Raw genomic sequence first — 55,650 nt, forward strand, 5'->3', positions numbered from 1 at the left:
CACTTCAAACACTTGACTCGCTTCGATCTCTCGTAGCGGGAGGCGAATTCTACAGCGTTACAACCTGCTGTCAACCGCCTTTTTCACCGCTGCCGATCTTTCGATCGAAGCACCTCCAGCCTGACCTTAAACGTCCAACCCGTTGATATTCAAGGAGTTTTTCGTTCCGACTGCGCCGGAAGTGGGGCGAATTATAGAGAGATTAAATTGTGCGTCAAGGGTTTATTTCAAAATAACCTCGGCACATAGGTCAGCATGAGCATTTCAAGACTGAAGCGTCTTTTTCAGGTAGTAGCGCTGATAACCAGGCGGGCAATCCTCCAGCATCCCCATGATGTGGTATCCCTGCTTCTGGTAGAAGTCAGGGGCCTGGAAGCTATAGGTATAAAGAAACAAACCGGTGCAGCCCCGCGCCCGCGCCTCCTCCTCGGCTCGCATCAGCAGTTCGCTGCCCAACCCATGACCGCGTGCGGCATCGCTCAACCAGAAGTAGTCGATATAGAGCCAACCCATTGCGAAATGACCGAACAGCCCACCTCTCACCTGGCCCCCGCCATCGCGGGCATACAGCTGGAAATCTTCATAGGTGTAAGGGCCGATCTGTTCGATGTTGAAGCGGCGCAGCCCTTCACGCACCACTGCCATGGCATCGGCGTCAGCGCCCAGGGTGAATCGGTAAGGGGCATCTGTCATAAGCTCTCCTGTGCGGCATTGGACTACATGAGTACGCTGCGAGCCTGCAGGCGCCGGCTCGCAGCGGATGTTAAATCGGAATTCGGGTTCACAGGTAGAAGGAGGCTCGCCAGGGGGCAGCACGAACGTCAGCCAAGGTAGCGAATCATGCGCAGAAACGAGGAGGGATGGATGGAGCAGAAGAAGAGAAGGTAAAGCGCAGGAAGCAGCCAGCCCTCGAACGAAGGATGGTGTCCCAGGCAGGGTTCGAACCTGCAACCTTCCCCTTAGGAGGGGGATGCTCTATCCAATTGAGCTACTGAGACATGCGTCTGGCGTACATGGCCCGCCATACGGAACGGCGAGCATGTTACCCAGCGAGCCAGGATTTGTCATGTCGTCTCTGCGCTTTTTACCAGTAGGTGGTTTCCAGCCTCAGGCACGTACGCCTGCCTCCTGCAAAACCATCAGCAGGCGGCGCACTGCATCGTCAAGACTGGTCGAGTTGTCCACCCGCCGGACCCGATCATCAACCTGTGTCATGGACTGTTGGTTGCGCGCCATTCGCTGCTCGATCTCGTGCTGCCCCTCCCTGCCCCGTTGAAGCAATCGCCCGCGCAATACCTGCGGATTCACACAAAGCAATATGGGCAACAGGTCCGGGTACTTCGCCTGCGCCACCGGCAGGTGCGCGCGCGACCCGTTGACCATCACGTGCCAGCCTTCGGCAAGCCACGCATCTATATAAGCAGGAACCCCATAAGCCAACCCATTGGCGCGCCACTGCAGGGCAAATTCGCCACGGTCAGCCATCTGCTCGAACTGCTGGACCGATACGGCGACTGCGTCTTCCCCCACCGCCTCGGCGGAGCGAGTGATGACACGCTTAGGAATGCGCACCTGGCTTGCCAGCAAAAGCTCACGCGCCGCATCCAGAAGACTGTCCTTGCCGGCACCGGACGGCCCCATCAAATAGATCACCCTGCCCGCCCCCGCCAAGGGAACGTCGCTTGCGTCATACTGCATAGCCACTATGCTCAGAGAAAGGAAAGCTCGCGCATTTTAGGCGCATTGCACGGTCTTTGCGCCTTTGCCGGTGATGAAAAGTCGAGCCGCCGAGGTGGCCAGGCCGAGCGCCAAATGAAAACTTTTCAAACCAGTGCGCATTTCTGATAATTGGTACTGGCATAACGCCTTTACCCAGTTCAATATTTGTCACAGAATTGACGCCAAGGAACTGGCGACACTGAGGCATGATGAAGACCTCATTCGTACTCCAGGTTGAACATTTTGTCTTAACGATGGTCGTAACACTCATCGTGCGGCCGATTTCGAGAACCGCTTCCCCCTGAACTAAACCGGTCAATTATATGCGCCCAATGAAACAGGCTATCTACTCAAGCCGCACCGCTGACAAATTTGTCGTCCGCCTGCCAGACGGAATGCGTGAGCGCATTGCCGAGGTTGCGCGTAACCACCACCGCAGCATGAACTCCGAGATCATTGCACGCCTGGAGCAGAGCCTTATTCAGGAAGGTGCACTGGGCGACGAGCTGAGCATGCGCCTGGACAGCCCAGAGCTGTCACTGCACGAACGTGAACTGCTGCAACGCTTCCGCCAGCTGTCCCATCGCCAGCAAAATGCTCTGGTCGCACTGATCGCCCATGACGTCGAGATGGCCGCAGACGCTTCCTGACTCCACCCACGCACAAAAAAGCCAGCTTTCGCTGGCTTTTTTTATGCCTTGCCTTTTTACAGCAAGAAGATCGTAGCAAGGCCCAGGAAGATGAAGAACCCGCCACTGTCGGTCATGGCAGTGATCATCACACTTGCGCCCATCGCAGGATCGCGCCCCATTCGAGCAAGCGTCATCGGGATAAGAACGCCCATCAGGGCCGCCAACAGCAGGTTCAGGGTCATCGCCGCAGTCATCACTACCCCCAGCGACCAGCTGCCATAGAGCAGGTAGGCCACAACGCCGATCACGCCCCCCCACACCAGGCCATTGATCAAGGCCACCGCAAGCTCCTTGCGCATCAATCGCGCAGTATTGCCCGGGCTGACCTGATCGAGCGCCATGGCACGTACGATCATGGTAATGGTCTGGTTGCCGGAGTTGCCCCCGATACCGGCCACGATGGGCATCAGTGCAGCCAACGCCACCAGCTTCTCGATCGACCCCTCGAACAGGCCGATCACTCGCGAAGCGACAAAGGCCGTGATCAGGTTGATTGCCAGCCATGCCCAACGGTTGCGAAGCGAACGCCAAACCGAGGCGAAGATGTCTTCCTCCTCACGCAGACCCGCCATGTTGAGGACTTCGTTCTCGCTTTCCTCACGGATCAGGTCGACCATTTCGTCGATGGTCAAACGGCCGATCAGGCGATCGCTCTTGTCCACCACCGGTGCCGAAATCAGGTCATAGCGCTCAAAGGCCTGTGCCGCATCGTAGGCGTCTTCATCGGGATGAAAACTCACCGGGTCACTGGCCATGACCTCGGCAACCTGCTTGTCGGGGTCGTTCACCAGCAGCCGCTTGATGGGCAGCACACCCTTGAGCTTGCCGTCGTAATCGACCACGAACAGTTTGTCGGTATGGCTTGGCAGTTCCTTGAGCCGGCGCAGGTAACGCAACACCACCTCAAGGCTGACGTCCTCGCGGATGGTCACCATCTCGAAGTCCATCAAGGCACCGACCTGGTCCTCGTCATAGCTCAACGCGGAGCGTACGCGCTCACGCTGCTGGGCATCGAGGGTTTCCATCAGCTCATGCACGACGTCGCGCGGCAGCTCCGGCGCAAGGTCGGCCAGCTCGTCGGCGTCCATCTCCTTGGCAGCGGCAAGCAGCTCGTGATCGTCCATGTCGGCGATCAGGGTTTCCCGAACCGAATCGGATACCTCGAGCAGGATGTCACCATCACGCTCGGCCTTGACCAGTTGCCAGACCGTCAGACGATCATCCAGCGGCAGGGCTTCGAGAATGTAGGCAACGTCAGCGGAGTGCAGATCATCGAGCTTGCGTTGCAGCTCGACCAGATTCTGGCGGTGTACGAGATTTTCGACCCGATCGTTATGGTGCCCTTCCTGACGATGTGTCAGGTCTTCGACCACTCGTTGGCGCTGCAGCAATTCGACCACCTGGGCCAGGCGATCCTGCAGGCTTTCTTGCGATTTTTTTACTTCACTTTCGGTCATACGCGTACTCCACTCCCAGCAGCGGAGCACGCCAGGAGAATCAATCAGTCAGATCGTGATTGGCAAAACAAGCTATTGAGTAACTACTGGGTAAGTCCATGGTGGTATTCCACAAGCCCCGGCGGAGCTGACGGGCGCAATCATACACGGCTTGGGCTGCTCGGGCTGAAAATATTGGCCAGAACAATCGCTTGCGAGATAAAGCTGTGACAACGTCCAGCTCTGACAGTGCGACGGCTGGCACACCCCAAAGAACACATTGAAGACGCAAAAGTTAGCAGAGGCCGGTAAACGCATCGATGACAGTTTATTCATCGCGCCTTACGGAAAAGTGAAAAGCCGAAAAGCAGAAGGCCCGCTTAAAAGCGGGCCTTCTGTTGTATGGTGCACTCGACAGGATTCGAACCTGTGACCGCTCGGTTCGTAGCCGAGTACTCTATCCAGCTGAGCTACGAGTGCAGGGTTGGCGCTTGATAGACCAGATCACCTCTGGTTGAAGCTGAAACAACTTCCAGACTGGAAACTGCTTCGTCGTATGGTGCACTCGACAGGATTCGAACCTGTGACCGCTCGGTTCGTAGCCGAGTACTCTATCCAGCTGAGCTACGAGTGCAGGGTTGGTACTTGATGGACCAGATCACCTCTGGTTGAAACTGAGGCAACTTCCAGACTGGAAACTACTTCGTCGTATGGTGCACTCGACAGGATTCGAACCTGTGACCGCTCGGTTCGTAGCCGAGTACTCTATCCAGCTGAGCTACGAGTGCATTTGTTGCCGCGCATTATAGACCGCTTAATCGATTTGCCAACCACTTTTTCGTTTAATTTCAACTACTTAGCGATTCAAGCAAGATTACAGCGCCCTACATGAATAATGGCGGAGAAGGGGGGATTCGAACCCCCGATACCCTTGTGAGGTATACTCCCTTAGCAGGGGAGCGCCTTCGGCCACTCGGCCACCTCTCCGCAACACGGGGCGTATAATAACCAGAGCCTTCCCCGTTTGCAAACCCTTTTTTGAAAAAATATCGATAAAAATTAATGGGTTGGTTCTTCGTCCTTCTCTTTCTTGATCCGCAGGTAGATTTCCTCACGGTGCACGGCCACTTCCTTGGGCGCGTTCACCCCAATCCGTACCTGGTTTCCTTTGACGCCGAGCACGGTCACGGTGATTTCGCCGTCGCCAATTATCAGGCTCTCTGCGCACCGACGAGTCAGAATCAACATACCTTTCTCCTCACGCAATTCAGTTCAGGGATAACAGTCTGCAAAAAAAGGGCTTCAACCCGCCGCCAGAACAGCGGCGGACCTACGCCTGAACGTTGATCGACACCCGACAACCCACAGGTTTCTTGTGCCGTTCAAAAACACGAAGGGCGCGGCCAGGCCGCGCCCCAGTGAGCACAACGCTTACTCGCCCTGACGGGAAGGCGCGTCGAGTTCGAAAGCGGTGTGCAAGGCACGCACAGCCAGTTCCAGGTACTTCTCTTCGATAACCACCGACACCTTGATTTCCGAAGTGGAGATCATCTGGATGTTGATGCTCTCCTTGGCCAGCGATTCGAACATGCGGCTGGCAACGCCCGCATGCGAGCGCATGCCCACACCCACGATCGATACCTTGGCGATCTTGGTATCACCCACCACTTCGCGGGCATTGAGCTTCAGGGCGGTTTCACCCAGTACCTTCTGCGCCTTTTCGTAATCGTTGCGGTGTACGGTGAAGGTGAAGTCGGTGGTGTTATCGTGCGAAACGTTCTGCACGATCATGTCGACTTCGATATTGGCTGCACTGATGGGGCCCAGAATCCCGAATGCCACGCCCGGGGTATCCGGCACACCGCGAATGGTCAGCTTGGCTTCATCGCGATTGAAGGCGATGCCGGAAATGATCGGCTGTTCCATGGATTCCTCTTCATCAATAGTAATGAGGGTACCCGGACCCTCCTGAAAACTGTGCAGTACACGCAGCGGTACGTTGTACTTGCCGGCAAACTCCACGGCCCGAATCTGCAGCACCTTGGACCCGAGGCTGGCCATTTCCAGCATCTCTTCGAAAGTGATCTTGTCCAGCCGCTGCGCCTGGGACACCACGCGCGGGTCGGTGGTATAGACACCATCGACGTCGGTGTAGATCTGGCACTCGTCAGCCTTCAATGCAGCCGCCAGGGCCACGCCGGTGGTATCGGAACCGCCACGCCCCAGCGTGGTGATGCTGCCGTGCTCGTCAACGCCCTGGAAACCGGCTACCACGACCACGCGACCTGCCTTGAGGTCGGCACGAATCTTCTGATCATCGATCTGCAGGATGCGCGCCTTGTTGTGCGCACTGTCGGTGAGAATACGCACCTGGTTGCCGGTGTAGGACACCGCAGGCACACCCCGCTTGATCAGCGCCATGGCCAGCAATGCGATGGTCACCTGCTCGCCGGTGGACACGATCACGTCCAGCTCGCGCGGAACCGGCTGATCGCTGATTTGCCTCGCCAGCTCGATCAGACGATTGGTTTCCCCGCTCATTGCCGACAGCACGACCACCAGGTCGTCGCCAGCCTCGCGGAACTTCTTCACCTTGTCGGCAACCTGTTCGATGCGCTCGACCGTGCCCACCGAGGTGCCGCCAAATTTCTGTACGATCAACGCCATTTCAAAGCCGCCTCAGCCCGTGAAGGGCACCCAATAAACACAATTACCCAACGCCAGGGCCCGCCATCGGATGGCGGGCCACCGGGCGCTTCAGACACCCTGTTCTACGAATGGCACGGTCAGAGCCAGTGCACCGTCCAGCGCTGCGGCATCCACGCCACCGCCTTGCGCCATGTCCGGACGACCACCGCCTTTGCCGCCCACCGCTGCAGCGGCTTGCTTCATCAGATCACCGGCTTTGAGTTGGCCGGTCAGGTCCTTGGTCACGCCTGCGACCAGTACGACCTTTTCTTCGTGGACACTGCCGAGCAGGATCACTGCGCGGCCGAGTTTGTTCTTCAACTGGTCGACCAGGGCCAGCAAGGCTTTGCCGTCCTGTCCGTCCAGACGCGCGGCCAGCACCTTGACGCCCTTGACGTCGACTGCGCTGGCAGACAGGTCATCGCCGGCAGCACTGGCGGCCTTGGCCTGCAGTTGCTCCAGTTGCTTTTCCAGCTGACGGTTGCGCTCGAGCACCGCCGACAGCTTGTCGACCAGGTTCTCGCGGCTGCCCTTGACCAGCTGGGCAGCTTCCTTGAGCTGCTCTTCGGCAGCGTTCAGGTAGGCCAGTGCGGCGGCGCCAGTGACCGCTTCGATACGACGCACCCCGGAGGCCACACCGCCTTCGCTGATGATCTTGAGCAGACCGATATCGCCGGTGCGCTTGGCATGGATGCCGCCGCACAGCTCGACGGAGAAATCACCGCCCATGCTCAGCACGCGCACGCTGTCGCCATACTTCTCGCCGAACAGCGCCATGGCGCCCTTCTGCTTGGCAGTCTCGATGTCGGTCTCTTCGGTCATGACCTCGGTGTTGTTGCGCACTTCGCGGTTGACGATGTCTTCCAGCGCCTTGAGCTGCTCTGGCTTTACCGCCTCGAAATGGCTGAAGTCAAAACGCAGGCGCTGGCTGTCGACCAGCGAGCCTTTCTGTTGTACGTGCTCGCCCAGCACCTGACGCAATGCCGCGTGCAGCAGGTGGGTGGCCGAGTGATTGAGCGAGGTGGCATGACGAACCTGCGCATCGACCCGGGTTTCAACCTGGGCACCGACGCTCAGCTTGCCGCTGGCAACCACACCGTGGTGCAGGAAGGCACCGCCGGTCTTGGTGGTGTCACGGACATCGAAGCGGACGGCACCGGCCTGCAGGTACCCGCAGTCACCCACCTGGCCGCCGGACTCGGCGTAGAACGGCGTGCGGTCGAGGATCACCACACCCTCCTCGCCTTCACCCAGCTGCTCGACGGCCTTGCCGTCCTTGTACAGTGCAACGACGCTGGCAGCGCCTTCGGTGGTGGCATAACCGGTGAATTCGGTGGCCACATCGACCTTGACCAGGGTGTTGTAGTCCAGGCCGAAGGCGCTGGCCGAACGCGCGCGCTCACGCTGCGCCTCCATCTCGCGCTCGAAACCGACTTCGTCGATGGTCAGGCTGCGCTCACGGGCGATGTCGGCCGTCAGGTCCATCGGGAAACCGTAGGTGTCATACAGTTTGAACACCACGTCACCGGGCACCACGCTGCCCTTGAGTTCGGCCAGGTCCTGCTCGAGGATCTTCAGGCCCTGCTCCAGGGTCTTGGCAAACTGCTCTTCCTCGGCCTTGAGCACGCGCTCGATGTTGGCCTGCTGCTGCTTGAGTTCCGGGAACGCCTCGCCCATCTCGGCAACCAGCGCCGCAACGATCTTGTAGAAGAAGCTGCCGGTGGCACCGAGCTTGTTGCCGTGACGGCAGGCGCGACGAATGATGCGACGCAGCACGTAGCCACGGCCTTCGTTGGAAGGCAGCACGCCATCAGCAATCAGGAAGCTGCACGAACGAATGTGGTCCGACACTACCTTGAGCGACGACTGGTCTTCGTTGCTGCAGCCGATGGCGGCAGCCGACGCGCTCAGCAGGTTCTTGAACAGGTCGATTTCATAGTTCGAATGCACATGCTGCATCACCGCACTGATGCGCTCCAGGCCCATGCCGGTGTCCACCGACGGTGCAGGCAGCGGGTGCAGCACGCCGTCGGCAGTGCGATTGAACTGCATGAAGACGTTGTTCCAGATCTCGATGTAACGGTCACCGTCTTCTTCCGGCGAGCCTGGCGGGCCACCCCAGATGTCGGCGCCGTGGTCATAGAAGATCTCGGTGCAGGGGCCGCACGGGCCGGTATCGCCCATGGTCCAGAAGTTGTCCGAGGCGTAGGGCGCGCCCTTGTTGTCGCCAATGCGCACCATGCGCTCGGCCGGCACACCGATGTGCTGGGTCCAGATGTCGTAGGCCTCGTCATCGGTGGCATACACGGTGACCCAGAGCTTTTCCTTGGGCAGTTGCAGCACGCCGGTGAGGAAGGTCCAGGCGTAGGTGATGGCATCACGCTTGAAATAGTCGCCGAAACTGAAGTTGCCCAGCATTTCGAAGAACGTATGGTGACGCGCGGTATACCCGACGTTTTCCAGGTCGCTGTTCTTGCCGCCGGCGCGCACGCACTTCTGGCTGCTGGTGGCGCGGGTGTACGCGCGCTTTTCCTGGCCAAGGAAGCAGTCCTTGAACTGGTTCATCCCCGCGTTGGTGAACAGCAGGGTCGGGTCGTTGCCCGGGATCAAGGAGCTGGAGGCAACTCGGGTATGGCCCTGCTCTTCGAAGAAGCGAAGGAAGGCTTCACGGATTTCTGCGCTTTTCATAGGTTCTTCCACGGAAACGGCGGCCTGCGTCAAATTGACGAAACGACGGCAAAGGGCCGCATTATATCGAGCCTTAACACGAGGTGCAGTGAGTTTATACATCGCCAACCGCCATTTGAGGATGAAATGACCTTCATCCGGCGCGGTTTGCTTAGCAGGCTATACGTTCTGCCGACATCTATGCTACAACGTGTGCGTCGCCAGCCACTGGCGGCACGTTCTCAGGGCGGGGTGCAATTCCCCACCGGCGGTAATTGCGCCCATTGCGCATAGCCCGCGAGCGCTTGCAGGCAACCCTGCAAGGTCAGCAGACCCGGTGTGATTCCGGGGCCGACGGTCATAGTCCGGATAAAGAGAGAGCGGGATAGGCACGCGAGTGCCTGCGTCTGCACATCTGCGCAACGACAATCCCCTTCGATCCACTGCCCTGTTTCTCATACAAACAGGAGTTCGTTTCAATGCAAGCTACCCCAATCGACAGCAAAGGCCATCACAACGATCGCATCGCCTTCGTCCAGGCCTGCTGGCACAAGGATATTGTTGACCAGAGCCGCAAGGGTTTCGTCGAAGAGATGGCCAAGCAAGGCTATCAGCTGAGCGATATCGACTTCTATGAAGTCGGCGGTGCCTTCGAAATCCCGCTGCACGCCAAGCTGCTGGCCCGCAGCGGCCGTTACGCCGGCATCGTGGCTGCAGGCCTGGTGGTGGACGGCGGCCTGTACCGCCATGAATTCGTCGCCCAGTCGGTGATCAGCGGCCTGATGCAGGTGCAGCTGGAAACCGAAGTGCCAGTGTTCTCGGTGGTACTGACCCCGCATCACTTCCATGCCGGCGACGAGCACCAGAAGTTCTTCTTCGATCACTTCGTGCACAAGGGCGCCGAAGCGGCAGTGACCTGCGCCGACACCCTGCTCAAGCTGCGCTCGCTGCGCCGCAATGAAGTACCGCAGAAGATGGCGGGCTGATTGCACTGCCCCTTTCGCCGGCAGGGCCGGCTGCTACGGGATGCGCGACACCTGTAGCAGCCGGCCTTGCCGGCGAAGGTGTTTCATCTTCAGACCAACTGCTCATCCGACGCAGGCACGATCAGCATCCCCGCACGCAGCCCGTTCTTCACCTTGGGGTTCGGGAAAATGATCCGCGCGCCCTCCTCCTCGACAACCCAGCGCGTCTCGGCCAGGTCCTCGGCCAGCAGATACCCTCTGGAAAGCTCGGAAAAGTTCTCGATATCCGCCGGCAGGTGCAGGTGGAAGCTGTCGCTGTGCTTGATGATCTCGCGCGCGACGCTGAACAGTTGCAGCCCGCCGATCCCTTCATCTTCAGCCGGCTCGTTACCCTCGATGATCGCCCTGAGCCGCGCTTCGAGCTTGCCGAGCTTGATCTCGCCGTTCTGGCCGAACGGCCGCGCCTTGCCCAGCTCGAGGGTGAACGCTTCGGCCCCCAGGGTTTCGTAGGTGAATGCGGTAAAGGTGATCGAAGGCTTGCTCTGCAGCAGCACAGCCTGCATGCCGGCGGCGCGCAAGCGAGCCAGTTCCCGACGCGAGTGCTGACGGCCTTCCTTGTAGGGATACAGCGCAAACTGCTCGATCTTGGAGCCGCGAATGGCGGTGTGCAGGTCATAGTGCAGGCGGGTACGGCCCTCTTTATAGAAAAAAAAGGCCGTTGCCAGACGCTCCAGCGCACAGGCACGCAATGCCTCGACACCACTGGACTGCTCATGACGCCGGTTGAACAGACGGTTGACGTCGTGCTCGATATACCGCGCGCCCGTGCGCATCGCCTCGGGGTTGCCGAACAGGAACAGCACACGCGCCCGCGGCTTGATCTCCCCCCTGGCAATGCCATGCAGGAGTTCGTCGAGCAACTCGATCGGTGCAGTCTCGTTGCCATGAATACCCGCAGACAGCAGCAGGTCCATGCCATCGTCACGCCCCTCGGGCGGGGTCACTTCAAGCGCCCCCTCGTCGAGCCAGCGCATGCGCACGCCTTCGACAGTCAGCTGGGTCTTCTCTGCCGGTTCACGACCGGCAAGGGTCAGTTCAAGCAGTTTGCCGAGGGCGAGCATGGGCGGTGTTCCTTAGTGGTGATGCCCGCAATCGGGGCCATGGACGTGGTCGTCATCTTCGCCAGCATCGGCCGGCTCCATTTCCAGCTGCAGGCTCACCAGGTTGGTGGCCAGCGGGCGCAGCAGCAGGTTGGCATACTCGGCGTCGCCTTCTTCAACATCGACACCGATCAGCAGCTGGCCGCGGCCATCCTGCTGAATCCACACTTCCTTGCCCTGCCACAGCACGGCAAAACGGGTGCAGGAAGTTTCCAGCTGGGTGCCATCTTCATCTTCGAGGATCAGCTGCAGGGCGTCGGACATAATCGAGTTCTCTTTCAAGGTTGGAGTTGGAACGGGTACACCGAACCCAGCTTGAGGATCTGGGTCAGCTCATCCAGTGCCGTGCGACATTCCAGCAACAGCTGCGGGTCAGCCAGGTCGCGTTCGCTCAGGCTGTCGCGGTAGTGCCTGTCGACCCATTGGGTCAGGGTGTCGTACAGCGGCGCGGTCATGATAACCCCTGGGTTGACGGCCGCCAGCTCCGTATCGTTGAGCGCCACGCGCAAACGCAGGCACGCGGGGCCGCCGCCATTCTGCATGCTCTGCTTGAGGTCGAAGACCTTGACCTCGGTCACCGGCCCGCCCTGGCCGGTCAAGGCCGACAGATAGGCCCAGACCCGCTCGTTATTGCGGCATTCCTCCGGCACGATCAGCAGCATCGAACCGTCTTCACGGGACAGCAACTGACTGTTGAACAGATACGAACGCACGGCGTCCTCGACCGTCACCTGGGCCCGCGGCACGCAGATGGCCTTGAACTTGCCGCCACATCCGGCCAGTTTAGCCTGCAGCTCGGCCAGCACCGCTTCGGTGTCGAGGAAGGCATCCTCGTGATAGAACAGCACCTCGCCGTTGCCCACCGCGATCACATCGTTGTGAAACACGCCCTGGTCGATCACGGCAGGGTTCTGCTGAGCATAGACCACGCCGTCGGCACTCAGGCCATGCAGCCGGGCAACCGCCTGGGAAGCCTCCAGGGTCTGGCGGGCCGGGTATTTGTGCGGCGCCGGGTAGCGCGCATCGAATGCACTGCGCCCGAACACGAAGAACTCCACGCCCGGTTCGCCATAGGCACGGCAGAAGCGCGTGTGGTTGGCAGCACCTTCGTCACCGAACTGCGCCACCGCCGGCAACGCGGCATGGTGGGCAAAGTGCTGCGTATTGGCGAACATCGCGCCCAGCACACGACTGGTGGTCGGGTGCTCGATACTGCGGTGGTACTTGCAGTTCAGGTTGGCCGCCGTGAAATGCACGCGTCCATCGGCCGTATCGGCGCTCGGACTGACCGTGGCGGCGTTGGCCACCCACATGCTGGACGCAGAGCAACTGGCGACCAGCAACGGCATCGCCTCCCTGGCCGCCCGCTCGATGACCTGCGCATCGCCGCCGCCAAAGCCCAGGCGACGCAGCGCAGCCACATCCGGACGCTCCTGCGGGGCCAGTACGCCCTGCACAAAGCCCATCTCCATCAGCGCCTTCATCTTCGCCAGGCCCTGGCGCGCCGCTTCACGCGGGTTGGATGCCTGCTGGCTGTTGCTCTGCGAAGCAACGTTGCCGTAGGACAGCCCGCCGTAGTTGTGCGTCGGCCCCACCAGGCCATCAAAATTCACTTCAAATGATTTCATCGGCTAAGGCTCCGTGAAGCTGTTGTTATAGGGTGATGCCGGGCGTCAGCGTGGCGGGCAGCACAAGGCTGGATGCCTCCAGCGACGCCACCGGGTAGGCGCAGTAGTCGGCCGCGTAATAGGCGCTCGCCCGATGGTTGCCACTGGCCCCGACACCACCGAACGGTGCGCTGCTGGCGGCACCGGTCAGTTGCTTGTTCCAGTTGACGATACCGGCGCGGCTTTCCAGCCAGAACTGCTGGTAGCGCGCCTCGGAATCGGACAACAGCCCTGCGGCCAGGCCGTACTGGGTGTTGTTGGCTTCGCGGATCGCGGCATCGAAATCGCTGTAGCGGATAACCTGCAGCAGCGGCCCGAAGAACTCCTCGTCCGGGCGCTCGGCCACCGAGGTCACGTCGATGATGCCCGGGGTCAGCAACGCCGCATCGGCCTGTGGCTGGGTCATCGGCAGCAGCGACTGTGCGCCGCTGGCCAGCAACTGGGCCTGGGCATCGAGCAGCGCGCGGGCTGCCCCCAGGGAGATCACCGAGCCCATGAACGGCGCCGGCTGCTGATCGAACGCGCCCACCGAAATGTTCCGGCTGACGGCCACCAGCCGCGCCAGCAGGGTGTCGCCCCATTCGCCTTGGGGTACCAGCAGGCGGCGTGCACAGGTGCAGCGCTGGCCGGCGGAAATGAAGGCCGACTGGATGATGGTGTATACCGCAGCGTCCAGGTCCTGCACCTGATCGACCACCAGGGGGTTGTTGCCCCCCATCTCCAGGGCCAGGATCTTGTCCGGGCGCCCCGAGAACTGCTGGTGCAGCAGGTTGCCGGTGCGGCTGGAGCCGGTGAAGAACAGGCCGTCGATGCCGGGGTTGGCCGCCAGGGCCACCCCGGTTTCCCGCGCCCCCTGCACCAGGTTGAGCACGCCAGCCGGCAGCCCGGCCTCGATCCAGCACCTGAGCGTCAGCTCGGCCACTTTCGGCGTGAGCTCGCTGGGCTTGAACACCACGCTGTTACCGGCCAGCAGCGCCGGCACGATATGCCCGTTGGGCAGGTGGCCCGGGAAGTTGTACGGGCCGAACACCGCCACCACACCGTGGGGCTTGTGCCGCAGTACCGCCGTGGCGTCAGCCAGCGGGCCGCTCTTCTCGCCGGTACGTTCGCGGTAGCTCTGCACCGAAATGGCCACCTTGTTGACCATGCTGGTCACTTCGGTGGTGGCCTCCCACAGCGGCTTGCCGGTTTCTTCGCCGATGCAGCGGGCCAGTTCATCGGCGTGGGCCTTGAGGCACGCGGCAAAGGCTTCGAGCACGCTGATACGCGCCTCCAGCGGTTGGCGAGCCCAGCCAGCAAAGGCTTGACGCGCAGCCTGTACTGCGGCCTCGACCTGCCCCGCGTCGGCGCCCTGGCCCTGCCAGATCACCTGCTGGCTGACCGGGTTCAGCGACTGCAGGGTCTCGCCCTGGCCGGCCTGCCATGTACCGGCAATGTAGTGCGTGGTCATTATTTGGCCTCCCGTGCTGCGGACAGTGGCACCGCACGTACCTGGTCACCGGCGCTCAGGCGCAGGCGCTTGGCCGTCAGCGGGTCGACCACCAGGGTGCCCGCAGCCAAGCGCGCGGGCGCTGCGGTGATACGGCAGTCCTCGCGCTTGCGGTTGTGGATGATGAAAGGGGTGGCATCGTCGCCCGGCGTGCCGATCGCCAGCACCAGGGCCTGGCTGTCGTGCACCGCGCGAATCTTGCTGGTCTGGCACTCGACCGCCGGGCCCGCGTCGAAGATGTCGACGTAGCCCTGATAGCTGAAGCCTTCGCTCTGCAGCATGGCCAGCGCCGGTTCGGTATCGGTGTGCACGCGCCCGATCACATTGCGCGCCGCCTCGGACAGAAAGCAGGTGTACAGCGGGAACTTGGGCATCAGCTCGGCGATGAACGCCTTGTTGCCGACCCCCGTCAGGTAGTCGGCCTGGCTGAACTCCATCTTGAAGAAGTGTCGGCCCAGGCTCTCCCAGAAGGGCGAACGGCCCTGCTCGTCGGACATGCCGCGCATTTCGGCAATGATCTTGTTGCCGAACAGCTCGCTGAATTCGGCAATGAACAGCAGGCGAGCCTTGGCCAGCAGACGACCATTGAGGCCACTGCGGTAGTCGCTGCGCAGAAACAGGGAGCACAACTCGGAGTTGCCGGTCAGGTCGTTGGCCAGAAACAGCGTGGGGATCTCGCGGTAGATGTCCAGTTCCTGGGACGCGCTGACGGTCAGGCCCACCCGGTAGTTGTACCAGGGTTCACGCAGCCCAACGGCACCGGCGATGGCCGAAATGCCCACCACTTCGCCTTCGTCGTTCTCGAGCACGAACAGGTAGTCGGCATCGCCACGCTCGGCTTCGCCGCGGAAGGTCTTCTCGGCCCAGCCCACCCGGTGGGCCAGGCGCTCTTCGTTGGCCGGCAGAGTGGTCAGGCCGGTGGTGCCGGTGCTGCGCGCCAGCTCGATCAGCGCCGGTAGGTCGCTGCTGCGTACGGGACGAACAATCATGCTATCTCCTCGGGCAGGTGCCTGCTGGCCCCTGCGAAACTCGACCTGGGGTAGCCAGGCAATCAGACCGCGACCAGGCGCACGCTGGCGCCCTCACCCACTCCCAGCGCCTCGGCGGCGGCCAGGTCCAGCTGCACCGGCTTGCCAGGGGCCCAGTCCAGCTCCAGCATCACGGCGCGGTAATCCTGCAACTGGCCGTTGGATACCAGGTACGGGCGCCCGCCCTTGACGGCCTGCTCCTGCAGCTTGACCGGCACCAGCCGGCTCTGGGCGATGGAGCGGATGCCGGACACTCGCGCATGCAGGGTCGGCCCACCGTCGAAGATGTCGATGTAGTGATCGGTCTCGAAGCCTTCGCGCATCAGGATGTCGAAGGTGATCTGCGCGCGCGGGTGCACCTGGCCCATGGCCTCCTGCGCGGCATCCGGCAGCAGGGGCACATAGATGGGGTAATGCGGCATCAGCTCGGCAAGGAAGGTACGGCTCTTGAGCCCGCACAGGCGCTCGGCGGCAGCGTAGTTGAGGTCGAAGAAGTTGCGCCCGATGGCATCCCAGAACGGCGAGTCGCCGTGCTCGTCGCTGTAGCCGACGATCTCGGTCACCACCGAATCGGCAAACCGCTCCGGGTGCGCTGCCATGAACAGCAGCCGGCCGCGGGAATTGAGCTCGGCCCAGCCGGTGCCCACCAGTTCGGGCAGCACGTAGAAGCTGGTCAGCAGGCTGTTGCCGGTCAGGTCGTGACACTGCGACAGCACATGGATCTTGTTGTGGATCTTCAGCTCGCGCGAGGCGTGCACGAAGGTCTCGTTGCGAAAACTGTAGAACGGCTCGGAATAGCCGGCCGAGGCCACGATGGCCGAACAGCCGACCAGCTTGCCGGTCTCGCTGTCTTCGAGCACGAAGAAGTAGCTCTCCTCGCCATTGAAGCTGACTTCGGCGGCAAAGGAGGTTTCGGACGCGGCGATCTTGTCGCCCAGGCGACCGGCATCATCCGGCAGGGACGTGACACCGATGGGACTGTCCGCGGCCAGACGCTGCACTTCACCCAGGTCAGCCATTTGCGCGGGGCGCATCACCAGCATGGTGTCACTCCTTTAGGGAAAATCGGGCCGACAGCTGCCGGCGCAGAAGAAGCGGCACGTGCCACGGGCACGGGCCACCAGAATCGGTTCGCTGGCCACCGGGGCCAGCGAAGGACCGCAGGCCGGTATCAGGCCTTGGTCAGTGCAGCGGCAGCGCGTTCGAAGCGGTCCAGGCCTTCATCGATGTCGGCATCTTCCACCACCAGGCTGGGGGCGAAACGCACCACGTCCGGGCCGGCCTGCAAAACCATCAGGCCTTCTTTCTCGGCAGCATTGAACACGTCCTTGGCCTTGCCCTTCCAGGCATCGGACAACACGCAACCGATCAGCAGGCCCAGGCCGCGGACCTGGGTGAACAGGCCGTACTGCTGGCCGATCTTCTCCAGGCGCGCCTTGAAGCGCTCGTGCTTTGCCTTGACGCCCGCCAGCACTTCGGGGGTGTTGACCACATCCAGCACCGCAGAGGCCACGGCGCAGCCCAACGGGTTGCCGCCATAGGTGGTGCCGTGGGTGCCCACGGCCAGGTGCTTGGCAAGCGCTTCGGTGGTCAGCATCGCGGCAATCGGGAAGCCGCCGCCCAGGCTCTTGGCGCTGGTCAGGATGTCGGGGGTCACGCCGTAGTGCATGTAGGCGAACAGCTCGCCGGTACGGCCGACGCCGGTCTGCACTTCGTCGAAGATCAGCAGTGCGTTGTGCTTGTCGCACAGCTCGCGCGCGCCTTGCAGATAGGCCTTGTCGGCCGGCACCACGCCGCTCTCGCCCTGGATCGGCTCGATCACCACCGCGCAGGTCTTGTCGCTGATCTGCGCCTTGAGCGCTTCGAGGTCGTTGTACGGCACATGGCTGATGCCGGTGATCTTAGGGCCGAAGCCGTCGGAGTACTTGGGCTGGCCACCGACGCTCACGGTGAACAGGGTGCGACCGTGGAAGCTGTTCACGGTAGCGATGATCTCGTGCTTTTCAGGGCCGAAGCGGTCGTGGGCGACACGACGGGCCAGCTTGAAGGCGGCCTCGTTGGCCTCGGCGCCGGAGTTGCAGAAGAACGCACGCTCGGCAAAGGTGGCGTCGACCAGCTTGTGGGCCAGACGCAGGGCTGGCTCGTTGGTGAACACGTTGGACACGTGCCACAGCTTGTTGGCCTGCTCGGTCAGCGCACCGACCAGCGCCGGGTGGGCGTGCCCCAGGACGTTTACGGCGATGCCGCCAGCGAAATCGATCAGCTCGCGCCCCGCCTGGTCCCATACACGGGAGCCCTGGCCACGCACGGGGATGAAAGCGGCCGGCGCATAGTTGGGGACCATTACCTGGTCGAAATCGGCGCGTTGCACCGGAGCTTGCTCAACGGACATCGGAGTCTCCTGAAGAGGAACGCCTGCCTGGAACTGGCGAGCGATGGGGGGATTGTAAGGACTGATGAACGCCCGGCCTTGCCGCCAAGCGACAACTTCTTATAGCGCCAAACCCTGTTTTGCCAAGGCTTTCGGCAATGCGACAAATAGGGTCGCAAAGGCGCAGTTTAAACGGTGCGCGGTGCTGGCGGGGAGATTGTGTCACGCACGGATTTGCGGGGGCTTCTTCGCTGGCAAGCCAGCGCCCTCGGGCCTGTGCAGCCCCCTTCGACGCTGCGGGCGCTGGTTTGCCGCCGAAGGTCGCGCTGCGCTACCGAATCAGCCGCGCTCGGCAGGCGCCGACGACAACTCGAACGGGCTGTTGCTGCGGCGCTGGTTGCGGTCTTCGCGTGGCGTTGCGCCAAAGACGTTGCGGTACGCGCTGGAAAAATGCGGCCCCGACGAGAACCCGCACGACAGGCCGATCTGGATGATCGACTTGCTGGTCTGCATCAGCATCTGGCGCGCCTTGTTCAAGCGCAGCTCCAGGTAATACTGGCTGGGCACCCGATTGAGGTACTGCTTGAAGATCCGCTCCAGCTGCCGGCGCGATACGCACACATGCTGGGCAATCTCGTCGGTGGTCAACGGCTCTTCGATATTGGCCTCCATCAGCAGCACCGCCTGGGTCAGCTTCGGATGGCTGGAGCCCAGGCGATTCTGCAGCGGGATGCGCTGACGCTCGCCCCCCTCGCGAATGCGCTCGACCACCAGCTCTTCGGAAACCGCACCGGCAAGCTCGGCGCCATGGTCACGGGCCAGCACGGCCAGCAGCAGGTCCAGTACCGACATGCCACCACAGGCGGTCAGCCGATCGCGATCCCAGTCGAACAGGTGGCTGGTGGCGATGACCCTGGGGAAGCGCTCGGCGAAGTCATCCTGCCAGCGCCAGTGCACCGCGGCGCGATAACCATCCAGCAGGCCCAGCTGGGCCAGCGGATACACACCTGCCGAAAGACCGCCCACCACGCACCCCGAGCGCACCAGTTGCTTGAGCGCGCTGCCCAGCGCCGCGCCTACCGCCTGCGGCGGCTCATCGGCCAGCAGAAACAGCTTCTGGCAACCTTCCAGCCGCCCCACCCAGGCTTCGCCAGGCAAGCGCCAGGCGCCCTCCGGCGCAGGTTCGGCCTGCAGGAACAGCAGCTCGTAGACCACTTCGGGGTGCACCTTCTGGGCCACCCGCAAGACCTCTTCGGCCAGCGCCAGGGTCAAGGCCTTGGTGCTGGGCCAGAGGAGAAAACCGATTCGCTGGGTGGTCATTGGGTAAGGTCCGAAACCTGAGAGGAGTCTGGGAGAAAAGCCTCGATCGAGGCGCAGCATGCCCTATTCTGGTGCAAAGCGGCAGCCTCGAACTGTAGCACGGTCGATTATTTCAGGCTGCCGGACAGGAACTGCTGCAACCGCTCGGACTGCGGGTTGACCAGCACTTCACGCGGGTTGCCGCTCTCTTCGACCACACCCCTGTGCAGGAACACCAGCTGGTTGGACACCTCGCGGGCGAAGCCCATCTCGTGGGTCACCACAACCATGGTGCGGCCTTCCTGGGCCAGCGCCTGCATCACCTTGAGCACATCGCCCACCAGCTCCGGGTCCAGCGCCGAGGTCGGCTCGTCGAACAGCATCACTTCAGGCTCCATCGCCAGTGCACGGGCAATCGCCACACGCTGCTGCTCACCACCGGACATATGGCCCGGGTAGGCATCCTTGCGATGGGACACACCGACCTTGGCCAGGTAGTGCTCGGCCTTTTCCAGCGCGTCCTTGCGGCTCATGCCCAGCACGTGCACCGGTGCCTCGATGATGTTCTCCAGCGCAGTCATGTGCGACCACAGGTTGAAGTGCTGGAACACCATCGACAGGCGCGAGCGCATGCGCTGCAACTGCTTGGGGTCGGCCGCCTTCAGCGCGCCGTCCTTGTTCGCCACCAGCTTCAACTCTTCGTTGTTGAGCAGGATCTTGCCGGCATGCGGCTGCTCGAGCAGGTTGATGCAGCGCAGGAAGGTGCTCTTGCCCGAGCCGCTGGAGCCGATGATGCTGATCACATCGCCCGCCTTGGCCGCCAGGGACACACCCTTGAGCACTTCGTGACTGCCATAGCGTTTGTGCAGGTCTTGGACTTCGAGTTTGTACATGCTGTCGGTTCTCACAAAGCGTCAGTCCCGGGCCTGCGCCCGGGGCGAAAAAGTTGCCGCCGGGCTCAGCCCTTGCGCGGCGCCAGGTAGCCGAGCCAGCGGCGTTCAGCCAGCTTGAACAGGCGCACCAGAATGAAGGTCAGGCACAGGTAGAACACACCGGCGGTGATGTACGCCTCGAACGGCAGGTAGTACTGGGCATTGACCGTGCGCGCCGCACCGGTGATGTCGATCAGGGTCACGATCGACGCCAGGCTGGTGGTCTGCAGCATCATGATCACTTCATTGCTGTACTGCGGCAGCGCCCGGCGCAGGGCCGAGGGCAGCAGGATGCGGCGGTACATCTTGACCCGCGACATGCCCATCGCCTTGGCCGCCTCGATCTCGCCGTGGGGCGTGGCCTTGAGGCTGCCGGCGATGATCTCGGCGGTGTAGGCACTGGTATTGATGGCAAAGGCCAGGCACGCACAGAAGGTCGCACTGGACAGCCACGGCCACAGGAAGCTCTCGCGCACCGCCTCGAACTGGGCCAGCCCGTAATAGATCAGAAACAGCTGCACCAGCATCGGCGTGCCACGAATCACGTAGGTGTAGAGCCAGGCGCTCATGTTCACCAGCGGCTGCTTGGACACCCGCATCAGGCCCAGCGGCACTGCCACCAGCAGTCCGAACAGCAACGACAGCGCCAGCAGCTTGAGCGTGGTCAGCATGCCGCTCAGGTACAGCGGCATGGCTTCCCAGATGACGTTGTAATCGAAAATCATAGATCAGCCGCCTTTACGCCAACCGAGTAGCGTTTCTCGAGGTAACGCAGGGCCAGCAACGAGACACTGGTGATCACCAGGTACAACGCCGCGACCGCCAGGAAGAACGTGAACGGCTCGCGGGTCGCGTCCGCCGCCTGCTTGGCCTTGAACATCATGTCTTGCAGGCCCACCACCGAAATCAGTGCGGTGGCCTTGGTCAGTACCAGCCAGTTGTTGGTGAAGCCAGGGATCGCCAGGCGAATCATCTGCGGCACCAGCACTCGGAAGAAGATCTGCAGGCCGCTCATGCCATAGGCCATGCCGGCTTCGGCCTGCCCCTTGGGGATGGCCATGAAAGCGCCGCGGAAGGTTTCGGACAGGTATGCACCAAAGATGAAGCCCAGGGTACCGATACCCGCCATCAGCGGATTGAGGTCGATGTAATCGTCGAAACCGAGCAAGGGTGCGACGCGGTTGAGCAGGTCCTGACCGCCGTAGAAGATCAGCAGGATCAGCACCAGGTCGGGGATCCCGCGGATCACCGTGGCGTACAGGTCGCCCAGCCAGGCCAGCCAGCGCACCGGCGACAGCCGCAGCGCCACGCCGATCAGGCCCAGTACGATGGCCAGGGCCATGGACGACAAGGCGAGCTGTAGCGTCAGCCATGCTCCATCGAGGATGACTGCCCCGTAGCCTTTCAACATGTTGAGGTCCTCGACCTTAGGGATGAAAAAATGGTGCAAACCTCAGCGCTTCTGCTGCTTGCACCATTGAACAGGTGAAACGTCGACGGATTACTGCGCGTCAGGGCCGTAGATGTCGAAGTTGAAGTACTTGTCCTGGATCTTCTTGTACTCGCCATTGGCACGGATGCCGTCGATGGCGGTGTTGATCTTGTCCTTCAGGGCGTCGCCCTTGCGCACGGCGATACCGATACCGTCACCGAAGTACTTGGCGTCGGTGAAGGACGGGCCTACGAATGCATAGCCCTTGCCGGCGTCGGTCTTGAGGAAGCCGTCTTCGAGCAGGGTCGCATCGGCCACGGTGCCATCCAGACGACCGGCGGCAACGTCCAGGTAGATTTCGTTCTGGGTGCCGTAGGGAACGATGGTGGCGCCTTTGGGGGCCAGCACTTCCTTGGCGAAACGGTCGTGGATCGAGCCACGCTGAACGCCGATCTTCTTGCCCTTGAGTTCGTCCAGGCTGTCGCTGACGGTGGTACCGTCCTTCATCACCAGGCGGGCCGGCGTGAGGTAGTAGCGCTTGGTGAAGTCCACGGACTTCTTGCGATCATCGGTGATCGACATGGACGACAGGATGGCGTCGATCTTGCGCACCTTGAGCGCCGGGATCAGGCCGTCGAACTCCTGCTCGACCCAAACGCACTTGACCTTCATCTCTGCACACAGCGCGTTGCCGATGTCGTAGTCGAAGCCCACGATGCTGCCGTCCGGCGCCTTGGAAGCGAACGGTGGGTAGGCGGCCTCGATGCCGATCTTCAGTGGTTTTTCATCAGCCAGCGATGCCAGGGAAAACACGGACAGCGCCAGGGCGCCAAGCAGTGCGAGTTTCTTCATCTGGGAACTCCATCGGTAAAGGGCAATACGTGACAGGCCGATTGGCCGTCGACGTTGCGAATGGGTACAACGCGAGCTGCGCAGGGCTCGACGAAACAGGGTCGAGGCATCACGAGCGAGTGATTGGCATTTTAGCGACAGCTCCGAACCCGATATTTCTTCAATGCGACAACTAGTTACAGAAGCGCCGGAAGTCAGGGCCGGAGATATTGACAGCTTTCGCGGAATATGCAAAAGCGAGAGACAAATAACCTATCAATCAAGCAATAACCGCGCCCATTATTGGCAAAGCCTTGTAATCCGGCAAGTGCAGCGTGGCAGCCATGCAAAATTGGCGTGGTGGATGCGCCCGGATCGGGCGGCGGCGTTTCCCAATGCCCCGTTTGTGTGCGAAACCGGTGACAGAAAAGGTTACCGATGAAAGTCGGCGTAACAGGCATGAAAAAGCCCCGCAGTGCGGGGCTTTGTGCTGACAGCCAACCGGCCCTATCGCCGGCAGGCCGACCCCTACAAGGGCCGGCCTGCCGGCGATGACTCAGGCCGACGCCAGGTTCATCGACTTGTGCGTGTCGATCAGGTGCTGCACCACACCCGGGTCGGCCAGCGTCGAGATGTCGCCCAGGCCGTCGTACTCGGCCGTGGCGATCTTGCGCAGGATACGGCGCATGATCTTGCCCGAGCGGGTTTTAGGCAGCCCTGGTGCCCACTGGATCACGTCTGGCGAGGCGATCGGCCCGATCTCCTTGCGCACCCAGTTCTTCAGCTCCAGACGCAATGCTTCGCTCGGCTCCTCGCCACCGTTGAGCGTGACGTAGACATAGATGCCCTGCCCCTTCAGATCATGCGGCACACCGACGACCGCCGCCTCGGCGACCTTCGGGTGCGCAACCATGGCGCTCTCGATCTCGGCGGTCCCCATGCGGTGGCCCGAGACGTTGAGTACGTCGTCGACCCGGCCGGTGATCCAGTAGTAGCCGTCTTCGTCGCGGCGCGCGCCGTCACCGGTGAAGTACATGCCGCGGAAGGTCTTGAAGTAGGTGTCGACGAAACGGTCGTGATCGCCGTACAGCGAACGCGACTGGCCCGGCCACGAATCGAGGATCACCAGGTTGCCCTCGGCGGCGCCGTCGATCAGGTTGCCCAGGTTGTCCACCAGCGCCGGCACCACGCCGAAGAACGGACGGGTGGCCGAGCCCGGCTTGAGCGCAGTGGCGCCCGGCAGCGGGCTGATCAGGATGCCGCCGGTCTCGGTCTGCCACCAGGTGTCGACGATCGGGCAACGCTCCTTGCCCACGGTGGTGTGGTACCAGTTCCAGGCTTCAGGGTTGATCGGCTCGCCTACCGAGCCCAGCAGGCGCAGGCTCGAACCGTCGGCATCCTTCATGGCCGCCTGACCTTCGGCCATCATCGCGCGAATGGCGGTGGGCGCGGTGTAGAGGATGTTGACCTTGTGCTTGTCGACGATCTTCGCCACACGGGTGATGTCCGGGTAGTTCGGCACGCCTTCGAACAGCAGGGTGGTGGCGCCGTTGGCCAGCGGGCCATAGACGATGTAGCTGTGACCGGTTACCCAGCCCACGTCGGCGGTGCACCAGTACACGTCACCAGGGCGATAGTCGAACACGCGCTCATGGGTCAGCGAGGCGTACACCAGGTAGCCGCCAGTGGTGTGCAGCACGCCCTTGGGCTTGCCGGTGGAGCCGGAGGTATAGAGGATGAACAGCGCTTCTTCGGCGCCCATCTCTTTCGGCGCGCAGTGGGCAGAAGCCACTTTCATCAGGTCTTCGTACCAGATGTCGCGGTGCTGGTGCCAGGCAATGTCGCCACCAGTGCGCTTGCACACGATGATCTTCTGCACGCTGGCGGTTTCCGGGTTGGTCAGCGCCAGGTCGACGTTGGCCTTGAGTGCGGTACGACGCCCGCCACGCAGCCCTTCGTCGGCGGTGATCACGACCTTGGACTTGCAGTCGATGATGCGGCCGGCCAGCGCCTCGGGCGAGAAGCCGCCGAACACCACCGAGTGGATCGCGCCGATACGCGCGCACGCCAGCATGGCGACCACGGCTTCGGGAATCATCGGCATGTAGATGGTCACCACGTCGCCGCGGTGAACGTCCTGGCCACGCAGGGCGTTGGCGAACTTGCAGACCTGCTCGTGTAGTTCGCGATAGGTGATGTTGCGGTGCTCGGAAGGGTCGTCGCCTTCCCAGATGATCGCCAGCTGATCGCCACGCTCGGCCAGGTGACGGTCCAGGCAGTTGTAGGAAACGTTCAGAGTGCCGTCGGCAAACCACTTGATGTCGACATGGTGGTCGTCGAACGAGGTCTGCTTGACCTTGGTGAAGGGCTTGATCCACTCGAGGCGCTGAGCTTGCTCGCGCCAGAAGCCGTCAGGGTTGATCACCGACTGCTGGTACATGGCCTTGTAGGTCGCCTCGTCGGTCAGCGTGTTGGCCGCAACCTCGGGACGCACGGGATACAGGGGAGCCGCACTCATCTTTGTTACCTCGGTGTAATAGTTGTTTTTGTATGACCTCGTTTTAACTGTACCAGAGCGCCAAGGGCCATTCGACGTTGGTAGTAACGGGACCTGCATTTGGTCCAACACTGCGCGTCGACCGCTCTGGCACGGGCGTTCCAGCGCGGCAACAGATAGAAAAATAAATCCCGGGGTGAAATTTCAACTGATTGTTACAGTTTCCGCCAACAGTGTTTATCAAAACGGGCTCTGTTTCGGGGCCCGCCACACTCCTAGAATTCACCTCGCCAGCAACGGCAACGCGAATTAACTGGTAACAGCCCCCACGAAGGCATGTTAATCCCGCGATAACCCTGAAAGTTTCAACTTGCTGCACACGCCGCGCCACAAGCGCAGCGTGACCCCTTACGACCTTAGACAGGTAACTTGAAGATGAAAGCTTTACTGGTATTGGCACTCGGTAGTTTTTGCGCATCGGCCATGGCGGCTGAAGTTGCAGATGTTTCCGCCGAGCAGATTCCGGTTGAACAATACAGTTACTCGCAACATCTGGACATCGCCAAAGTCATTTCCATGACCGAAGTCCCGAACGTCTGCGAAGTGGTTCCGGCCCGCATGACCTACGAGGACTCCCAAGGCCAGAAGCACATTCTCGAATACCGCGTCATGGGTAACGGGTGCTCCAACGGCTGATAGAGCACACTGACGGTAGTTGCGCCTCGGGCCTTGTGTCGACGAGGCGCACCCTCGCTGCAAACAGTAACTTCCCCGCCTTTCAAGTCACTCCACAACTTTGCCGATTGCGTAATCACGCAACTTGTTGGCAATGGTGGTATGCGAAACGCCCAGGCGTTTACCCAGTGCTCTGCTACTGGGGAATTCACCCTGCAAACTTTCAAGTACGGCTTTTTCGAAACGACCGACTATTTGCGACAAGTCACCTTCCAGGGAAAACTCGCCCAAAGGTTGGCGCGCGCCATAATCGGGCAGGCGAATATGCTCGGCCTTGACCACCCCGCCGTCGCACAATGAAACCGCCTGGAACAGTACGTTCTCCAGTTGCCGCACGTTGCCCGGCCAATGGTATTGGCTCAGGCGCTCCATCGCCGCCGGTGCCAGGCTCGGCAACGGGCAGCCGATCTGGCGGCTGGCCTGGTCGAGAAAATGCTCCACCAGCGGCGCCAGGCCGTCCAGGCACTCGCGCAGCGGTGGAATGTGCAGCGACAGCACGTTGAGGCGGTGATACAGGTCCTGGCGAAACTCGCCGCGGGCGCACAACTCCGACAAGTCCACCTGGGTCGCGCAGATCACCCGCACATCCAGGTACACCTCCTCGTCACTGCCCACCCGGCGAAAGCAACCGTCCTGCAGAAAGCGCAACAGCTTCACCTGCAGGCGCGGGCTCATCTCACCCACGCCGTCGAGAAACAGCGTGCCGCCCGCGGTCAGTTCCAGCAGGCCAAGCTTGCCCTCGGCGCGGGCGCCTTCGAACGCCCCCGGCCCGTAGCCGAACAGCTCGGTCTCGGCCATCGACTCGGGCAGCCCGGCACAGTTGAGCGCCATCAGCGGCGCCTGCCCACGCGGACTGGCCAGGTGGCAGGCGCGGGCCAGCAGCTCCTTGCCGGTACCGGTCTCGCCCTCGATCAGCAGTGGCGCATCCAGCGGCGCCATGCGACGTGCCTCGCGCACCACCGCCGCCATCACCCTGGAGCTCTGGAAAATGCTGTCGAACCCACGCAGCTCCTGCTTGCGCACGTTGTAGATGCGTTCGCCGATGCGGTCAGCCCGGTGCAGGGTCAGCACGGCCCCTGCCAGCGCCTCGCTGTCATCGTGCTCGGACTGCAGCGGTGCGATATCGGCCAGGAACACATCGCCTTTGATCTTCACCCGCAAGCCGTTGATGCGTGACTTGTTGGCCCGCACCAACTCAGGCAGGTCGAAATCCTCGGCATACCGCGACAATGCAATGCCCGGCACTTCGTCCACCCGTACCCCGAGCAACTGCGCCGCCGAACGGTTGGCCGCGACGATCGAGCCCCCCATGTCGATCGACAGCACCGGAAAATCCAGCGCACCCAGCAAGGCATTGAGCTCCATGTGCCGGCGCTCGCTGGGCATCAGGCCCACGCGCTTGACCCCGAACACACCGGTAATGGCTTCGAACTTGGGGCGCAGCGCCTGGAACTGCAGGTTGATCAGGTTCGGGCAGTGCAGGTAGATGGCATTGCCATGCTCGCCCCCCACCTCGCCGCGGGCCACGTTGATCCCGTACTCGACCAGCAGGTTGAGCATGTCGCGCAAGATACCGATGCGGTTCTGGCAGTGCACTTTGATACGCATGAAAGGTCCTACAAACAAGAAGACGAGGCCAACTATCTGCACAACGGCATGAATTCTCGTAAAGAATACGTTACAAAAAGGCGGATTCACAGCTACCAGCACCTGCGTTTTTTCGGCACTTCGGCACCACCGTAAAATCTGCGTTACAAAAATACGGTTGAACCGCCCGCCGGGCACGAGGCAACGGGATGCAAACACCAGGGGGAGGGGGTATTCCTAGGGCATGGCGAAAGCCACCCTATAACAATAAAGGCCCTCATCAGGAGAGCAGCATGAAACAGACGCACTACGTGGCCCGCGAGCCCGATGCGCAGGGTTTTATCGATTACCCGCCGCAGGAACATGCGGTGTGGAATACCCTGATCACCCGCCAGCTGAAGGTGATCGAGGGGCGCGCGTGCCAGGAGTACCTGGACGGCATCGAACAACTGAACCTGCCTCATGACCGCATTCCGCAACTGAGCGAGATAAACCAGGTACTGGGCGCCACCACCGGCTGGCAAGTTGCCCGCGTGCCGGCCCTGATCCCCTTCCAGACCTTCTTCGAACTGCTGGCCAGCAAGCGCTTTCCGGTGGCCACCTTCATTCGCACCGAAGAAGAACTCGACTATCTGCAAGAGCCCGACATCTTTCACGAGATCTTCGGCCACTGCCCGCTGCTGACCAACCCCTGGTTTGCCGAATTCACCCACACCTACGGCAAACTCGGCCTGGCCGCGACCAAGGAACAGCGCGTCTACCTGGCCCGCCTGTACTGGATGACCATCGAGTTCGGTCTGGTGGACACCCCGCAGGGCCGCAGGATCTACGGCGGCGGCATCCTCTCCTCGCCCAAGGAAACCGTCTACAGCCTGTCCGACGAACCGGAACACCAGGCCTTCGATCCGCTCGAGGCCATGCGCACGCCTTACCGCATCGATATCCTGCAGCCGGTGTACTTCGCCCTGCCGCAGCTCAAGCGCTTGTTCGACCTGGCCCACGAAGACATCATGGGCATGGTTCAACGCGCCATGCAGCTGGGCCTGCACGCCCCCAAATTCCCCCCCAAGGTGGCCGCTTGAGCCACCCTGTACACCTATAACAACCACTTGCGGAAGAATCACCTATGAACGCCTTGAACCAAGCCCATTGCGAAGCCTGCCGTGCCGACGCCCCACAGGTCAGCGACGAAGAACTGCCGGTACTGATCAAGCAGATCCCGGATTGGAACATCGAAGTGCGCGACGGCATCATGCAGCTGGAAAAAGTGTTCCTGTTCAAGAATTTCAAACATGCCCTGGCGTTCACCAACGCAGTGGGCGAAATCTCCGAAGCCGAAGGCCATCACCCTGGCCTGCTGACCGAGTGGGGCAAGGTCACCGTGACCTGGTGGAGCCACTCGATCAAGGGCCTGCACCGCAACGACTTCATCATGGCCGCGCGCACCGATGAGGTCGCCAGCACCGCAGAAGGTCGCAAGTAATGCACTTCGGCGCCATCACGCGCGTGCCAGGCGACCCGATTCTGGGGCTGATGGAGGCGTACGCCAGGGACACCAACCCCGACAGGTTCGACCTGGGGGTTGGCGTGTTCAAGGACGCCCAGGGCCTTACCCCGGTGCCCAGGGCGGTCAAGCTGGCCGAACAGCGCCTGCTCGACGGCCAGACCAGCAAGAGCTACGTAGGCGGTCACGGGGATGCAGCCTTCGGACAACTGATCGCGCAACTGGTACTTGGTGACGACGCGCCACTGCTCGCAGCCCGGCGCGCAGGCGCCACGCAAACCCCGGGCGGCACCGGCGCACTGCGACTGGCGGCGGAGTTCATCCGCCAGTGCCTGCCAGGGCGTGGCATCTGGCTGAGCGACCCGACCTGGCCGATCCACGAAACGCTGTTCGCCAGTGCCGGCCTGAAGGTCAGCCACTACCCCTATGTGGGCGCAGACAACCGCCTGAACGTGACCGGCATGCTCGCGGCGCTGGAATCGGTGCCCACGGGCGACGTGGTGCTGCTGCACGCCTGCTGCCATAACCCCACCGGCTTCGACCTGTCGCAGCAGGACTGGCAGGCGGTGCTGGAAGTGGTCAAGCGCCGCGAACTGCTGCCGCTGATCGACTTCGCCTACCAGGGCTTCGGTGACGGGCTGGAGCAGGATACCTGGGCCGTGAGGCTGTTTGCCCAGGCCCTGCCGGAGCTGCTGGTGACCAGTTCGTGCTCGAAGAACTTCGGCCTGTACCGCGAGCGCACCGGTGCGCTGCTGGTATGCGCCGACAGCGCCGAAAAGCTGCAGGATGTGCGCAGTCAGCTGGCATCGATTGCACGCAACCTGTGGTCGACGCCGCCAGACCATGGCGCGGCGGTGGTGGCGACGATTCTTGGCGATCCGGCGCTCAAGCGCCTGTGGGCCGACGAAGTCGACGCCATGCGCCAGCGCATCGCCATGCTGCGGGTCGGCCTGGTCGAGGCGCTGCAGCCCCATGGGCTGAGCGAGCGGTTCGCGCATATCGCCGCGCAACGCGGAATGTTCTCCTACACCGGCCTCTCACCGCAGCAAGTGACGCAACTGCGCGAGAAGCACAGTGTGTACATGGTCGGTACCGGACGGGCGAACATCGCCGGGGCGGATGCGGCCAGGCTGCAGGTGCTGGCGGCGGCCATCGCGGACGTCTGTCGCTGAACCCTTCGTCGGCAAGGCCGGCTCCTACAGGGACGACGTCGATCCGTGTAGGCGCTGGCCGTGCCGGCGAAGCCGCTGAAGGCCACCAATCAGCAGGAAAATTCATACTGTCATCCAGACTCCTGTATCCTGCCCAGGCTTTATCGAAGCCAAGCGCGCCTTGCGCAGCCTTTCCACCTTATAAACTTGCGAGGAACGACGAGATGCATGAAATCCCGAATCTTCCCTTCCCAAGCCTGAACCAAGCCGAGCAGCCTGCTGCTCCTCTCAGCGCCGAACCTGCCCACGTGGCAGATTCCGATGGCGACGAAACCCCGAGCGCCGAACAGGAATAAACCGCGCACTACCCGGCGTGTGAAAACCACTACGACAGGGGACGACCCCGGCAACGGGTTTTCACACCGCCAAGAACCCTCCCCGCGCTCCACAGGTCTATGATAGGCACTCCAGCCCGTCACCTCCCGGACCTTCCATGCCTGTCACACCGCGCCCCCTGGCGGTCACCCTGCAAGTCGTCTCCATCGTGCTGTTCACCTTCATCGGCTACCTCAACATCGGCATTCCCCTGGCCGTGCTGCCCGGCTTCGTGCACGACACCCTGGGGTTCGGCGCCGTGGTCGCCGGCCTGGTGATCAGCGTGCAATACCTCGCCACCCTGCTCAGCCGCCCCTATGCCAGCCGCCTCATCGACAATCAGGGCTGCAAGCGTGCGGTGATGTACGGCCTGGGCGGCTGCGGCCTGAGCGGCGTGTTCATGTTGCTGGCCGCCTGGCTGCAGGCCACGCCCTGGATGAGCCTGACCAGCCTGCTGGTGGGGCGCCTGGTGCTGGGCAGCGCCGAAAGCCTGGTGGGTTCGGGCGCCATCGGCTGGGGCATCGGCCGGGTGGGCGCGCAGCACACCGCCAAGGTGATCTCCTGGAACGGCATCGCCAGCTACGGCGCGCTGGCCATCGGCGCACCGCTGGGGGTGGTGCTGGTACAGCAACTGGGGCTGTGGAGCATGGGCGTGAGCATCCTGCTGCTGTGCGCGGCAGGCCTGGCGCTGGCCTGGCCCAAGCAGGCGGCGCCGATCGTCAGTGGCGTGCGCAGGCCGTTTCTGCACGTGCTGGGGCGGGTGTTCGGGCATGGCTCGGGGCTGGCGCTGGGCTCGATCGGCTTTGGCACCATCGCCACCTTCATTACCCTGTACTACGCCAGCCAGTCCTGGCACAACGCCGCCTTGTGCCTGAGCCTGTTCGGCGCCAGCTTCATCAGCGCACGCCTGCTGTTCGGCAACCTGATCAACCGTCTGGGCGGCTACCGTGTCGCCATTGCTTGCCTGAGCGTGGAGACGATCGGCCTGTTGCTGCTGTGGCTGGCCCCCAGCGCCGAACTGGCACTGGCCGGTGCGGCACTGAGCGGCTTCGGCTTTTCGCTGGTATTCCCGGCGCTGGGGGTAGAGGCGGTCAATCTGGTGCCGGCGGCCAACCGCGGTGCCGCGGTGGGGGCCTACTCACTGTTCATCGACCTGTCGCTGGGTATCACTGGACCACTGGCGGGGGCCGTGGCGGCAGGTTTCGGCTTTGCCTCGATCTTTCTGTTTGCGGCAATCGCCGCCTTGTGCGGCCTGCTGCTCAGCCTTTACCTGTACCGCCAGGCACGACTGAACCCGGTACGCCACACGCTTCAGTAGTCGATCTTGCCGCGCCCGGCCTTGATCGCCCCGCGCTTGCTCTTTGACTCCAGGCGACGGGTCTTGGAGCCCAGGGTCGGGCGCGTAGGCCGCCGCGCCTTCTCGACCTTCACCGCCGCCAGAATCAGTTCGCGCAAGCGCTCCAGGGCGTCGGCCCGGTTCTGCTCCTGGGTACGGTATTGCTGGGCCTTGAGCACGATCACCCCGTCGCTGGTGATCCGGCTGTCACGCAGGCCCAGCAACCGCTCCTTGTGAAACGGCGGCAGTGAGGAGGCATTGATGTCAAAGCGCAGGTGCACGGCGCTGGAGACCTTGTTGACGTTCTGCCCACCGGCGCCCTGGGCGCGAATGGCGTTCAATTCGATCTCGTCATCGGGAATGTGCACGGCGTTGGAAATGATCAGCATGGGCCTGGCTTTGCGCGAATTGGCCTTCAGGATACCCGCCCTGGTGCACAAAACCAAAAAGCCCGGCACAAGGCCGGGCTTTCATTGCAGCATCCTGCGCTTACTTGAGGGCGGCGCTCGGCACTGCAGGGGCGCCGTTGGCGCTGCGCTTGCTCTTGAGCCAGTAGAAGCCCCACATCACCACCAGCCATACCGGAATCGCGTACACCGATACACGGATGCCCGGCATCAGCAGCATGATGCCCAGGATGAACACCACGAACGCCAGGCAGAGGTAGTTGCCGTAGGGGTAGATCAGCGCGCGGAACAGCGACTTCTGACCGGTACGGTCCATGTGCTGGCGGAACTTGAGGTGCGAGTAGCTGATCATCGCCCAGTTGATCACCAGGGTCGCCACCACCAGCGACATCAGCAGCTCCAGGGCGCTGTGCGGCATCAGGTAGTTGAGCAGCACCGCCACCACGGTAACGGCTGCCGACGCCAGAATCGAGCGTACCGGCACGCCACGCTTGTCGATCTTGGCCAGGCTGGCCGGCGCATCACCCTGCTCGGCCATGCCGTAGAGCATGCGCGCGTTGCAGTAGGTGCCGCTGTTGTACACCGACAGCGCCGCGGTCAGCACCACGAAGTTGAGGATATGCGCTGCGGTGTTGCTGCCCAGCAGCGAGAACACCTGCACGAACGGGCTGGCGCTGTAGGCATCGCCCGAGCTGGTCAGGCTGCTGACCAGGCTGTCCCACGGGGTCAGCGACAGCAGCACCACCAGGGCACCGATGTAGAAGATCAGGATGCGGTAGATGACCTGGTTGATCGCCTTGGGGATCACGGTCTTCGGCTTGTCGGCCTCGGCTGCGGTGAAACCGAGCATTTCCAGGCCGCCGAAGGAGAACATGATGATCGCCATGGCCATCACCAGGCCGCCGACGCCGTGCGGGAAGAAACCGCCGTGGGCCCACAGGTTGGTGACCGAGGCTTCAGGGCCGCCGCTGCCGCTGACCAGCAGGTAGCTGCCCAGGCCGATCATGCCGACGATGGCCAGCACCTTGATGATCGCGAACCAGAACTCCGCCTCGCCGAACACCTTCACGTTGGCCAGGTTGATCGCGTTGATGAGGATGAAGAATGCGGCTGCCGAGGCCCAGGTGGGGATCTCCGGCCACCAGTAGTGGACGTACTTGCCGACCGCGGTCAGCTCCGACATCCCCACCAGGATGTACAGCACCCAGCAGTTCCAGCCCGACAGGAAGCCGGCGAAACCGCCCCAGTACTTGTGGGCGAAGTGGGCGAAGGAGCCGGCCACCGGCTCTTCGACGATCATCTCGCCCAGCTGGCGCATGATCAGGAAGGCAATGAAGCCGCAGATCGCATAGCCCAGGATCATCGACGGGCCGGCCGATTGCATCACCCCGGCCGAACCCAGGAACAGGCCGGTGCCGATGGCGCCACCGAGGGCGATCAGCTGGATGTGGCGGTTTTTCAGGCCACGCTTGAGCTCACCTGAATGCGAGTTTTGTCCACTCATGAACGGAGTCACCTGTTTGTTTTTATCTGTGACGGAATCGGACCCACCGCGCTCGTGGCGCAGCGGAATTAACAAGGTGGTATACCTTGAGGAGTCTTGGACCAGAGCCTTCGGTACGGGCGTCAGCCCGAGGCGAATCAGCCCGGAGTCAGCAAGGTTGCGCGGTACGCAGTTGGGTCACAGTTAAAACGCGGCGCATTGTATACCCTTGCTTTGGCGCAGGGGTCAACACGTTGCGTGACTGTCGGATGACAAGACGCAGCGGTCCGGCGGGGGTTCTGGAGCCTGGGGGAGTGTACGGCGTGCATGGCGCCTCCATTTCTTGTTATGGCTTGCCCAGCTCTGCGGCGGGGCTTTTGCACTTGGCAATGGCGGCTATCACACCGTGGTTGCGGGGGTTGGGCAAGAGGTTGACGTGGACGGAAGGTGGCCGTCGCCGACGTTTTCGGCAAGGTTTGTTTACAGCCTGAAGGATGGGCTGGCTTGCCCAATCAGTACGCCACAAGTAGTAACGAATTATTTACGACGTGGTTCAAAAAGTTTCCACTGGTTGCCTTGGAGTGTCTGCGCCGGCCCTCCGCCGGCAACGCGACTCCTACACTGCGAGTGCAATGCCTGTAGGAGCCGGCCTTGCCGGCGAAAGGCACGTGAAAACACCACAGGCACAAAAAAGCCAACCCGAAGGTTGGCTTGTGTGAGCGCTTACTCAGCCCGCGGCGGCTTGCCACGGCTGCTGCCCGGCCGCTTGGGTGCGGAGCCGGCCGGCTTGCGCTTGTTCATGTCGCTCGGACGCTCGGCCACGGTGCTGCGGCCCTTGCGTGGCGAGTCGTCACGCGGCTGGCGCGCTGCGCGCTCGGTGGTCGCGCCACCTTCCTTGGCCGGGCGCAGGGTGCGCACGCGCTCGCCACGGCCCACCGGCTTGGACGACTTGCGCTGCATGCGCTCGAGCTTGTCCTTGACCTTGGCCTTCATCGCTGGCATCGCCACCGGCTTGAGCCCCACTTCGGCAGCCAGGATGTCCACTTCGCCCTGGCTCATTTCGCGCCAGCGGCCCATCGGCAGGTCGCTGTTGAGGAACACCGGGCCAAAGCGCACACGCTTCAGGCGGCTGACCACCAGGCCCTGGGATTCCCACAGGCGACGCACCTCACGGTTGCGGCCTTCCATCACCACGCAGTGGTACCAGTGGTTGAAACCTTCACCGCCCGGGGCTTCCTGAATGTCGGTGAAACGCGCCGGACCGTCTTCGAGCACCACGCCCGCCTTCAGGCGCGCGATCATGTCTTCGTCCACTTCGCCGCGTACACGCACTGCGTATTCACGGTCCAGTTCGGACGACGGGTGCATCAGGCGGTTGGCCAGCTCACCATCGGTGGTGAACATCAGCAGGCCGGTGGTGTTGATGTCCAGGCGACCGACGTTGATCCAGCGGCCCTCTTTCGGGCGCGGCAGGCGATCGAACACGGTCGGACGACCTTCCGGGTCGTCACGGGTGCAGATCTCGCCGTCGGGCTTGTTGTACATGATGACGCGGCGCACGGTCTCGGCGGCTTCTTCACGCTTGATCAGGCGGCCGTCGACCGAAATCGCGTCGTGCATGTCGACGCGCTGGCCAAGGGTGGCGTCCACGCCATTGACCTTGATGCGACCCTGGCTGATCCAGGCCTCGACGTCGCGGCGCGAACCCACGCCAATGCGCGCGAGTACCTTTTGCAGTTTTTCGCCGGCTGGACGCGGCGGGCTATCGTGCAGATCCTGTTCACTCATCTGGGCACCTCCCGGTGTAGTGCTGCTGAAAATCATTGAATTGGCCAAACAAGCGCCAAAAAAGGTCGCGAATCATACGCCGAACCGACGACAAACGCACCACAGACTAGCCGATATTGCACCCCAGGACGCTGTTTTCCGCTCGAAGGCCGCTCAGCCCTGCGGCGAACCGGGCGCTGCCTGGCCCTCATCGGGTTCATCGGCTTGCTCGAGCAGGTCGTCGAAGTCGGTCTTGAGCCCCTGCTCCATCGAGTCCAGCTCCAGCAACAGGCTGTGAAAGCTGGTCTCCTCGACCGGGGCTTCGGGCTCGGCGCTCTCGTCGGCCAGGGCCTGCAGGTGGGCCGGCACCGGTGCATCATCCACTTCCAGCAATGGCTCGGGCTCCATCTCGCGCAACTCGGCCAGCGAGGGCAGCTCGTCGAGGTTCTTCAGGTTGAAGTGGTCGAGAAAGGCCTTGGTGGTGGCGAACATCGCCGGTTTACCGGGCACTTCGCGGTAGCCCACGATGCGCACCCACTCGCGCTCGAGCAGGGTCTTGATGATATTGGTGTTCACCGCCACGCCCCGCACATCCTCGATCTCGCCACGGGTGATCGGCTGGCGATAGGCGATCAGCGCAATGGTTTCGAGCAACGCACGCGAATAGCGCTGCGGCCGTTCTTCCCACAGCCGCCCGACCCAGGGCGCGTAGTCCTCGCGGATCTGCAGGCGGTAGCCCGAGGCCACCTCCTTGAGCTCGAACGCGCGCCCGGCACAGGACTTGCGCAGCACCTCGAGGGCCTTCTTGAACACGCCGGGCTCAGGGCGCTCGGCCTCTTCGAACAGCTCGTACAGGCGCTCCAGCGATTGCGCCTTGCCAGAGGCGAGCAGGAAGGCTTCCAGCAGCGGCGCCAGGTCACGGGGGTCGGTCAGGTTCATTGGGGTGCTCGTGTACGGTTATTCGGCCCGGGCGCGGACATGGATGGGAGCGAAGGGCTCATTCTGCACCAGTTCGACGAGAGATTCCTTGACCAGTTCGAGGATGGCCATGAAGGTCACCACCACCCCCAGCTTGCCCTCCTCGGCCGTGAACAGCTCGACGAAGGGCACGAAGCCGCCGCCCTTGAGGCGCTCGAGCACATCGCTCATGCGCTCGCGGGTCGACAGCGCCTCGCGGCTGACCTGGTGGCTCTCGAACATGTCGCCGCGGCGCAGCACCTCGGCCATCGACATCAGCACCTCTTCCAGCGCAACGTCGGGCAACAGCTTGCGCGCCTTGGCCTGGGGTGCCTCCAGGCGCGGTACGATCACCTCGCGGCCAACCCGGCTCAGGCCGTCGATGCCTTCGGCGGCGGCCTTGAAACGTTCGTACTCCTGCAGCCGGCGAATCAGTTCGGCACGCGGATCGTCCTCTTCCTGCTCCACTTCGGCCGAGCGCGGCAGCAGCATGCGCGACTTGATCTCGGCCAGCATCGCGGCCATCACCAGGTACTCGGCGGCCAGTTCCAGGCGTACGGTCTTCATCAGCTCGACATAGCCCATGTACTGGCGCGTGATCTCCGCCACCGGGATGTCGAGAATATCCACGTTCTGCTTGCGAATCAGGTACAGCAGCAGGTCGAGCGGGCCCTCGAAGGCTTCGAGGAACACTTCCAGCGCATCGGGCGGGATGTACAGGTCCACTGGCATCTCGGTCATGGCTTCGCCATACACCATCACCAGTGGCAGCTCCTGCTGGGCGCCGGCCTGTGGGTCCAGGGCCGGCTCGACCGCAGCGACCTGGTTCACGCTTCGGCCATGAAGGGCGCAGGGTCGCCGCAGCCTTCACGCACCAGCACAGCCTCCTCCCCGGTCAGGTCGATGATGGTGGAGGCCTTGAGGTCGCCGTAACCGCCGTCGATGATCAGGTCGACCTGTTTTTCCAGGCGCTGGCGGATCTCGTACGGGTCGGTCATGGGTTCGTCGTCGCCTGGCAGGATCAGGCTGACGCTCATCAACGGCTCGCCCAGCTCTTCGAGCAAGGCCAGCAGAATGGGGTTTTGCGGCACGCGCAGGCCGATGGTGCGGCGCTTCTCGTGCAACAGCAGGCGCGGTACTTCGCGGGTGCCATTGAGGATGAAGGTATAGGGCCCCGGCACATGCGCCTTGAGCAGGCGGAACGTGGCGGTGTCGATCTTGGCGAACAGGCCCATCTGCGACAGGTCGCAGCAGATCAGCGTGAAGTTGTGGCTCTTGTCCAGCCCGCGCAAGCGGCGCACGCGCTCCACGGCAGACTTGTCGCCGATCTGGCAACCCATGGCGTAGGACGAATCGGTAGGGTAGACCACCACCCCACCCTTGCGGATGATCTCGACGGCCTGCTTGATCAGGCGCGGTTGCGGGTTTTCCGCATGAATCTGGAAAAATTGACTCACGTTTTCTACCTGTTCAGACGGGTGCAGTGGGCTGCTCATGTTTGAATCGACGCCACAGGGGTGGCAGGTCCTCCGGCAACGGCCGGTAGACACCGATCTCAGACCAGGCGCCCGGGCCATGGAAATCGCTGCCGGCGCTGGCCAGCAGACCGAACTCACGGGCCAGGATCGACATCGTGCCCACCTGTTCGGCGGGCATCATCCCGTTCACCACTTCCAGCGCCTGGCCACCTGCTTGAATATAGTCGGCAATCAGGCGTCGACGCTTCCTGCGGGTTAATTCGTAGTGCATCGGGTGGGCAAGGCTGACCCATGCGTGGGACTGGCGCAGGGTCTGCACGGTGTCTTCCAGGCTTGGCCAGTGCAGCTTCACATCCCCCAGCTTGCCGGCGCCCAGCCACTTGCGAAAGGCTTCGCCGCGGTCCTTGACGTGGCCGGCACGCACCAGGTACTCGGCAAAGTGCGGACGGGCCGGCGCATTGCCGCTGTCACCCAGCTCCTGCTGGATGGCACGGGCGCCGTCCAGCGCGCCGGGCATGCCCTTGAGCGCCAGCCGCCGGTCGATTTCCTCTGAGCGCAGCCAGCGTCCACGGTGCAGCGACTCGACGGCGCGCTGCAGCGGTTCGGCATCGAGCGGGAAGTTGTAGCCCAGGATGTGAATCGTCGCCCCGCCCCAGGTGCAGGACAGCTCGACCCCGCTGACCCACTGCATGTCCAGCGCCTGGGTGGCAGCCTGGGCTTCGAGCTGGCCTTCGAGGGTGTCGTGGTCGGTCAGCGAAAGCATCCGCACGCCGTGTTCGTGGGCGCGAGCGACCAGCGCCGTGGGCGACAGGGCGCCATCGGAAGCGGTGCTGTGGCAGTGCAGATCAACATTCATAGGTGGCGCATACGCTCTCATTGATGTTTGTTATTATGCCGTCACATCCTGCTTCTGGCTGCCACTGTGAAACAATTCATCGATTTCATCCCGTTGTTCCTGTTTTTCATCGTCTACAAGCTCGACCCGCGCACGGTCGACGTTGCCGGCCAGTCGTTCGAGCTGGGCGGCATCTACAGCGCCACGGCGGTGCTGATCATCAGTTCGCTGGTGGTGTATGGCGCATTGCTGATCCGCCAGCGCAGGCTGGAGAAGGGCCAGTGGCTGACCCTGGTGGCGTGCCTGGTATTTGGCGGCCTGACCCTGGCCTTCCACAGCGAGACCTTCCTCAAGTGGAAGGCCCCGGCGGTGAACTGGCTGTTCGCCACCGCTTTTGCGGGCAGTCACTTCATTGGTGACCGTGTATTGATCAAGCGCATCATGGGCCATGCGCTGACCTTGCCCGAGCCGGTGTGGACGCGCCTGAACCTGGCGTGGATCGCGTTCTTCCTGTTCTGCGGCGCGGCCAACCTGTTCGTTGCCTTCACCTTCCAGGACATCTGGGTGGACTTCAAGGTATTCGGCAGCCTGGGCATGACCGTACTGTTCCTGGTGGGCCAGGGTGTCTACCTGTCCCGCCACCTGCACGACAGCGACCCTACTACCCCCAAGACCGAGGACTGACATGCTCTACGCCATCATCGCCACAGACGTTGCCGATTCGCTGCAAGCCCGCCTGGCTGCACGCCCGGCGCACCTTGAGCGCCTGCAGCAGCTCAAGGCCGAAGGCCGCATCGTACTGGCCGGCCCGCACCCGGCGATCGACAGCAACGACCCTGGCGCGGCCGGGTTCAGTGGCAGCCTGATCGTCGCCGAGTTCGACTCGCTCGAGGCTGCCAAGGTCTGGGCAGATGCGGATCCTTACATTGCGGCGGGTGTATATGCCGAAGTGCTGGTGAAGCCGTTCAAGCAGGTCCTGCCGTAACCTGATCGGCGCGACGAGCCCGTCGTCGCGCCGATTCGCCTCACCTTCTGCGCACCCTCGCACCCACTCCCTGCTCCCCTTCCTGGCTTTGCCCACTACAGCGGGCCTGTAGTGCTACGCCTTAAAATCCACTCGAATGTTCATCATTCTCGTCCACCTGCCGACAACCTACGCAACACCCGATTGGAATCAAGGAGTTCCGATGCGTCAAGGTCCGTTGTCCATGCTGCTGTGCCTGTTGCTGCTGACCCCGCTCGCCAAGGCCGCCGAAGCCTCCGCCAGCACCCCTTTGTCGTTGAGTGCGGGTAGCCAGATCTCCGAGCTGCAGCAACGCCTCAAGGAAAGTGAGCGCCAGCACGAAGCGCTCAAGCAGCAGCTGAAAAATGTCGAGAACGAACGCGAAAGCGCCCAGCTGACCCGCCTGCGCCAGGAGAACCAGCGCCTGAAGCAGCAGCTCGAGCAACACCAGGCCAACCCGCTGCCCAAGCTGCTCACCGATCAGCAGCAATGGTTCGTGATTGGTGCCGGAGTTGCCCTGTTGGCCGTGCTCTGCGGTATCTTTGCCAGTGGCAGCCACAGACGGCGCCGGCAATGGTTGAATTGAGTGAGACATGAGCGAGCTGCTACTGATTGATGATGACCAGGAACTGTGCGAGCTGCTGAGCAACTGGCTGACCCAGGAAGGCTTTCAGGTGCGTGCCTGCCATGATGGCCAGAGCGCCCGCAAGGCCCTGGCCGAGCACGCCCCGGCAGCGGTGGTGCTGGATGTGATGCTGCCCGACGGCAGCGGCCTGGAACTGCTCAAGCAATTGCGCAGCGACCACGCCGAACTGCCAGTGCTGATGCTGTCTGCTCGCGGCGAGCCGCTGGACCGTATCCTGGGCCTGGAACTGGGCGCCGACGACTACCTGGCCAAGCCCTGCGACCCCCGCGAGCTCACCGCGCGGCTGCGCGCCGTGCTGCGCCGCAGCCACCCGGCCGCCACACCCACCCAGATGGAAGTGGGCGACCTGCGCTTCAGCCCCGCCCGTGGCGTGGTCGACATCGACGAACGCGAGCTGACCCTGACCCTTTCCGAAAGCCGCATTCTCGAAGCCCTGCTGGGCCAGCCGGGTGAGCCGCTGGACAAACAGGAACTGGCGCAGCTCGCCCTGGGCCGCAAGCTGACCCTGTACGACCGTAGCCTGGACATGCACGTCAGCAACCTGCGCAAGAAGATCGGCCCGCATCCCGATGGCAGGCCGCGCATCGTCGCCCTGCGCAGCCGCGGCTATTACTACAGCCTGTAGGCGCCAGCCTTGCTGGCGAAGGGGCGCACGCCAACGCCCCACCGTGTAAACACCCTCGCCCACCGTCTTTACCCAAGCTTTACCCTTGCCTGACCGCCGCTGACCTTGATCTCCCTAGACTGGGCACATCCGGTAACGACCGGCCTCAACAAGGAGAGTCACCATGCGCAAGACCCTTATCGCCCTGATGTTCGCTGCCGCCCTGCCAACCGTAGCCATGGCCATGCCCGATGGCGGCCCCCGTCACGGCGCCGAGCACCAACGCGGTGGAGCGCCTTTCGCCCAGCTGGACCTGACCCGCGAGCAGCGCCAGCAGATCCGTCAACTGATGGGCGAGCAGATGAAGAGCCGCCACGAAATCACCCAGCGCTACCTGGCCAAGCTGCCGGCAGCCGACCAGAAGGCACTCAAGGACGAACTCAAGGCAAGCCACGACAAGGTCGACACCCAGATCCGCGGCATGCTCAAGCCAGAGCAGCAGAAGCAGTTCGATGAAATGAAGAAGAAGCAGGCAGAGCGCAAGGCCGAGTGGGCCGAGTTCAAAGCCTGGAAAGCTGAAAAAGCCAGCAAGGCCCAGTAAGCTGTCCACACCCCGCCCGACCTGCCCCCGCAGGTCGGGCTTCTTTCGTTTGAGGTAATGCCCTTGCGTTCACTGTTCTGGCGCATCCTGGCCAGCTTCTGGCTGGCCATCACCCTGGTTGCCGGGCTGTCGATCCTGCTCGGCCACATGCTCAATCAGGACGCCTGGATCCTCAGCCGCCACCCGGGGCTCAATACCCTGGCCATGAACTGGTCGGCGCGCTACGAACAGCAAGGGCCCGAGGCCGCGCAGCGTTATCTGGAGCTGCGCAAGCGGCGCTACAACATCGACGTGCAGGTGCTCAACGAAAGCGGCGAGGCGGTGGTGCCAGGCACGTTCCCGCGCCGCGCAGCAGCCTTCGAGGCGCGCCGGCACAACGGCGAGCCGCTGCCCTGGCGACGCCTCACCGAGGAGTACACCAGCCCCGGCACGGGCGACACCTACCTGCTGATCTACCGCATCCCTCACCCCGAACTCGACGCCTGGCACCGCGACAGCCTGCTGTGGCCGCTGAGTGCATTGGGCATTGCCCTGGTGGTACTGACCCTGTTCAGCCTGCTGGTAACCCTGTCGATCACCCGCCCCCTCAGTCGCCTGCGTGGCGCGGTACATGACCTGGGGCAGACCACCTACCAGCAGAACAGCCTGGCACGCCTGGCCAACCGGCGCGACGAGTTCGGTGTGCTGGCCAATGACTTCAACCGCATGGGCGCGCGCCTGCAGAGCCTGATTGCCAGCCAGCGCCAACTGCTGCGTGACGTGTCCCATGAACTGCGCTCACCGCTGGCACGCCTGCGGATCGCCCTGGCCCTGGCCGAGCGGGCAGAGCCTGCACAGCAGCAGGCCTACTGGCCGCGCCTGACCCGCGAGTGCGACCGCCTCGAGGCTTTGATCAGTGAAATCCTGGTGTTGGCGCGGGTGGATGCCGAAAGCGCCAGCGCAGAACCGGTCGACCTCAATGCGCTGCTGGCCAGCGTGCGCAAGGATGCTCAGCTCGCAGCGCCGGAACAGGACATCCAGCTGCACGACACGCCTGGGCTGAGCCTGCAGGGCTGGCCGACACTGATCGAACGTGCGCTGGACAACCTGCTGCGCAATGCCGTGCGCTTCAATCCGCCGGGGCAACCGATCGAGATGAGTGCACAGCGTGAAGGCGAGCGTATCGTGCTGACGGTGCGCGACCACGGGCCGGGGGTGGCCGACGAGCACCTGGCGCAGTTGGGCGAGCCGTTTTTCCGCGCCCCGGGGCAGACCACGGCCGGGCATGGCCTGGGCCTTGCGATCGCGCGCAAGGCGGCGGAACGTCATGGTGGCAGCCTGGTGCTGGGCAACCATGCGCAGGGCGGGTTCGTGGCGACGCTGGAGTTGCCGGTGGCGGGGCCGGCTAGCGCCTGAATAAAGACGGGTGTTGGCTTCTTCGCTGGCAAGCCGGCCCCCACAGGCTTGTCACCGTCCTCAGGGGCCGTTGCGCACCTGTGGGAGCTGGCTTTGCCAGCGAAAGGGCCATCTGATGCCTGTATAGCTTAGCGGGGCTGTTCCCAGGCGCTGACAAACGCCTCGACAGACACCACCGGCGCCGTACGCGGCGGGTTAAGCGGCGTGCCCACATACAGGAAGCCGATCAGCTCTTCGGTATCCGCCAACCCGAGGCCCTTGGCCACCTGCGGGCTGTAGGACAGCTCGCCGGTACGCCACACCGCGCCGATCCCCTGGGCATATGCCGCCAGCAGAATGGCATGCGCCGCACACGCGGCCGCCAGCCGCTGCTCGGACTTGGGCACCTTGACGTGATCCTGCACGTTCGCGATCACCACAATCAGCAACGGCGCCCGCAGCGGCATGGCATGGGCCTTTTCCAGCGCTGCCTCGGTGGCTTCGCCCTGCGCCTGCACCGCCTCGGCCAGCAGCGCCCCCAATTGCTCGCGGGCCGCGCCTTCGATGGTCAGGAACCGCCAGGGCCGCAATTGGCCATGGTCCGGCGCACGCGAGGCCGCCCGAAACAGCAACTCGCGCTGCGCAGCATCAGGTGCCGGCTCTACCAGGCGAGGAACGGAAACACGGTTGAGCAATGCGTCGAGAGCCTCCATCGGCTACCCCCTGTCGAGAAATGTGCGGCTATTCTACCGTTTACTTAAAGAGGCCCATAGGTAGAATGGCGCCCCTCCGTTTCAACCCAGAGCAGATCACATGGCGTTGCCGACCTTAAGGATCATCGGTTTCATTATCGGCATCTTCCTGATTACCCTGGCGATCAGCATGACCGTGCCCATGGCCACCCTGGTCATCTACGAGCGCACCGGCGACCTGCCGTCGTTTCTGTGGGCCAGCCTGATCACCTTCATTGCCGGCCTGGCCCTGGTCATACCCGGGCGCCCCGAGCACGTGCACCTGCGCCCGCGCGACATGTACCTGCTCACCGTGAGCAGCTGGCTGGTGGTGTGCATCTTCGCCGCCCTGCCGTTCCTGCTGACCCAGCACATCAGCTACACCGATGCCTTCTTCGAGAGCATGTCGGGCATCACCGCCACCGGCGCCACCGTGCTCAGTGGCCTGGACAGCATGTCGCCGGGCATCCTGATATGGCGCTCGCTGCTGCACTGGCTGGGCGGCATCGGCTTCATCGGCATGGCCGTGGCGATCCTGCCGCTGCTGCGCATCGGCGGCATGCGCCTGTTCCAGACCGAGTCCTCGGACCGCTCCGAAAAGGTCATGCCCCGCTCGCACATGGTCGCCAAGTCGATCGTGGCGGTGTACGTGGGCATCACCACCATCGGCGGGCTGGGGTTCTGGCTGGCCGGCATGAGCCCGTTCGATGCCATCAACCACGCCATGTCGGCAATTTCCACCGGCGGTTTCTCCACCTCCGACCAGTCGCTGGCCAAGTGGGACCAGCCGGCCGTGCACTGGGTGGCGGTGGTGGTGATGATCCTGGGCAGTGTGCCGTTCACCCTCTACGTGGCCACGATGCGTGGCAATCGCAAGGCACTGATCAAGGACCAGCAGGTACAGGGCCTGCTCGGCCTGCTGGTGGCCACCTGGGTGGTGCTGGGTACCTGGTACTGGGCCACCACCAGCCTGCCGTGGTTCGATGCCTTGCGCCACGTGGCGCTGAACGTGACCTCGGTGGTCACCACCACCGGCTTCGCCCTGGGCGACTACAGCCTGTGGGGCAACTTTTCGCTGATGCTGTTCTTCTACCTGGGTTTCATCGGCGGCTGTTCGGGCTCGACCGCGGGCGGGATCAAGATCTTCCGCTTCCAGGTGGCCTACATCCTGCTCAAGGCCAGCCTCAACCAGCTGATTCACCCGCGCGCGGTGATCAAACAGAAATACAACGGTCACCGCCTCGACGAAGAGATCGTGCGGTCGATCCTGACCTTCTCGTTCTTCTTCGCCATCACCATCTGCATCATCGCGCTGCTGCTTTCGCTGCTGGGCGTGGACTGGATGACTGCCCTGACCGGCGCGGCCAGCACCGTATCCGGCGTGGGCCCGGGCCTGGGCGAAACCATCGGCCCGGCGGGCAACTTCGCCACCCTGCCCGACGCCGCCAAGTGGATCCTGGCCGGCGGCATGCTGCTGGGCCGCCTGGAAATCATTACGGTGCTGGTTCTGTGCATGCCGGCGTTCTGGCGACACTGACGCCCTGGGCCGACGCCTCGGGGCCGGCACTGCGCGCCAGCTCCATACGGGTGCGGTATTCCCCGGGGGTGAGGTCGAACCAGCGCCGGAAAGCCCGGAAGAAGTTGCTCGGGTCGGCAAAACCCAGCAGGTAGGCAGTCTCCAGCAATGTCATGTTCGGCTGCGCAAGGTACTGCTCGGCAAGTTCGCGACGGGTATCATCGAGCAGGGTCTGAAAGCTGGTGCCCTCCTCCTGCAGGCGCCGCTGCAGCGTGCGCTGCGACAGGTGCAGGGCCTGGGCGACCATTTCGCGCTTGGGTTCGCCCTGGGGCAGCATGCGGCACAGCACCTGACGTGCACGGTGGGTCACCCGGCTTTCGGAAAAACGCGCCAGGTACTCGCCGGCAAAACGGTCGTGCAGAATCGCCATGGCCTCGTTGGCCGTGGGCAACGGCGCCTCCATGTCGGCGCGCTCGAACACCAGCGCATCGTGGGGCGCGCCAAACACCAGCGGGGCACGAAACGCCTGCTTGTAGGGTTCTATATCCTGAGGCTGCGGGCCTTGTACCAGCACCCGGCGCAGCTGGATGGTGCGCCCGCTCAACCAGCAGCACAGCGCCAGGGCGCAGGCCAGCGAGGCCTCGGCGCTGTGCCGGGTGGGCGGCAGGTGATCGCCATGCACGGTCAGCACCAGCGAGTAGCCTTCCGGCCCCAGGCGAAAGCTCAGGTCGGAACTCTCCGCGATAATGCGCTGGTAACGCACCAGGCGCTCGAACCCCTCGGCCAGGGTGCGGCTGGACATCAAGGCATAGCCGACCACGTGAAACGATGCCGGGCGCACCACCCGCGCCATGTTCAGGCCGATGGCACGGTTGCCCGACAACTCTTCGGCCAGTTGCCACAAGCGGGTCATGGAGTCCTGGGTGAAACGTGCGTCGGGGTCGTCCAGCGCGGCGAAGTCCAGGCCGAGCTGCTTGAACAGCGCAGGGCAATCGAGCCCTTCGAATTCAAGTGCCTTGACGATCCCCGAGGCCCAGCTTGCTGACGTGGTTCTTTCGCTCATGGCTGGCTTCTTTTGGGTAAGACCGCTCCTGCGGTGAACGCAAAGGATACTAAAGTGGCGCTTATTGTCACTGACTGATACTGCGACACAATTCTAGACTCGGTTCAGGCTCCACGCCGTGCATGTTTCGCCACCTTCGACCGATACGGGAGCGACGCAGTGAACAGCCCCCCACGCTTCAACAGCTTTGCCGAGTTCTATCCGTATTATCTGGGTGAGCATAGCAACCCTGTCTGCCGCCGCCTGCACTTCGTCGGCACCAGCCTGGTGATCGCCCTGCTGGCCTACGCCCTGGCCAGTGCCAACGGCTGGCTGCTGCTGGCGGTGCCGGTGGCCGGCTACGGCTTTGCCTGGGCAGGCCACTTCTTTTTCGAGAAGAACCGCCCCGCCACCTTCACCTACCCCTTCTACAGCCTGCTGGGCGATTTTGTCCTGTACCGCGACATGCTGCGCGGCAAGGTGCAGTTCTGACCATCGCCCGCCCCCTGCGCGTGGCCTAGAGGCTGGGCTCACCCACCGCCCGGGCCTGGCGCAGGGCCTCACGGGCCTGGGCGTCGGCCAGGCGGTACAGCTCGATCGTGCCGTCCCAGTGCTCGATCAAGGCAGTGCACGACTCCACCCAGTCGCCGCAATTGAGGTAGTCCACCTCTCCCACCTTGCGGATTTCGGCGTGGTGGATGTGCCCGCACACCACCCCGTGAAACCCTCGCTTGACGCATTCGCGTGCAATCGCCTCCTCGAAGTCGCTGATAAAGCTCACCGCCGTCTTGACCTTGTGCTTGAGGTAGGCCGACAGCGACCAGTAGCCATAGCCATACCGCGCGCGCCAGTGGTTGAGCCAGCGGTTGAGGGTGAGGGTCAGTTCATAGGCCCAGTCACCCAGGAAGGCCAGCCAGCGGTGATAGCGGGTTATCACGTCGAACTGGTCGCCATGGATCACCAGTAGCCGCCTGCCGTCGACGGTGAGGTGCTCGGCCTGGTCCACCAGCTGGATATTGCCCAGCACCAGCTTGGAGTAGCGACGCAGGAACTCGTCGTGGTTGCCGGTCACATAGATCACCTCGGTGCCGCGCTTGCTCATGGTCAGCAGGCGCCGGATCACGTTGGTATGGGCCTGGGGCCAGTACATGCCACCCCGCAGCTTCCAGCCGTCGATGATGTCGCCCACCAGGTAGATGCGATCGGCCTGGTAGCCCTTGAGAAACTGCGACAGATGCTCGGCCTGGCAGTCGCGGGTGCCAAGGTGCACGTCCGAGATCCACAGCGTGCGCACGCGCTGCTTGCGCGAAGGTTTGCCAAGCTCGGCATGGGTCATGGGCAGGCTCCGGGAGAGTTTGTGCGAGCTTGCCTGTGGGCAGTGAATCGACCATGACCGTTGTGCGGCAGTCCTGTGACAGGACGTCGGGGCATGTACACTGCGTGGCCTGTACTCCCGATCCAAGGCAACCGCCCGCCATGACCCCTCGTACCGCCCTGGGCGCCCTGCATGCAGGCGCACTGTTGTTCGGCCTGACCGGCGTGCTCGGCAAGCTGGCCAGTGCCGGCCCGTCGGTCATCGTATTCGGCCGTGCGGCCTTCGCCGTGCTGGCCCTGGCCATCTTCGTCGGCGTTGCCCGACAACACTGGCACCCCCTGAAGGCGCGGGACTGGCGCGGGCTGACATTGGCCGGGATGTTGCTGGCCGGCCATTGGGTCAGCTTCTTCGTCGCGGTCAAGGTGGCCGGCGTGGCCATCGCGACCCTGGGCTTTGCCAGCTTCCCGGCGTTCACGGTCATTCTGGAAGGGCTGTTGTTCCGTGAGCGCATCCGTCGCAACGAAGCCTTGCTGGTACTGCTGGTGAGCATCGGCCTGGTGTTGGTGACGCCCGATTTCGACCTCGCCAGCCAGGCCACCAGCGGGCTGCTGTGGGCGTTGTTCTCCGGGTTGCTGTTCGCCCTGCTGTCACTGCTGAACCGTGCAGGCTCGCGGCACATTCCGGCGGTACAGGCGGCGCTGTGCCAGAACGCCGTGGTGGCACTGTGTCTGCTGCCGGTGGCGGGCCCGCTGCTGCCTTCGGTGAGCGCGCTGGACTGGCTGTGGCTGGGGCTGCTGGGGGTGTTCTGCACCGGCGTGGCACACAGCCTGTTCGTGGCCAGCCTGGCGGTGATCAAGGCCCGTACCGCCGCCGTGGTGTTTGCCATGGAGCCGGTCTACGGCATCGCCATGGCCTGGGTGATCTTCGCAGAGCAGCCCACCTTGCGCATGCTGATGGGCGGGGTGCTGATCATTCTGGCCATCGTGATTTCAAGCCGTCTGGCCGCCGGCGCACCACACACCGCACCCGCCACCTCCGGCGGCTGAGTCAGGCGCGGTCGTTGTGGCCCAGGTCGCGCTGCGGGTCGATCTGGTCGCGGACCCGCTGCTTGAGCACCTTGGCCTCGGGGAAACCGCCATCGGCCTTGCGTTCCCAGATCTGCACGCCATCGCAGGTGATGCGAAAGTTGCCGCCCGTGGCCGGTTCCAGGGCCACCCGGGCCAGGTCGTCACTGAAGGTGCTCAGCAGTTCCTGGGCCAGCCAGGCGGCGCGCAGCAGCCATTGGCACTGCGTGCAATAGGTGATGACAATTTCGGGTTTGGATACGGACATGGGGTAACGGTCTCCTGATAGGTGGTCGCGCTTATACTAGCCACCTTTAGCCTTTGCTCCGAGAGCCGCGATGCGTCGTCTGCTGTTGTGCCTGTTGCTGTCCCTTACCTCCCTTGCCCTCTGCGCCGCCGAGGCCGCCCGGCCCAAGGTCGGCCTGGTGCTGTCCGGCGGCGCGGCGCGCGGCCTGGCCCACATCGGTGTGCTCAAGGCGCTGGAAGAACAGGGGGTGAAGATCGACGCCATCGCCGGCACCAGCATGGGCGCGGTGATCGGCGGGTTGTACGCCTCGGGCTACAAGATCGACGAGCTGGAGAAGCTGGCCCTGGCCATCGACTGGCAGCAGGCGTTGTCCGATGCACCGCCGCGCAAGGACATCCCCTTCAGGCGCAAGCAGGACGACCGCGACTTCCTGGTCAAACAGCGCCTGAGCTTTCGCGACGACGGCAGCCTGGGCCTGCCGTTGGGGGTGATCCAGGGGCAGAACCTCGCGCTGCTGCTCGAAAGCCTGCTGGCCCACGCCAGTGACACCCGTGACTTCGACAAGCTGCCGATCCCGTTCCGCGCAGTGGCCACCGATATCGCCAGCGGCGAGAAAGTGGTATTTCGCAAGGGCCACCTGCCCCAGGTGATCCGCGCCAGCATGTCGATCCCGGCGGTGTTCGCCCCGGTCGAGCTGGACGGCCGCCTGCTGGTCGACGGCGGCATGGTCGACAACATCCCGCTGGATATCGTGCGTGAGATGGGTGTGGACATGGCGATCGTCGTCGATATCGGCACGCCGCTGCGCAATCGCAAGCAGTTGGCCACGGTGGTCGATGTGCTCAACCAGTCGATCACCCTGATGACCCGGCGCAACTCCGAAGAGCAACTGGCCTCGCTGCACCGCGACGACATCCTGGTACAGCCGCCGCTGTCGAGCTTTGGCGTCACCGACTTCGGCCGGGCCCAGGACATGATCGACGCCGGCTACCGCGCCACCCGCCTGCTCGACCCGCGCCTGGCCAGCCTGCGCCGGGTCAACGACACGGCGGTGCAACTGGCCGAGGCGCGCTCGGCCGGGCAACGCACCCCGGTGATCACCGCCATCAAGGTCGAGAACGACTCCAAGGTCAGTGACGACGTGATCCGCTACTACATTCGCCAGCCCATCGGCGAACCGCTGGAGCTCGAGCGCCTGCGCACCGACATGGGCACCCTGTACGGCCTGGACTACTTCGACCGGGTGCAGTACCGCGTGGTGCACAAGGGCGACGAGAACACCCTGGTGATCAACGCCCGGGGCCGACGTGGCGGCACCGACTATCTGCGGCTGGGGCTGAACCTGTCCGATGACCTGCGTGGCGACAGCGCCTTCAACCTGGGCGCCAGCTACCGCGTCAACGGCATCAACCGCCTGGGCGCCGAGTGGCTCACCCGAGCCCAGATCGGCGACAAGCAGGAGCTCTACAGCGAGTTCTACCAGCCGCTGGATACCGGGTCGCGCTACTTCGTGGCGCCCTACCTGGACATCGGCTCGCAGAACATCGAGGCCACCCTGGACAACGACCCCATCGCCGAGTACCGCCTGGAACGCTATGGCTTCGGGCTCAACCTTGGCCGCCAGATCGGCAACAACGGCGAAGTGCGCCTGGGGGTGGGCCAGGCCTGGGGGCAGGCCGAGGTACGCATCGGCGAACAGGGCCTGCCCAAGGTGAACTTCAACGAAGGCTTCTATGACCTCAAGTATTCGTTCGACACCCTGGACAACGTCTACTTCCCCCACAGCGGCGAAGACGTCAGCCTGACCCTGCGCCAGTTCGAGCCGGGCCTGGGCTCCGACCAGCGCTATCGCCAATGGGACATGAAACTGGACAAGGCCCTGAGCAGCGGGCCGAACACCTGGGTATTCGGCGGTCGCTATGCGCGGACTCTGGATGATGCCGAGGTGGTCACCTCGAGCTTCGTGATGGGCGGCGCCCGGCAGCTGTCGGGCTTTCGCCAGGACTCGGTGTCAGGCCAGAACCTGAGCCTGATGCGCATGGTCTACTACCGGCGCCTGACCCCGCGCTCCTACCTGCCGCTGGACTTCCCGCTGTATCTGGGCGGCTCGCTGGAACGCGGCCGCGCCTGGAACAACGACAACGAGTTCGACAGCGGCTACATCAACGCCGCGAGCATCTTCCTGGGCTTCGAAACGCCGCTGGGGCCGCTGAACTTCAGCTACGGCATGAACACCGAGAACCAGAAGGCGTTCTACCTCAACCTGGGGCAGACCTTCTAGGACTTCTCCAGGTTGCCCAGGATGCGCGCGTGCACCCGCATGCACACGCGCAGCTCTTCTTCGTCGATGCCTTCGAACAGCTCGACGCGCAAGGCGTTGGCAATGGTCTCGATCTGGTCGATCAACGGCTTGGCGGGCGGGCACAACACGATCTTCTTGGCGCGTCGGTCCTCCAGTACGGCCTGGCGCTTGACCAGGCCCTGGGCCTCGAGGCTGTCGAGCAGACGGGCCAGGGTCGGCCCTTCAACCCCCACGCTCTGCGCCAGTTCACGCTGGGTGGGGGCCTCGTCGAAGCGCGCCAGGTGCAGCAGCACCAGCCAGCGCGCCTGCGACAGGTTGAGCCCGGCCAGGCGGCGGTCCAGCTCGGCGCGCCAACCCCGGGACATATGGGCCAACTGCATCCCGAAACGGTGGTGATCGGTCAACGGCATAGGAAACTCATCATCAGAACTAATTAATAGGCAGCTAATCATGCCCTTGGGCCTTAGGCAAGGCTCATGCCGTCGGCAGGCGCTGCATAATCGTCATAAATGATGACAAACAACCTTTCTACATCTCGAACTCGGCCGCCAGTGCGGCGCGCACGCAATACAGCACGCCCTCAGGCACGCGTCCGCCAAACTGCTCGATGATCGCCGACACCGGCGGCAACTCGCCTTCGCCGTCGAGGAACGCGTCCTGGATCTCGCCCATCAGGTCCTCGGGCAGGTCCAGCGCCTGTTCCAGTGACAGCTGTTGGCGACCGATGGCCTCGGCCAACAGGCTGTAAACGTTCTTTTCACTGCATTGCAGCTGGCCGGCGATCTGCAGCGGAGTCATGCCAGCGCGGGCCAGGCTGATCAGCTCGTGGCGCAGGTCGGCGACCGGGGCCGGGGCCTCTGCAGCGCCGCCCAGCACCTCGAGGAAGGCCTGGCCGTAGCGCTCCAGCTTGCGTGCCCCCACGCCACTGACCTGGGCCATCTCGCTGAGGCTGCCGGGCTGACTGCGCAGCATCTCCAGCAGGGTCGAGTCGGGGAAGATGACATACGGCGGCACGCCATGCTCCTCGGCCAGCTTGCGCCGCAAGGCGCGCAAGGCGTCCCACTGTTCGCGTTCCTCGCCGCGCACCAGCTGGCTGGCCGGGCTGCCCGAGCTGCTGCTCTTGCTGCTGGTCTGCGGCTTGAGGTCGCGGCGCAGCTCAAGGGTGACTTCGCCACGCAGCAAGGGCCGGCACGTATCGGACAGGCGCAGCCCGCCATAGCCTTCCAGGTCGATATCGGCCAGGCCACGCGCCACCAGCTGGCGGAACAGCGAACGCCACTCGCCTTCTGCGCGAGCCTTGCCCACGCCATACACGGCAAGCTTCTCGTGCCCGAAGCTGCGGATCTTCTCGTTGTCCTTGCCCAGCAGCACGTCCACCAGATGGCCCACGCCGTAGCGCTGGCCAGTACGGTAGATGGCCGACAGCGCCTGGCGCGCAGGCTCGGTGGCGTCCCAGGTCTGCACGCCGTCGACGCAGTTGTCGCAGTGCCCGCAGGGCTGGGGCAGTTCTTCGTCGAAATAGTTGAGCAGGGTCTGGCGACGGCAGCGGGTCTCTTCGCACAGTGCCAGCATGGCATCGAGCTTGTGCTGCTCGACCCGTTTGTGACGCTCGTCACCTTCGGAGTTCTGCAGCATCTGCTTGAGCATCACCATGTCCTGCAGGCCGTAGGCCATCCAGGCATCGGCGGGCAGGCCGTCACGGCCGGCGCGACCGGTTTCCTGGTAGTAGGCTTCCAGCGACTTGGGCAGGTCCAGGTGGGCCACGAAACGCACGTTGGGCTTGTCGATGCCCATGCCGAAGGCGATGGTCGCGACCATGATCAGGCCTTCCTCGTTGAGGAAGCGGCGCTGATTGCTGGCGCGGGTCTCGGCAGGCAGGCCGGCGTGATAGGGCAGCGCCGGGAACCCCTGCTCGCACAAAAACGCGGCCACATCGTCGACCTTCTTGCGCGACAGGCAATAGACGATGCCGGCGTTGCCGCGCCGCTCGTTGAGGAACGCCAGCAACTGTTTGCGCGGCTGTTCCTTGGGCACGATGCGATAGAAGATGTTCGGCCGGTCGAAACTCGACAGAAAGCGCTCGGCGTTCTGCAGGTGCAGGCGGGTGACGATCTCTTCGCGGGTACGCATGTCCGCGGTGGCGGTCAGGGCAATGCGCGGCACGTTGGGGAAGAGTTCGGCCAGTTGCCCCAGTTGCAGGTATTCAGGGCGGAAGTCATGGCCCCATTGCGACACGCAGTGCGCCTCGTCGATGGCGAACAGCGCGATGTCCAGGCTGCGCAGAAAATCCAGCATGCGTGGCTGCACCAGGCGTTCCGGGGCCAGGTACAGCATCTTGAGCTCGCCGCGACGAATGCGCATGGCCAGTTCGCGCTGCTGGTCGGCGCTCATCGTGGAGTTCAGCGAAGCCGCGGCGACACCCAGCTCGTCGAGGGTCGCCACCTGGTCGTCCATCAGCGCGATCAACGGCGACACCACCACTGCCAGGCCTTCGCGCAGCAGCCCCGGAACCTGGAAGCACAGCGACTTGCCGCCGCCGGTGGGCATCAGTACCAGCGCATCGCCGCCCTTGGCCACGCATTCGATGATCGCCCCCTGGCGCCCGCGAAAGCTGTCGTAGCCGAAGATGTCCTTGAGGACGCGCTGAGCCTGTTCGAGCATAAAAACTCCATAAATCGCAGAACCATCCTGGCCACAGGCTGGATGAAAAGCTTCCCCGCCACACCTGAAATTGCGTAAGCGGCTTTTGCCGGGGCCGCATGCTGGCGTGACCGGGCGCAAAAGCCGGGCATTATACCGGACACGGCGCCCGTGCAGGGGGCTCTGCGATAGGCGTCATCCTTTGCCTCGCAGGCGCCGCAAGATGCTAGAATTCCAGCATCGTTTATTCCCAAGGTAGCCCTGTAATGTCCTTCGCTGAGCAATTAACCCGCCTGCAAGCCTTCCTCGACGCTGACGAGCTGCACGAAGAAGCGCTGGACTACGTTGCCGCACACGGCTACCTGACCGCGCTGTCGATCTGCTCCGAAGCCGTTCCCGAGCGTGAATGGATCGACGCCCTGTTCGCCGAGCCGCCGCACTACAAGGACGAGGCCCAGCGCGAAGAAATCGAAAGCACACTGATCAAGCTCAAGGATCACATCGCCCGCCAACTGGCCAGCGATGAGGAGTTCGAGCTGCCGTGCGACCTGGACCTTGGCGACGAGCCGGACGACTCCGAGCTGCGCGGCTGGTGCATCGGCTTCATGGAAGGGGTGTTCCTGCGTGAAGCGGCCTGGTTCGAAAGCGCCGAGGAAGAGGTCAGCGAAATGCTGCTGCCGATCATGGTCGGTTCCGGCCTGTTCGACGAAGAGGCCGAGTTCGCCGACATCGCCAGCGACGCCAACCTGATGGACGACATGATCGTGCAGATCCCCGAGGCGCTGACGGCCTTGTACCTGCTGTGCCATGCCCCGGACGAGAAACCTGCGCTGCTCAAGCCTCGCCACCACTGAGTCTGCATCCATGCGCTACCTGCTGCTGGCCATCGGCTGGCTCAGCGTCGCGCTGGGGGTGATCGGCATCTTCCTCCCGGTGCTGCCGACCACCCCTTTTCTGTTATTGGCGGCAGCCTGCTTTGCGCGCAGCTCGCCCCGCTTTCACGCATGGCTGGTCAATCACCCGCGGCTTGGGCCGTGGATTCGCGACTACCTGGGCGGTGAGGGCATTCCGCTCAAGGCCAAGGTATACGCCATCGGGCTGATGTGGCTGAGCATAGGTTTTTCGTGCTACCTGGTGCCCTTGCCGTGGGCACGCGGGTTCATGCTCACCAGTGCGGTACTGGTGACCGTGTACATCGCGCGGCAGAAGACCTTGCGCAAGCGTACCTAGGCGCAACCACGCGCCCACCCCATCGCGGGCCAAGCCCGCTCCCACAGCTACTTCATTGCTCCTGTGGGAGCGGGCTTGGCCCGCGATGGCAGCGGCAGGTCAGCTGCGCCATCTACGCCTCATGTCACACCGTATCCACCTTCAACGAATGATCATTGAGCATCCCGTTGATCACCGTGGCTGTATCCGCGCCCGCCGAGATGACCCCACCCGCGCCCGCCGTCACCCCATAGTGATGGGCAAGGTCCACGCCGGCCAGTTCGATGGTCTGGGTCGGCGCCGCGCCGGCCACCGCACTCACCTGGATGGTCGATATCACGCCGTTGCCCGTGCCCGTCACAGTGAAGTGCAGGTAATCGTCCAGCGACGCCGACGTCGCGTTCTCGCCCTGCAGCAATTGCGAGAGGTCCAGCCGATCGGTACCCGGGGTAAAGTCGGTCACCTTGTCGTGGCCAGTATTGCCCTGTTGCCACAGGAAGGTATCGCTGCCCGCGCCACCGGTCAGGGTATTGTTGCCCGGCCCGCCGATCAGCAGATCGTCACCACCGCCCCCGATCAGGATGTCGTTGCCAAGGCCGCCGATCAGCGTGTTGGCGTTGTCGTCGCCGGTCAGCTTGTCGTCGTGGTCGGAGCCGATCAGGTTCTCGATCGACACCAGCTTGTCGAGCCCGGCGCCGATCGTGTTCTGCTCACCGGTCAGCGCCAGGCTCACCGTCACCCCAGCGCTCGCCCCGGCGTAGCTGGCGGTGTCGTTGCCAGCGCCACCGTCGAGCAGATCGTTGCCGTTGCCGCCGATCAACAGGTCGTTGCCATCCCCCCCGTAGAGCTTGTCGTTGCCATCGCCGCC

Annotated in this window: 54 protein-coding genes, 5 tRNA genes and 1 riboswitch (1 of these 60 only partly in view); of the genes, 20 read left to right on the plus strand and 39 right to left on the minus strand. The window is 63.3% G+C overall.

Annotated features, from left to right (window positions below; genetic code table 11):
- Positions 1-264 precede the first annotated feature (264 nt).
- The 3 genes from MF6396_RS24600 to phnN all read right to left on the minus strand — a co-directional run bounded on the left by MF6396_RS24600 (position 265) and on the right by phnN (position 1,698).
- Complete coding sequence (locus MF6396_RS24600) at positions 265-693, minus strand: GNAT family N-acetyltransferase (protein WP_054916581.1); 429 nt, start codon at positions 691-693, stop codon at positions 265-267.
- A gap of 228 nt (positions 694-921) precedes the next feature.
- Positions 922-998, minus strand: a tRNA-Arg gene (locus tag MF6396_RS24605).
- Positions 999-1,107: 109 nt separating this feature from the next.
- A complete protein-coding gene (phnN, locus tag MF6396_RS24610; protein WP_058540771.1) occupies positions 1,108-1,698 on the minus strand; it encodes a phosphonate metabolism protein/1,5-bisphosphokinase (PRPP-forming) PhnN in 591 nt (196 codons plus the stop codon).
- Between the two features lie 344 nt (positions 1,699-2,042).
- Between phnN and MF6396_RS24620 the strand changes: the two genes are divergently transcribed.
- Entirely contained in the window at positions 2,043-2,369 is a 327-nt protein-coding gene (locus MF6396_RS24620; RefSeq protein ID WP_003254499.1) for an Arc family DNA-binding protein, read from the plus strand.
- A 56-nt stretch (positions 2,370-2,425) separates the two neighbouring features.
- Here MF6396_RS24620 and mgtE read toward each other — a convergent pair whose 3' ends face one another.
- From mgtE to alaS, 8 genes are all read right to left on the minus strand, one after another.
- Positions 2,426-3,868: a magnesium transporter gene (gene mgtE / locus MF6396_RS24625; RefSeq protein ID WP_043860297.1), complete on the minus strand. Its 1,443-nt coding sequence runs from the start codon at positions 3,866-3,868 to the stop codon at positions 2,426-2,428.
- Positions 3,869-4,250: 382 nt separating this feature from the next.
- Positions 4,251-4,327, minus strand: a tRNA-Arg gene (locus tag MF6396_RS24630).
- A gap of 77 nt (positions 4,328-4,404) precedes the next feature.
- Positions 4,405-4,481: transfer RNA gene (locus tag MF6396_RS24635), tRNA-Arg, on the minus strand.
- Between the two features lie 77 nt (positions 4,482-4,558).
- A tRNA-Arg gene (locus tag MF6396_RS24640) sits at positions 4,559-4,635 on the minus strand.
- Positions 4,636-4,743: 108 nt separating this feature from the next.
- A tRNA-Ser gene (locus MF6396_RS24645) sits at positions 4,744-4,834 on the minus strand.
- Positions 4,835-4,906: 72 nt separating this feature from the next.
- Complete coding sequence (csrA, locus tag MF6396_RS24650; RefSeq protein ID WP_010226667.1) at positions 4,907-5,095, minus strand: carbon storage regulator CsrA; 189 nt, start codon at positions 5,093-5,095, stop codon at positions 4,907-4,909.
- A gap of 183 nt (positions 5,096-5,278) precedes the next feature.
- On the minus strand, positions 5,279-6,514 hold the full coding sequence (locus tag MF6396_RS24655; RefSeq protein ID WP_043860296.1) for an aspartate kinase: 1,236 nt from the start codon (positions 6,512-6,514) through the stop codon (positions 5,279-5,281).
- Positions 6,515-6,604: 90 nt separating this feature from the next.
- Entirely contained in the window at positions 6,605-9,223 is a 2,619-nt protein-coding gene (gene alaS / locus MF6396_RS24660) for an alanine--tRNA ligase (protein ID WP_043860295.1), read from the minus strand.
- A gap of 213 nt (positions 9,224-9,436) precedes the next feature.
- A riboswitch (FMN riboswitch) is annotated at positions 9,437-9,588 on the plus strand.
- Between the two features lie 93 nt (positions 9,589-9,681).
- Between alaS and MF6396_RS24665 the strand changes: the two genes are divergently transcribed.
- On the plus strand, positions 9,682-10,188 hold the full coding sequence (locus tag MF6396_RS24665) for a 6,7-dimethyl-8-ribityllumazine synthase (protein WP_043860294.1): 507 nt from the start codon (positions 9,682-9,684) through the stop codon (positions 10,186-10,188).
- 89 nt (positions 10,189-10,277) lie between these two features.
- On the opposite strand, the gene astE is transcribed toward MF6396_RS24665, so the two are convergent.
- The 13 genes from astE to acs all read right to left on the minus strand — a co-directional run bounded on the left by astE (position 10,278) and on the right by acs (position 24,894).
- The gene (astE, locus tag MF6396_RS24670; protein WP_058540770.1) at positions 10,278-11,288 is read right to left on the minus strand and encodes a succinylglutamate desuccinylase; all 1,011 of its coding nucleotides are present in this window, start codon (positions 11,286-11,288) and stop codon (positions 10,278-10,280) included.
- Between the two features lie 12 nt (positions 11,289-11,300).
- Positions 11,301-11,591, minus strand: coding sequence for a hypothetical protein (locus MF6396_RS24675; protein ID WP_043860292.1), 291 nt, complete (start codon positions 11,589-11,591; stop codon positions 11,301-11,303).
- 14 nt (positions 11,592-11,605) lie between these two features.
- A complete protein-coding gene (gene astB, locus MF6396_RS24680) occupies positions 11,606-12,955 on the minus strand; it encodes an N-succinylarginine dihydrolase (protein WP_078481759.1) in 1,350 nt (449 codons plus the stop codon).
- Between the two features lie 25 nt (positions 12,956-12,980).
- Positions 12,981-14,447, minus strand: a complete 1,467-nt coding sequence (gene astD, locus MF6396_RS24685; RefSeq protein ID WP_177346345.1) for a succinylglutamate-semialdehyde dehydrogenase — start codon at positions 14,445-14,447, stop codon at positions 12,981-12,983.
- The gene (gene astA, locus MF6396_RS24690) at positions 14,444-15,472 is read right to left on the minus strand and encodes an arginine N-succinyltransferase (protein WP_043860289.1); all 1,029 of its coding nucleotides are present in this window, start codon (positions 15,470-15,472) and stop codon (positions 14,444-14,446) included. Before astA ends, astD begins: the two co-directional genes overlap by 4 nt.
- 62 nt (positions 15,473-15,534) lie before the next feature.
- A complete protein-coding gene (gene aruF, locus MF6396_RS24695; RefSeq protein WP_043860288.1) occupies positions 15,535-16,554 on the minus strand; it encodes an arginine/ornithine succinyltransferase subunit alpha in 1,020 nt (339 codons plus the stop codon).
- A gap of 128 nt (positions 16,555-16,682) precedes the next feature.
- The gene (locus MF6396_RS24700; RefSeq protein ID WP_043860287.1) at positions 16,683-17,903 is read right to left on the minus strand and encodes an aspartate aminotransferase family protein; all 1,221 of its coding nucleotides are present in this window, start codon (positions 17,901-17,903) and stop codon (positions 16,683-16,685) included.
- 318 nt (positions 17,904-18,221) lie between these two features.
- Complete coding sequence (gene argR, locus MF6396_RS24705; protein ID WP_078481761.1) at positions 18,222-19,202, minus strand: transcriptional regulator ArgR; 981 nt, start codon at positions 19,200-19,202, stop codon at positions 18,222-18,224.
- A gap of 107 nt (positions 19,203-19,309) precedes the next feature.
- Entirely contained in the window at positions 19,310-20,074 is a 765-nt protein-coding gene (locus MF6396_RS24710) for an ABC transporter ATP-binding protein (RefSeq protein WP_078481762.1), read from the minus strand.
- Positions 20,075-20,139: 65 nt separating this feature from the next.
- Positions 20,140-20,838, minus strand: coding sequence for an ABC transporter permease (locus MF6396_RS24715; protein ID WP_054916584.1), 699 nt, complete (start codon positions 20,836-20,838; stop codon positions 20,140-20,142).
- Entirely contained in the window at positions 20,835-21,524 is a 690-nt protein-coding gene (locus MF6396_RS24720; RefSeq protein WP_054916585.1) for an ABC transporter permease, read from the minus strand. The genes MF6396_RS24715 and MF6396_RS24720 overlap by 4 nt, the downstream gene beginning before the upstream one ends.
- A gap of 90 nt (positions 21,525-21,614) precedes the next feature.
- On the minus strand, positions 21,615-22,397 hold the full coding sequence (locus tag MF6396_RS24725) for an ABC transporter substrate-binding protein (protein WP_043860283.1): 783 nt from the start codon (positions 22,395-22,397) through the stop codon (positions 21,615-21,617).
- A gap of 535 nt (positions 22,398-22,932) precedes the next feature.
- Positions 22,933-24,894, minus strand: coding sequence for an acetate--CoA ligase (gene acs, locus MF6396_RS24730; RefSeq protein WP_043860282.1), 1,962 nt, complete (start codon positions 24,892-24,894; stop codon positions 22,933-22,935).
- Between the two features lie 414 nt (positions 24,895-25,308).
- Here acs and MF6396_RS24735 point away from each other — a divergent pair, with 414 nt between their 5' ends.
- Positions 25,309-25,569 carry a DUF2790 domain-containing protein gene (locus MF6396_RS24735; RefSeq protein WP_043860281.1) on the plus strand — a complete coding sequence of 87 codons (261 nt, stop codon included), beginning with the start codon at positions 25,309-25,311 and terminating at the stop codon, positions 25,567-25,569.
- Positions 25,570-25,656: 87 nt separating this feature from the next.
- On the opposite strand, the gene MF6396_RS24740 is transcribed toward MF6396_RS24735, so the two are convergent.
- Entirely contained in the window at positions 25,657-27,216 is a 1,560-nt protein-coding gene (locus MF6396_RS24740) for a sigma-54-dependent phenylalanine hydroxylase transcriptional regulator PhhR (protein WP_043860280.1), read from the minus strand.
- A 272-nt stretch (positions 27,217-27,488) separates the two neighbouring features.
- Between MF6396_RS24740 and phhA the strand changes: the two genes are divergently transcribed.
- From phhA to MF6396_RS24760, 5 genes are all read left to right on the plus strand, one after another.
- Positions 27,489-28,277, plus strand: a complete 789-nt coding sequence (gene phhA / locus MF6396_RS24745; protein WP_043860279.1) for a phenylalanine 4-monooxygenase — start codon at positions 27,489-27,491, stop codon at positions 28,275-28,277.
- 44 nt (positions 28,278-28,321) lie between these two features.
- A complete protein-coding gene (locus MF6396_RS24750; protein WP_036994257.1) occupies positions 28,322-28,678 on the plus strand; it encodes a 4a-hydroxytetrahydrobiopterin dehydratase in 357 nt (118 codons plus the stop codon).
- Entirely contained in the window at positions 28,678-29,871 is a 1,194-nt protein-coding gene (locus MF6396_RS24755; protein WP_078481763.1) for an amino acid aminotransferase, read from the plus strand. Before MF6396_RS24750 ends, MF6396_RS24755 begins: the two co-directional genes overlap by 1 nt.
- Positions 29,872-30,074: 203 nt before the next feature.
- Positions 30,075-30,206: a hypothetical protein gene (locus tag MF6396_RS29240; RefSeq protein WP_255002693.1), complete on the plus strand. Its 132-nt coding sequence runs from the start codon at positions 30,075-30,077 to the stop codon at positions 30,204-30,206.
- 137 nt (positions 30,207-30,343) lie between these two features.
- Positions 30,344-31,543: an MFS transporter gene (locus tag MF6396_RS24760; protein ID WP_078481764.1), complete on the plus strand. Its 1,200-nt coding sequence runs from the start codon at positions 30,344-30,346 to the stop codon at positions 31,541-31,543.
- Here the strand turns inward: MF6396_RS24760 and arfB are convergent.
- The 7 genes from arfB to MF6396_RS24795 all read right to left on the minus strand — a co-directional run bounded on the left by arfB (position 31,537) and on the right by MF6396_RS24795 (position 38,509).
- Complete coding sequence (arfB, locus tag MF6396_RS24765) at positions 31,537-31,950, minus strand: alternative ribosome rescue aminoacyl-tRNA hydrolase ArfB (RefSeq protein WP_043864296.1); 414 nt, start codon at positions 31,948-31,950, stop codon at positions 31,537-31,539. The two genes, MF6396_RS24760 and arfB, sit on opposite strands and share 7 nt — an antisense overlap.
- Before the next feature lie 100 nt (positions 31,951-32,050).
- Entirely contained in the window at positions 32,051-33,472 is a 1,422-nt protein-coding gene (locus MF6396_RS24770; protein WP_043864106.1) for an amino acid permease, read from the minus strand.
- A 702-nt stretch (positions 33,473-34,174) separates the two neighbouring features.
- Positions 34,175-35,239, minus strand: coding sequence for a 23S rRNA pseudouridine(2605) synthase RluB (gene rluB, locus MF6396_RS24775; protein ID WP_078481765.1), 1,065 nt, complete (start codon positions 35,237-35,239; stop codon positions 34,175-34,177).
- A 153-nt stretch (positions 35,240-35,392) separates the two neighbouring features.
- Positions 35,393-36,157 carry an SMC-Scp complex subunit ScpB gene (gene scpB / locus MF6396_RS24780; protein WP_043864108.1) on the minus strand — a complete coding sequence of 255 codons (765 nt, stop codon included), beginning with the start codon at positions 36,155-36,157 and terminating at the stop codon, positions 35,393-35,395.
- Positions 36,158-36,175: 18 nt separating this feature from the next.
- A complete protein-coding gene (locus MF6396_RS24785) occupies positions 36,176-36,874 on the minus strand; it encodes a segregation and condensation protein A (protein ID WP_162484885.1) in 699 nt (232 codons plus the stop codon).
- 128 nt (positions 36,875-37,002) lie between these two features.
- A complete protein-coding gene (locus MF6396_RS24790) occupies positions 37,003-37,632 on the minus strand; it encodes an L-threonylcarbamoyladenylate synthase (protein ID WP_043864297.1) in 630 nt (209 codons plus the stop codon).
- 13 nt (positions 37,633-37,645) lie between these two features.
- Positions 37,646-38,509 carry a PHP domain-containing protein gene (locus MF6396_RS24795; protein WP_078481766.1) on the minus strand — a complete coding sequence of 288 codons (864 nt, stop codon included), beginning with the start codon at positions 38,507-38,509 and terminating at the stop codon, positions 37,646-37,648.
- A gap of 66 nt (positions 38,510-38,575) precedes the next feature.
- On the opposite strand from MF6396_RS24795, the gene MF6396_RS24800 reads away from it, so the two are divergent.
- From MF6396_RS24800 to MF6396_RS24825, 6 genes are all read left to right on the plus strand, one after another.
- A complete protein-coding gene (locus MF6396_RS24800; protein WP_193791520.1) occupies positions 38,576-39,172 on the plus strand; it encodes a septation protein A in 597 nt (198 codons plus the stop codon).
- 1 nt (position 39,173) lies between these two features.
- Complete coding sequence (locus MF6396_RS24805; protein ID WP_078481768.1) at positions 39,174-39,473, plus strand: YciI family protein; 300 nt, start codon at positions 39,174-39,176, stop codon at positions 39,471-39,473.
- 202 nt (positions 39,474-39,675) lie between these two features.
- On the plus strand, positions 39,676-40,077 hold the full coding sequence (locus MF6396_RS24810; protein WP_058540762.1) for a hypothetical protein: 402 nt from the start codon (positions 39,676-39,678) through the stop codon (positions 40,075-40,077).
- 7 nt (positions 40,078-40,084) lie between these two features.
- Positions 40,085-40,762, plus strand: coding sequence for a response regulator transcription factor (locus tag MF6396_RS24815; RefSeq protein WP_078481769.1), 678 nt, complete (start codon positions 40,085-40,087; stop codon positions 40,760-40,762).
- Between the two features lie 163 nt (positions 40,763-40,925).
- On the plus strand, positions 40,926-41,342 hold the full coding sequence (locus tag MF6396_RS24820) for a Spy/CpxP family protein refolding chaperone (protein WP_043864115.1): 417 nt from the start codon (positions 40,926-40,928) through the stop codon (positions 41,340-41,342).
- Between the two features lie 57 nt (positions 41,343-41,399).
- A complete protein-coding gene (locus MF6396_RS24825) occupies positions 41,400-42,737 on the plus strand; it encodes a sensor histidine kinase (RefSeq protein WP_043864116.1) in 1,338 nt (445 codons plus the stop codon).
- A 128-nt stretch (positions 42,738-42,865) separates the two neighbouring features.
- On the opposite strand, the gene MF6396_RS24830 is transcribed toward MF6396_RS24825, so the two are convergent.
- Positions 42,866-43,429, minus strand: coding sequence for a nitroreductase family protein (locus MF6396_RS24830; protein ID WP_043864117.1), 564 nt, complete (start codon positions 43,427-43,429; stop codon positions 42,866-42,868).
- A gap of 100 nt (positions 43,430-43,529) precedes the next feature.
- On the opposite strand from MF6396_RS24830, the gene MF6396_RS24835 reads away from it, so the two are divergent.
- Positions 43,530-44,984, plus strand: coding sequence for a TrkH family potassium uptake protein (locus tag MF6396_RS24835; protein ID WP_043864118.1), 1,455 nt, complete (start codon positions 43,530-43,532; stop codon positions 44,982-44,984).
- On the opposite strand, the gene MF6396_RS24840 is transcribed toward MF6396_RS24835, so the two are convergent.
- Positions 44,941-46,026: an AraC family transcriptional regulator gene (locus MF6396_RS24840; protein WP_058540760.1), complete on the minus strand. Its 1,086-nt coding sequence runs from the start codon at positions 46,024-46,026 to the stop codon at positions 44,941-44,943. The genes MF6396_RS24835 and MF6396_RS24840 overlap by 44 nt on opposite strands.
- 159 nt (positions 46,027-46,185) lie before the next feature.
- On the opposite strand from MF6396_RS24840, the gene MF6396_RS24845 reads away from it, so the two are divergent.
- Complete coding sequence (locus MF6396_RS24845) at positions 46,186-46,497, plus strand: DUF962 domain-containing protein (protein WP_043864120.1); 312 nt, start codon at positions 46,186-46,188, stop codon at positions 46,495-46,497.
- A 25-nt stretch (positions 46,498-46,522) separates the two neighbouring features.
- On the opposite strand, the gene MF6396_RS24850 is transcribed toward MF6396_RS24845, so the two are convergent.
- Positions 46,523-47,341: a UDP-2,3-diacylglucosamine diphosphatase gene (locus tag MF6396_RS24850; protein ID WP_054916590.1), complete on the minus strand. Its 819-nt coding sequence runs from the start codon at positions 47,339-47,341 to the stop codon at positions 46,523-46,525.
- A 140-nt stretch (positions 47,342-47,481) separates the two neighbouring features.
- Here MF6396_RS24850 and MF6396_RS24855 point away from each other — a divergent pair, with 140 nt between their 5' ends.
- Complete coding sequence (locus MF6396_RS24855) at positions 47,482-48,366, plus strand: DMT family transporter (RefSeq protein WP_078481770.1); 885 nt, start codon at positions 47,482-47,484, stop codon at positions 48,364-48,366.
- Position 48,367: 1 nt separating this feature from the next.
- Here the strand turns inward: MF6396_RS24855 and MF6396_RS24860 are convergent, their stop codons facing one another.
- Positions 48,368-48,652, minus strand: coding sequence for a SelT/SelW/SelH family protein (locus MF6396_RS24860; RefSeq protein ID WP_054916592.1), 285 nt, complete (start codon positions 48,650-48,652; stop codon positions 48,368-48,370).
- Positions 48,653-48,722: 70 nt separating this feature from the next.
- Between MF6396_RS24860 and MF6396_RS24865 the strand changes: the two genes are divergently transcribed.
- Positions 48,723-50,912, plus strand: a complete 2,190-nt coding sequence (locus tag MF6396_RS24865) for a patatin-like phospholipase family protein (protein WP_078481771.1) — start codon at positions 48,723-48,725, stop codon at positions 50,910-50,912.
- Here MF6396_RS24865 and MF6396_RS24870 read toward each other — a convergent pair.
- Positions 50,909-51,343: a MarR family transcriptional regulator gene (locus MF6396_RS24870; protein WP_043864125.1), complete on the minus strand. Its 435-nt coding sequence runs from the start codon at positions 51,341-51,343 to the stop codon at positions 50,909-50,911. The genes MF6396_RS24865 and MF6396_RS24870 overlap by 4 nt on opposite strands.
- Before the next feature lie 118 nt (positions 51,344-51,461).
- Positions 51,462-53,594, minus strand: coding sequence for a DNA helicase RecQ (gene recQ, locus MF6396_RS24875; protein ID WP_043864126.1), 2,133 nt, complete (start codon positions 53,592-53,594; stop codon positions 51,462-51,464).
- 245 nt (positions 53,595-53,839) lie between these two features.
- Between recQ and MF6396_RS24880 the strand changes: the two genes are divergently transcribed.
- Both MF6396_RS24880 and MF6396_RS24885 read left to right on the plus strand, forming a co-directional pair.
- Positions 53,840-54,427, plus strand: a complete 588-nt coding sequence (locus tag MF6396_RS24880; RefSeq protein WP_054916593.1) for a UPF0149 family protein — start codon at positions 53,840-53,842, stop codon at positions 54,425-54,427.
- Positions 54,381-54,803, plus strand: coding sequence for a YbaN family protein (locus MF6396_RS24885; protein ID WP_370409172.1), 423 nt, complete (start codon positions 54,381-54,383; stop codon positions 54,801-54,803). The genes MF6396_RS24880 and MF6396_RS24885 overlap by 47 nt, the downstream gene beginning before the upstream one ends.
- Positions 54,804-54,927: 124 nt before the next feature.
- Here the strand turns inward: MF6396_RS24885 and MF6396_RS24890 are convergent.
- Positions 54,928-55,650 carry part of the coding region annotated (locus MF6396_RS24890; RefSeq protein ID WP_153046115.1) for an Ig-like domain-containing protein on the minus strand (this coding region is incomplete at its 5' end). 3,254 nt of the annotated region lie beyond the right edge of the window, so 723 of the 3,977 annotated nt are shown.

Origin of the sequence: Pseudomonas sp. MF6396, assembly GCF_002018915.1 — a bacterium.
GTDB classification, from domain to species: Bacteria; Pseudomonadota; Gammaproteobacteria; order Pseudomonadales; family Pseudomonadaceae; genus Aquipseudomonas; species Aquipseudomonas palmensis.

Bases quoted from the DNA above. Each gene is read 5' to 3' on its own strand.
- recQ (WP_043864126.1), bottom strand. From the start codon at position 53,594: ATGCTCGAACAGGCTCAGCGCGTCCTCAAGGACATCTTCGGCTACGAC.
- MF6396_RS24740 (WP_043860280.1), bottom strand. From the start codon at position 27,216: ATGCGTATCAAAGTGCACTGCCAGAACCGCATCGGTATCTTGCGCGAC.
- scpB (WP_043864108.1), bottom strand. From the start codon at position 36,157: ATGAACCTGACCGACCCCCGTGACCTGGCGCCGCTGCTGGAAGCCTTC.
- MF6396_RS24810 (WP_058540762.1), top strand. From the start codon at position 39,676: ATGCGTCAAGGTCCGTTGTCCATGCTGCTGTGCCTGTTGCTGCTGACC.
- csrA (WP_010226667.1), bottom strand. From the start codon at position 5,095: ATGTTGATTCTGACTCGTCGGTGCGCAGAGAGCCTGATAATTGGCGAC.
- MF6396_RS24865 (WP_078481771.1), top strand. From the start codon at position 48,723: ATGCGTCGTCTGCTGTTGTGCCTGTTGCTGTCCCTTACCTCCCTTGCC.
- MF6396_RS24815 (WP_078481769.1), top strand. From the start codon at position 40,085: ATGAGCGAGCTGCTACTGATTGATGATGACCAGGAACTGTGCGAGCTG.
- MF6396_RS24885 (WP_370409172.1), top strand. From the start codon at position 54,381: ATGCCCCGGACGAGAAACCTGCGCTGCTCAAGCCTCGCCACCACTGAG.
- MF6396_RS24855 (WP_078481770.1), top strand. From the start codon at position 47,482: ATGACCCCTCGTACCGCCCTGGGCGCCCTGCATGCAGGCGCACTGTTG.
- MF6396_RS24770 (WP_043864106.1), bottom strand. From the start codon at position 33,472: ATGAGTGGACAAAACTCGCATTCAGGTGAGCTCAAGCGTGGCCTGAAA.
- astA (WP_043860289.1), bottom strand. From the start codon at position 15,472: ATGATTGTTCGTCCCGTACGCAGCAGCGACCTACCGGCGCTGATCGAG.
- MF6396_RS24715 (WP_054916584.1), bottom strand. From the start codon at position 20,838: ATGATTTTCGATTACAACGTCATCTGGGAAGCCATGCCGCTGTACCTG.
- mgtE (WP_043860297.1), bottom strand. From the start codon at position 3,868: ATGACCGAAAGTGAAGTAAAAAAATCGCAAGAAAGCCTGCAGGATCGC.
- astB (WP_078481759.1), bottom strand. From the start codon at position 12,955: ATGAAATCATTTGAAGTGAATTTTGATGGCCTGGTGGGGCCGACGCAC.
- MF6396_RS24830 (WP_043864117.1), bottom strand. From the start codon at position 43,429: ATGGAGGCTCTCGACGCATTGCTCAACCGTGTTTCCGTTCCTCGCCTG.
- MF6396_RS24755 (WP_078481763.1), top strand. From the start codon at position 28,678: ATGCACTTCGGCGCCATCACGCGCGTGCCAGGCGACCCGATTCTGGGG.
- MF6396_RS24825 (WP_043864116.1), top strand. From the start codon at position 41,400: ATGCCCTTGCGTTCACTGTTCTGGCGCATCCTGGCCAGCTTCTGGCTG.
- aruF (WP_043860288.1), bottom strand. From the start codon at position 16,554: ATGCTGGTGATGCGCCCCGCGCAAATGGCTGACCTGGGTGAAGTGCAG.
- MF6396_RS24700 (WP_043860287.1), bottom strand. From the start codon at position 17,903: ATGTCCGTTGAGCAAGCTCCGGTGCAACGCGCCGATTTCGACCAGGTA.
- MF6396_RS24805 (WP_078481768.1), top strand. From the start codon at position 39,174: ATGCTCTACGCCATCATCGCCACAGACGTTGCCGATTCGCTGCAAGCC.
- MF6396_RS29240 (WP_255002693.1), top strand. From the start codon at position 30,075: ATGCATGAAATCCCGAATCTTCCCTTCCCAAGCCTGAACCAAGCCGAG.
- MF6396_RS24600 (WP_054916581.1), bottom strand. From the start codon at position 693: ATGACAGATGCCCCTTACCGATTCACCCTGGGCGCTGACGCCGATGCC.
- MF6396_RS24665 (WP_043860294.1), top strand. From the start codon at position 9,682: ATGCAAGCTACCCCAATCGACAGCAAAGGCCATCACAACGATCGCATC.
- acs (WP_043860282.1), bottom strand. From the start codon at position 24,894: ATGAGTGCGGCTCCCCTGTATCCCGTGCGTCCCGAGGTTGCGGCCAAC.
- alaS (WP_043860295.1), bottom strand. From the start codon at position 9,223: ATGAAAAGCGCAGAAATCCGTGAAGCCTTCCTTCGCTTCTTCGAAGAG.
- MF6396_RS24710 (WP_078481762.1), bottom strand. From the start codon at position 20,074: ATGTACAAACTCGAAGTCCAAGACCTGCACAAACGCTATGGCAGTCAC.
- phnN (WP_058540771.1), bottom strand. From the start codon at position 1,698: ATGCAGTATGACGCAAGCGACGTTCCCTTGGCGGGGGCGGGCAGGGTG.
- MF6396_RS24840 (WP_058540760.1), bottom strand. From the start codon at position 46,026: ATGAGCGAAAGAACCACGTCAGCAAGCTGGGCCTCGGGGATCGTCAAG.
- argR (WP_078481761.1), bottom strand. From the start codon at position 19,202: ATGACCACCCAGCGAATCGGTTTTCTCCTCTGGCCCAGCACCAAGGCC.
- MF6396_RS24750 (WP_036994257.1), top strand. From the start codon at position 28,322: ATGAACGCCTTGAACCAAGCCCATTGCGAAGCCTGCCGTGCCGACGCC.
- MF6396_RS24655 (WP_043860296.1), bottom strand. From the start codon at position 6,514: ATGGCGTTGATCGTACAGAAATTTGGCGGCACCTCGGTGGGCACGGTC.
- MF6396_RS24820 (WP_043864115.1), top strand. From the start codon at position 40,926: ATGCGCAAGACCCTTATCGCCCTGATGTTCGCTGCCGCCCTGCCAACC.
- MF6396_RS24735 (WP_043860281.1), top strand. From the start codon at position 25,309: ATGAAAGCTTTACTGGTATTGGCACTCGGTAGTTTTTGCGCATCGGCC.
- phhA (WP_043860279.1), top strand. From the start codon at position 27,489: ATGAAACAGACGCACTACGTGGCCCGCGAGCCCGATGCGCAGGGTTTT.
- MF6396_RS24870 (WP_043864125.1), bottom strand. From the start codon at position 51,343: ATGCCGTTGACCGATCACCACCGTTTCGGGATGCAGTTGGCCCATATG.
- rluB (WP_078481765.1), bottom strand. From the start codon at position 35,239: ATGAGTGAACAGGATCTGCACGATAGCCCGCCGCGTCCAGCCGGCGAA.
- MF6396_RS24725 (WP_043860283.1), bottom strand. From the start codon at position 22,397: ATGAAGAAACTCGCACTGCTTGGCGCCCTGGCGCTGTCCGTGTTTTCC.
- MF6396_RS24675 (WP_043860292.1), bottom strand. From the start codon at position 11,591: ATGTCCGACGCCCTGCAGCTGATCCTCGAAGATGAAGATGGCACCCAG.
- MF6396_RS24620 (WP_003254499.1), top strand. From the start codon at position 2,043: ATGCGCCCAATGAAACAGGCTATCTACTCAAGCCGCACCGCTGACAAA.
- MF6396_RS24860 (WP_054916592.1), bottom strand. From the start codon at position 48,652: ATGTCCGTATCCAAACCCGAAATTGTCATCACCTATTGCACGCAGTGC.
- astE (WP_058540770.1), bottom strand. From the start codon at position 11,288: ATGCTCGCCCTCGGCAAACTGCTTGAACTGACCCTTGCCGGTCGTGAA.
- MF6396_RS24835 (WP_043864118.1), top strand. From the start codon at position 43,530: ATGGCGTTGCCGACCTTAAGGATCATCGGTTTCATTATCGGCATCTTC.
- MF6396_RS24880 (WP_054916593.1), top strand. From the start codon at position 53,840: ATGTCCTTCGCTGAGCAATTAACCCGCCTGCAAGCCTTCCTCGACGCT.
- MF6396_RS24720 (WP_054916585.1), bottom strand. From the start codon at position 21,524: ATGTTGAAAGGCTACGGGGCAGTCATCCTCGATGGAGCATGGCTGACG.
- MF6396_RS24850 (WP_054916590.1), bottom strand. From the start codon at position 47,341: ATGACCCATGCCGAGCTTGGCAAACCTTCGCGCAAGCAGCGCGTGCGC.
- MF6396_RS24760 (WP_078481764.1), top strand. From the start codon at position 30,344: ATGCCTGTCACACCGCGCCCCCTGGCGGTCACCCTGCAAGTCGTCTCC.
- arfB (WP_043864296.1), bottom strand. From the start codon at position 31,950: ATGCTGATCATTTCCAACGCCGTGCACATTCCCGATGACGAGATCGAA.
- MF6396_RS24795 (WP_078481766.1), bottom strand. From the start codon at position 38,509: ATGAATGTTGATCTGCACTGCCACAGCACCGCTTCCGATGGCGCCCTG.